At 59.3% G+C, this 48,608-nt stretch carries 42 protein-coding genes and 1 tRNA gene (2 of these 43 running past the window's edge); 20 read left to right on the top strand and 23 right to left on the bottom strand.

Annotated elements, in window-relative coordinates; genetic code table 11:
• From I6L46_RS20375 to I6L46_RS20360, 4 genes are all read right to left on the bottom strand, one after another.
• Positions 1–390 carry the beginning of a bifunctional diguanylate cyclase/phosphodiesterase gene (locus I6L46_RS20375; RefSeq protein ID WP_005340581.1) on the bottom strand. 1,542 nt of this gene lie to the left of the window's left edge, so the window shows 390 of its 1,932 coding nt (coding positions 1–390); its start codon is at positions 388–390; its stop codon lies beyond the left edge, outside the window.
• Positions 391–413: 23 nt separating this feature from the next.
• On the bottom strand, positions 414–914 hold the full coding sequence (locus I6L46_RS20370) for a molybdopterin-binding oxidoreductase (RefSeq protein WP_019444953.1): 501 nt from the start codon (positions 912–914) through the stop codon (positions 414–416).
• A gap of 102 nt (positions 915–1,016) precedes the next feature.
• Positions 1,017–2,651 carry a chaperonin GroEL gene (gene groL, locus I6L46_RS20365; protein ID WP_005340575.1) on the bottom strand — a complete coding sequence of 545 codons (1,635 nt, stop codon included), beginning with the start codon at positions 2,649–2,651 and terminating at the stop codon, positions 1,017–1,019.
• A 43-nt stretch (positions 2,652–2,694) separates the two neighbouring features.
• On the bottom strand, positions 2,695–2,988 hold the full coding sequence (locus I6L46_RS20360) for a co-chaperone GroES (protein ID WP_005340573.1): 294 nt from the start codon (positions 2,986–2,988) through the stop codon (positions 2,695–2,697).
• 260 nt (positions 2,989–3,248) lie between these two features.
• Here I6L46_RS20360 and I6L46_RS20355 point away from each other — a divergent pair, with 260 nt between their 5' ends.
• Complete coding sequence (locus I6L46_RS20355) at positions 3,249–4,583, top strand: MATE family efflux transporter (protein ID WP_235630050.1); 1,335 nt, start codon at positions 3,249–3,251, stop codon at positions 4,581–4,583.
• 47 nt (positions 4,584–4,630) lie between these two features.
• On the opposite strand, the gene I6L46_RS20350 is transcribed toward I6L46_RS20355, so the two are convergent.
• Positions 4,631–5,107: an FxsA family protein gene (locus I6L46_RS20350; protein WP_206875257.1), complete on the bottom strand. Its 477-nt coding sequence runs from the start codon at positions 5,105–5,107 to the stop codon at positions 4,631–4,633.
• Positions 5,108–5,549: 442 nt separating this feature from the next.
• Here I6L46_RS20350 and aspA point away from each other — a divergent pair, with 442 nt between their 5' ends.
• Complete coding sequence (gene aspA / locus I6L46_RS20345) at positions 5,550–6,992, top strand: aspartate ammonia-lyase (protein WP_005340569.1); 1,443 nt, start codon at positions 5,550–5,552, stop codon at positions 6,990–6,992.
• Positions 6,993–7,117: 125 nt separating this feature from the next.
• A complete protein-coding gene (locus I6L46_RS20340; protein ID WP_021229055.1) occupies positions 7,118–8,437 on the top strand; it encodes an anaerobic C4-dicarboxylate transporter in 1,320 nt (439 codons plus the stop codon).
• A 254-nt stretch (positions 8,438–8,691) separates the two neighbouring features.
• On the opposite strand, the gene tsaD is transcribed toward I6L46_RS20340, so the two are convergent.
• On the bottom strand, positions 8,692–9,705 hold the full coding sequence (tsaD, locus tag I6L46_RS20335) for a tRNA (adenosine(37)-N6)-threonylcarbamoyltransferase complex transferase subunit TsaD (protein WP_019444959.1): 1,014 nt from the start codon (positions 9,703–9,705) through the stop codon (positions 8,692–8,694).
• A 179-nt stretch (positions 9,706–9,884) separates the two neighbouring features.
• Here tsaD and rpsU point away from each other — a divergent pair, with 179 nt between their 5' ends.
• From rpsU to I6L46_RS20310, 5 genes are all read left to right on the top strand, one after another.
• Positions 9,885–10,100, top strand: coding sequence for a 30S ribosomal protein S21 (gene rpsU, locus I6L46_RS20330; protein WP_005309452.1), 216 nt, complete (start codon positions 9,885–9,887; stop codon positions 10,098–10,100).
• A 15-nt stretch (positions 10,101–10,115) separates the two neighbouring features.
• Positions 10,116–10,559: a GatB/YqeY domain-containing protein gene (locus I6L46_RS20325; RefSeq protein ID WP_101531598.1), complete on the top strand. Its 444-nt coding sequence runs from the start codon at positions 10,116–10,118 to the stop codon at positions 10,557–10,559.
• An 88-nt stretch (positions 10,560–10,647) separates the two neighbouring features.
• The gene (gene dnaG / locus I6L46_RS20320; protein WP_216976931.1) at positions 10,648–12,435 is read left to right on the top strand and encodes a DNA primase; all 1,788 of its coding nucleotides are present in this window, start codon (positions 10,648–10,650) and stop codon (positions 12,433–12,435) included.
• Positions 12,436–12,618: 183 nt separating this feature from the next.
• On the top strand, positions 12,619–14,514 hold the full coding sequence (gene rpoD, locus I6L46_RS20315) for an RNA polymerase sigma factor RpoD (RefSeq protein WP_263718854.1): 1,896 nt from the start codon (positions 12,619–12,621) through the stop codon (positions 14,512–14,514).
• A gap of 187 nt (positions 14,515–14,701) precedes the next feature.
• Positions 14,702–14,778 (top strand) — tRNA-Ile (locus tag I6L46_RS20310).
• A 164-nt stretch (positions 14,779–14,942) separates the two neighbouring features.
• Here the strand turns inward: I6L46_RS20310 and I6L46_RS20305 are convergent.
• The 4 genes from I6L46_RS20305 to purH form a co-directional block, all read right to left on the bottom strand.
• Positions 14,943–15,497, bottom strand: a complete 555-nt coding sequence (locus I6L46_RS20305) for a cytochrome b/b6 domain-containing protein (protein ID WP_005358118.1) — start codon at positions 15,495–15,497, stop codon at positions 14,943–14,945.
• Positions 15,478–15,852 (bottom strand): cytochrome b562, encoded by a 375-nt coding sequence (locus I6L46_RS20300; RefSeq protein WP_139430050.1) that lies wholly within the window; start codon positions 15,850–15,852, stop codon positions 15,478–15,480. Before I6L46_RS20300 ends, I6L46_RS20305 begins: the two co-directional genes overlap by 20 nt.
• Before the next feature lie 277 nt (positions 15,853–16,129).
• Positions 16,130–17,416, bottom strand: a complete 1,287-nt coding sequence (purD, locus tag I6L46_RS20295) for a phosphoribosylamine--glycine ligase (protein WP_005340546.1) — start codon at positions 17,414–17,416, stop codon at positions 16,130–16,132.
• Positions 17,417–17,530: 114 nt separating this feature from the next.
• Entirely contained in the window at positions 17,531–19,123 is a 1,593-nt protein-coding gene (purH, locus tag I6L46_RS20290) for a bifunctional phosphoribosylaminoimidazolecarboxamide formyltransferase/IMP cyclohydrolase (protein ID WP_216976929.1), read from the bottom strand.
• Between the two features lie 415 nt (positions 19,124–19,538).
• On the opposite strand from purH, the gene zntR reads away from it, so the two are divergent.
• Positions 19,539–19,994 carry a Zn(2+)-responsive transcriptional regulator gene (gene zntR, locus I6L46_RS20285; protein ID WP_043825867.1) on the top strand — a complete coding sequence of 152 codons (456 nt, stop codon included), beginning with the start codon at positions 19,539–19,541 and terminating at the stop codon, positions 19,992–19,994.
• A gap of 214 nt (positions 19,995–20,208) precedes the next feature.
• Positions 20,209–20,448, top strand: coding sequence for an alternative ribosome-rescue factor A (locus I6L46_RS20280; protein ID WP_234916489.1), 240 nt, complete (start codon positions 20,209–20,211; stop codon positions 20,446–20,448).
• Positions 20,449–20,537: 89 nt separating this feature from the next.
• Here I6L46_RS20280 and I6L46_RS20275 read toward each other — a convergent pair whose 3' ends face one another.
• From I6L46_RS20275 to rdgB, 3 genes are all read right to left on the bottom strand, one after another.
• Entirely contained in the window at positions 20,538–20,969 is a 432-nt protein-coding gene (locus I6L46_RS20275) for a hypothetical protein (protein WP_139410266.1), read from the bottom strand.
• Positions 20,970–21,062: 93 nt separating this feature from the next.
• On the bottom strand, positions 21,063–22,208 hold the full coding sequence (gene hemW / locus I6L46_RS20270; RefSeq protein WP_216976927.1) for a radical SAM family heme chaperone HemW: 1,146 nt from the start codon (positions 22,206–22,208) through the stop codon (positions 21,063–21,065).
• A 90-nt stretch (positions 22,209–22,298) separates the two neighbouring features.
• Entirely contained in the window at positions 22,299–22,895 is a 597-nt protein-coding gene (rdgB, locus tag I6L46_RS20265; protein ID WP_005340539.1) for an RdgB/HAM1 family non-canonical purine NTP pyrophosphatase, read from the bottom strand.
• Between the two features lie 238 nt (positions 22,896–23,133).
• Here rdgB and I6L46_RS20260 point away from each other — a divergent pair, with 238 nt between their 5' ends.
• The 3 genes from I6L46_RS20260 (at position 23,134) to I6L46_RS20250 (ending at position 26,037) form a co-directional block, all read left to right on the top strand.
• Positions 23,134–24,297 (top strand): multidrug effflux MFS transporter, encoded by a 1,164-nt coding sequence (locus tag I6L46_RS20260; protein ID WP_005340537.1) that lies wholly within the window; start codon positions 23,134–23,136, stop codon positions 24,295–24,297.
• Between the two features lie 135 nt (positions 24,298–24,432).
• Complete coding sequence (locus tag I6L46_RS20255; protein WP_216976925.1) at positions 24,433–25,482, top strand: oxidoreductase; 1,050 nt, start codon at positions 24,433–24,435, stop codon at positions 25,480–25,482.
• A 309-nt stretch (positions 25,483–25,791) separates the two neighbouring features.
• Positions 25,792–26,037, top strand: coding sequence for a hypothetical protein (locus I6L46_RS20250; RefSeq protein WP_193860654.1), 246 nt, complete (start codon positions 25,792–25,794; stop codon positions 26,035–26,037).
• Positions 26,038–26,099: 62 nt separating this feature from the next.
• Here I6L46_RS20250 and rimJ read toward each other — a convergent pair whose 3' ends face one another.
• Together rimJ and I6L46_RS20240 are read right to left on the bottom strand one after the other, a co-directional pair.
• Positions 26,100–26,651 carry a ribosomal protein S5-alanine N-acetyltransferase gene (gene rimJ / locus I6L46_RS20245; protein WP_216976923.1) on the bottom strand — a complete coding sequence of 184 codons (552 nt, stop codon included), beginning with the start codon at positions 26,649–26,651 and terminating at the stop codon, positions 26,100–26,102.
• Positions 26,651–27,205, bottom strand: coding sequence for a GNAT family N-acetyltransferase (locus I6L46_RS20240; protein WP_005341258.1), 555 nt, complete (start codon positions 27,203–27,205; stop codon positions 26,651–26,653). Before I6L46_RS20240 ends, rimJ begins: the two co-directional genes overlap by 1 nt.
• 346 nt (positions 27,206–27,551) lie before the next feature.
• Between I6L46_RS20240 and I6L46_RS20235 the strand changes: the two genes are divergently transcribed.
• Entirely contained in the window at positions 27,552–29,327 is a 1,776-nt protein-coding gene (locus tag I6L46_RS20235) for a M4 family metallopeptidase (RefSeq protein ID WP_216976921.1), read from the top strand.
• A gap of 32 nt (positions 29,328–29,359) precedes the next feature.
• Here the strand turns inward: I6L46_RS20235 and I6L46_RS20230 are convergent, their stop codons facing one another.
• On the bottom strand, positions 29,360–30,253 hold the full coding sequence (locus I6L46_RS20230) for a LysR family transcriptional regulator (RefSeq protein WP_005349020.1): 894 nt from the start codon (positions 30,251–30,253) through the stop codon (positions 29,360–29,362).
• Positions 30,254–30,345: 92 nt separating this feature from the next.
• Here I6L46_RS20230 and mdtH point away from each other — a divergent pair, with 92 nt between their 5' ends.
• Together mdtH and I6L46_RS20220 are read left to right on the top strand one after the other, a co-directional pair.
• A complete protein-coding gene (gene mdtH / locus I6L46_RS20225) occupies positions 30,346–31,542 on the top strand; it encodes a multidrug efflux MFS transporter MdtH (protein ID WP_216976919.1) in 1,197 nt (398 codons plus the stop codon).
• A 139-nt stretch (positions 31,543–31,681) separates the two neighbouring features.
• Positions 31,682–32,593: a GNAT family N-acetyltransferase gene (locus I6L46_RS20220; protein ID WP_216976917.1), complete on the top strand. Its 912-nt coding sequence runs from the start codon at positions 31,682–31,684 to the stop codon at positions 32,591–32,593.
• 249 nt (positions 32,594–32,842) lie between these two features.
• Here I6L46_RS20220 and prfC read toward each other — a convergent pair whose 3' ends face one another.
• Positions 32,843–34,432 (bottom strand): peptide chain release factor 3, encoded by a 1,590-nt coding sequence (gene prfC / locus I6L46_RS20215; protein WP_085942998.1) that lies wholly within the window; start codon positions 34,430–34,432, stop codon positions 32,843–32,845.
• A 429-nt stretch (positions 34,433–34,861) separates the two neighbouring features.
• On the opposite strand from prfC, the gene I6L46_RS20210 reads away from it, so the two are divergent.
• Entirely contained in the window at positions 34,862–35,584 is a 723-nt protein-coding gene (locus I6L46_RS20210) for an SDR family oxidoreductase (protein WP_216976915.1), read from the top strand.
• 141 nt (positions 35,585–35,725) lie between these two features.
• Here I6L46_RS20210 and I6L46_RS20205 read toward each other — a convergent pair whose 3' ends face one another.
• The 3 genes from I6L46_RS20205 to I6L46_RS20195 all read right to left on the bottom strand — a co-directional run bounded on the left by I6L46_RS20205 (position 35,726) and on the right by I6L46_RS20195 (position 40,878).
• Positions 35,726–37,573, bottom strand: a complete 1,848-nt coding sequence (locus I6L46_RS20205) for a diguanylate cyclase (RefSeq protein ID WP_216976913.1) — start codon at positions 37,571–37,573, stop codon at positions 35,726–35,728.
• A 227-nt stretch (positions 37,574–37,800) separates the two neighbouring features.
• On the bottom strand, positions 37,801–39,255 hold the full coding sequence (gene viaA, locus I6L46_RS20200) for an ATPase RavA stimulator ViaA (protein WP_216976911.1): 1,455 nt from the start codon (positions 39,253–39,255) through the stop codon (positions 37,801–37,803).
• A gap of 9 nt (positions 39,256–39,264) precedes the next feature.
• Positions 39,265–40,878 (bottom strand): ATPase RavA domain-containing protein, encoded by a 1,614-nt coding sequence (locus I6L46_RS20195; protein WP_108612909.1) that lies wholly within the window; start codon positions 40,876–40,878, stop codon positions 39,265–39,267.
• A 313-nt stretch (positions 40,879–41,191) separates the two neighbouring features.
• Here I6L46_RS20195 and I6L46_RS20190 point away from each other — a divergent pair, with 313 nt between their 5' ends.
• Positions 41,192–41,626, top strand: coding sequence for a DNA polymerase III subunit psi (locus I6L46_RS20190; RefSeq protein WP_216976909.1), 435 nt, complete (start codon positions 41,192–41,194; stop codon positions 41,624–41,626).
• Positions 41,627–41,735: 109 nt separating this feature from the next.
• Positions 41,736–42,185: a ribosomal protein S18-alanine N-acetyltransferase gene (gene rimI, locus I6L46_RS20185; RefSeq protein WP_040067507.1), complete on the top strand. Its 450-nt coding sequence runs from the start codon at positions 41,736–41,738 to the stop codon at positions 42,183–42,185.
• Between the two features lie 38 nt (positions 42,186–42,223).
• On the opposite strand, the gene I6L46_RS20180 is transcribed toward rimI, so the two are convergent.
• Positions 42,224–42,769, bottom strand: coding sequence for a hypothetical protein (locus I6L46_RS20180; protein WP_005340504.1), 546 nt, complete (start codon positions 42,767–42,769; stop codon positions 42,224–42,226).
• Positions 42,770–42,954: 185 nt separating this feature from the next.
• Here I6L46_RS20180 and I6L46_RS20175 point away from each other — a divergent pair, with 185 nt between their 5' ends.
• Positions 42,955–44,745, top strand: a complete 1,791-nt coding sequence (locus I6L46_RS20175; protein WP_216976907.1) for a long-chain fatty acid--CoA ligase — start codon at positions 42,955–42,957, stop codon at positions 44,743–44,745.
• An 81-nt stretch (positions 44,746–44,826) separates the two neighbouring features.
• Here the strand turns inward: I6L46_RS20175 and gshA are convergent, their stop codons facing one another.
• Together gshA and I6L46_RS20165 are read right to left on the bottom strand one after the other, a co-directional pair.
• Positions 44,827–46,425 (bottom strand): glutamate--cysteine ligase, encoded by a 1,599-nt coding sequence (gshA, locus tag I6L46_RS20170; RefSeq protein ID WP_216976905.1) that lies wholly within the window; start codon positions 46,423–46,425, stop codon positions 44,827–44,829.
• 61 nt (positions 46,426–46,486) lie between these two features.
• Positions 46,487–48,608: the 3' portion of a pitrilysin family protein gene (locus I6L46_RS20165; protein ID WP_216976903.1), read on the bottom strand. The gene runs 692 nt beyond the window's last position; the window shows 2,122 of its 2,814 coding nt (coding positions 693–2,814); the start codon falls outside the window, past its right edge — the gene reads right to left on this strand; the stop codon is at positions 46,487–46,489.

Genomic DNA, 48,608 nt, shown 5'->3' with positions numbered 1-48,608 from the left:
CCCGCTTTGCAACTTGGTGATGTCGGGCTCTATTTGGCGAATATTGGTTTCAATCAGCTGCACCAGACGCAAGGTTTTCTGCTTGTCTTGCATGCTCTTGCGAAGCTGGCCGCTCAACAGGATGGGCGTTCTGCTCCAGAGAATGTCATAACGCAGCATCAGGGTGTCATGATCAATTCCACCATAGTGATAGACCTCTACCGCATTGAGGAAACGACCTAGCTCCAGCTGCAACTGCATCAGCGCCCAGGAGACATCATAGGTGTATTTCTCCATCGCTCTGGTCGCATTCTGGATCTGCATCAGGCAATAGAGGGTGCTCCCGGTAAACGACAGGATGGATACATACAGAATGACGAGCAGTGGCCACGCCCTGGTCTTTCCTTTCACCCCATGCTCCCGTGCTGTTTTTATCAGTGCTGAATGTCTATCAAATCCAGCTGCCAAATCATCATGTCGGTATATTCGGATCGCTTCAATTCCGGATATTGATCAAGAGGCAGCATAAACCAGACCGGCCCCTTGTCACGCACCCGCATGACAGCCCCATTGTCTTCCCATGCAAGAATGGGCTCGTATTTGGCAACCTTGTCCCATTCAATGCGGACCTGGAAACTGTTCAGCGCCGTCAACGTAATGGTCTTGCCATCCGCACCGACTGCAGCCAATACATCGGCCAATTTTGGGCCTCTGTAGGTGTGCGGCTTATCCACCCACGGGTTGCCGGTCACTATCTCATGTTGCGGCAGAGCCTGTAGTTTAGCCAGATCAAACAACACCTTGCCATCAACTTCATCTGCCGACCTGATGTTGCCACCGACTTTCAGGATCACCGGCCCCGTCAGCGCCTCAGCAGCCATCACCGGCATGATGACCAATGAACACAGTAGTGTCAGCCAACCAAACATTTTCATATCTCCCCCAGATTTGCTGTCTCAACAGACTCAGTTTAGCCAGATATAAAAAAACGGCTCGCCTTGAGCGAGCCGTTTGTCAAACAGAGCAAGGGGGGATGATTACATCATGCCCATGCCACCCATGCCGCCCATGTCAGGCATGGCAGGGGTATCTTTCTTCGGCAGTTCGGTGACCATGCACTCGGTGGTGATCATCAGACCGGCGATGGAAGAGGCAAACTGCAGGGCGGAACGGGTTACCTTGGTCGGATCCAGGATGCCCATGGCCAGCATGTCGCCATACTGTTCGCTGTAAGCGTTGTAACCGAAGTTGCCTTCGCCGTTCTTCACTGCATTGGCAATGACGGAGGCTTCTTCACCGGCGTTGATGACGATTTGACGCAGCGGGGCTTCCATGGCGCGCAGGGCAACCTTGATACCGACGTTCTGGTCTTCGTTGTCACCGCGCAGGCCAGCCAGTTTGGCTGCAACGCGAACCAGCGCAACACCACCACCGGCAACCACGCCTTCTTCAACAGCAGCACGGGTAGCATGCAGAGCATCTTCTACGCGAGCTTTCTTCTCTTTCATCTCGACTTCGGTAGCAGCACCGACCTTGATCACGGCAACACCGCCAGCCAGCTTGGCTACGCGCTCTTGCAGCTTCTCACGGTCGTAGTCGGAGGAGGTCTCTTCGATCTGCTGACGGATCTGGGCAACACGGCCTTCGATCACGCCTGCATCACCCACGCCATCGATGATGGTGGTGTTCTCTTTGGTGATGACGATGCGCTTGGCACGACCCAGATCTTCCAGAGTCGCTTTTTCCAGCTCCATGCCAACTTCTTCGGAGATGACGGTACCGCCAGTCAGTACGGCGATATCCTGCAGCATGGCTTTGCGACGGTCACCGAAGCCCGGCGCCTTGACAGCAGCCACTTTCACGATGCCACGCATGGTGTTGACCACCAGAGTAGCCAGGGCTTCGCCCTCTACGTCTTCGGCAACGATCAGCAGCGGTTTGCCCGCTTTGGCAACACCTTCCAGCACCGGCAGCATTTCGCGGATGTTGGAGACTTTCTTGTCAACCAGCAGGATGAACGGGTCGTCCAGCTCGACAGAACCGGTTTCCTGTTTGTTGATGAAGTACGGAGAGAGGTAGCCGCGGTCGAACTGCATACCTTCAACAACAGCCAGCTCATCTTCCAGACCCTGACCATCTTCAACGGTGATGACGCCATCGCGACCCACTTTGTCCATGGCTTCAGCAATCAGCTTGCCCACTTTCTCGTCGGAGTTTGCGGAGATGGTGCCCACCTGAGCGATGGCATTACTGTCGGCACACGGCTGAGACAGCGCTTGCAGCTCGGCAACAGCAGCCACAACGGCCTTGTCGATACCGCGCTTCAGATCCATCGGGTTCATACCGGCGGCAACGGCTTTCAGACCTTCGTTGACGATAGCCTGAGCCAGAACGGTTGCAGTAGTGGTACCGTCACCGGCGGCATCGTTCGCCTTGGAAGCCACTTCCTTGACCATCTGGGCGCCCATGTTCTGGAACTTGTCTTCCAGCTCGATTTCGCGCGCAACAGAAACACCATCTTTAGTGATGGTCGGGGCGCCGAAGGACTTGTCCAGCACCACGTTGCGGCCTTTCGGGCCCAGAGTCACCTTGACGGCATCAGCCAGGATGTTTACGCCTTCCAGCATCTTGATGCGGGCTTCGTTACCAAACTTAACGTCTTTAGCTGCCATTTTTCTTCAATCCTTAAATCAATTCGGGGAAAAGGAGGATGGATTACTCTTCGACAATCGCCAGGATGTCGGTTTCGGAGAGGATCAGGACGTCCTGACCATCCAGCTTCTCGGTCTTCACACCGTAGCCTTCGTTGAAGATAACCTTGTCACCAACCTTCACGGCCAGCGCTTTGACTTCGCCATTATCCAGGATGCGACCAGTCCCCACGGCAAGCACTTCACCACGGGTGGACTTCTGGGCCGCAGTACCAGTCAAGACGATACCGCCGGCAGATTTGGCTTCAGCTTCGATGCGCTTGATGATGACGCGGTCGTGCAGTGGACGAATTTTCATCGATAACTCTCCCAAAATGAGTCTCATTGTTGCTTTGAGGAATGGCCGTTCCAGGCCAAATCGGATATGTCCCTGATGTGGGGCAGAGTTGCTAACCCTTCAAGGGCAAATACAAAAAAAATTTTTTCACGTACTATAAACATCTTCGATGGTTCAGCCATGTCCGCACCCTGGTGCAAGGTCGGTTCAAGCCGCCCGGTTTCCATGCCAGAACCTTCAAAGCCAGCTGTAGAGACGAGCCTTTGACCCGCACCAACCCCATGCTGACAGCCCCTATTCCGGTCGTACTGCGCCAGATGACGGGCCCCATGATCTTCGGCATCATCGCCATTCTGGCCTTCAATCTGGTCGATACCTTTTTTATCGGTATGCTGGGAACCGAAGCTCTGGCCGCCATTAGTTTTACCTTTCCCGTCACTTTTGTGGTTACCTCGCTGGCGATGGGATTGGGCGCCGGATTGTCAGCGGTGATCGGTCATACCCTGGGGCAGGGCAAACACGATGAGGCAGCCCATCTCGCCACCGACAGCCTGTTTCTGGCGGTGATCATGGTGGCCCTGCTCTCCGCGGGGGGCGCTCTCACCATCAAACCCCTGTTTACCCTGTTGGGGGCCAGTGCCGAGCTTATCTCTCTCATCCATGACTACATGCTGATCTGGTATCTCACCGTCCCCATGCTGGTGCTGCCCATGGTGGGCAATGCCGCCATCCGGGCGACCGGCGATACCAAAACCCCCAGTCTGGTGATGGCAGTAGCCGGGCTGGTCAACGGGGTACTGGATCCTCTGTTGATCTTCGGCATCGGCCCCTTTCCCGAGTGGGGGATCCGCGGGGCCGCCATCGCCACCTCTATCTCTTGGTTGATGGCGATGCTGGTCAGCCTCTATATCCTGCGTCATCGGGAAGGCTTGCTGCTGTGGCGCCTCTCGCCGCGGGCCCGGTTGCTGTCCCACTGGCGGGCGTTACTCCATGTCGCCGTCCCCGCCTCTTTTACCAATATGCTCAACCCCCTGGCCAATGCAGTGCTGATGACGATCTTTGCAGGACTGGGTACCGAGGTGGTGGCTGCTTATGGTGCCGCATCGCGGGTCGAGGCGCTGCTGCTGATTGTGATGATGGCCCTCGCCTCCGTACTGGCCCCTTTCATCTCGCAAAACTGTGGCGCTGGCAATCCGGCCCGCGCCAAGGCTGCGCTGCAAAGCTGCATGAGGTTTGCGTTGCTGTTCCAGCTCGCCATCTATGGCCTCACCTGGCTACTGGCGCCACTCATCGCCAATCTGTTCAGCGATCATCCGCAGGTCATTCGCCTCATCATTCTCTATCTGCATCTGGTGCCGATCGGTTACGGCTTTCAGGGCATGGTGATGCTGCTGGCCTCGGCACTCAATGGCGTGCGAGCATCCAGTATCTCGTTTTTGTTCAACGGATTGCGGCTGTTTGGTTTTCTGTTGCCAGGAGCCTGGCTGGGGGCAAAGCTGGGAGGAGAACAGGGGATATATCTGGGGATACTGCTGGCCAATCTGGCGGCGGGCACCCTCGCATGGTGGTATGCCCGACACCGCTTCGAGGCCTTGTGCCATCAGGGCAAACCCTGATTCAGTCACTCGCCTCGGGTTTTCGTCTCGTCGATTACTCTTTACGCTCACTCTTTGCGCTCAAACTCGCCTTCGATGGTGGTGCCGCCCTGCTTGGCGTTCCCCAGATGATCATCGGACGGTGCGCTGCCAAACGGCGATTGAGTACGCTGGAAACCGCCCATCTGCATCCGGAACTGGCTGCTGCCGATCAGCTTGTCGGCCAGTTTGTTGCGCAGCCAGGGCTGCAGCAGCAGGATCCCGAAAAAGTCGGTGACAAAACCCGGAATGATCAGCAGCAGACCGGCCAACGCCAACATCATGCCCCCCATCACCTCGCGGCCCGGCATCTCGCCCATCTGCATCTTTTGCTGAGCGCTGAACAGGGTCTTGATCCCTTCACTGCGCACCAGCGAGGAGCCCAATACCGCAGTCAGGATGAGCAAGCCGACAGTCGGCAGCGCCCCGATTACCGAGCCGACCTCGATCATCACGGTGAGTTCCAGTACAACCAGACCCACCAACAACAAAAACAACTTGCCCATATCCACTCCAGCACCGGTAAATTGAGAAAAAGTGGCGCCCATCCAACGATGGCCAGAGGCGATTTTGCCACCCCATCATCTCCACTTTCTGCCCTGAATAAATGGGGGCAGCCCCCCTCTTTTCAAGTTGGCCAACTGACTCCTACCTCATCAGCAATCTAAAAAACCAGCAAAAAGTCACAAAAATTTATAAAAATCATCATGATAAAAACTTCATAACATATGTGTACTTTCCTCAAAGTAATTTGAAAATGTCGCAAATTTAGTGATCCACCTCTAATAACCGATACCTCAATTGGAGTAGTATATTGATTAGTTTTTCGGGAGGTCATTCTCCCAACCGCCCCACTCGATGTGTGGTGCTTCAGGATGAGCTGTGCGCAAGGAACTCGCGACCACTCGGTGAGGATTTTTCCATTTATCTGATTTCTGAGGCATTACAATGAGCGACATCAAGAACGTCCGCATTGAAGAAGACCTGCTGGGCACCAAAGAAGTTTCCAATGATCTCTACTACGGTGTGCACACCCTGCGCGCTGTCGAGAACTTCAAGATCAGCTCTCAGAAGATTTCTGACGTTCCGGAATTCGTCCGCGGTATGGTGCTGACCAAGAAGGCCGCTGCGCTGGCAAACGGTGAACTGGGCACCATCCGTCCTGAAATTGCTGACAAGATCGTAGAAGCCTGCGACCTGATGCTGAACACCGGCAAATGCTTCGACCAGTTCCCGGTCGACGTTTACCAGGGTGGTGCCGGCACCTCCGTCAACATGAACACCAACGAAGTACTGGCCAACATCGCCCTGGAAATCATGGGTCTGGAGAAAGGCCGTTACGACGTCATCAACCCGAACGACCACGTCAACAAGTGCCAGTCCACCAACGATGCCTACCCGACCGGTTTCCGCGTTGCTGTGGTCAACAGCACTGACGTGACTCTGCACGCGCTGGAGCACCTGATCGCGGCATTCGATGCCAAAGCGAAAGAGTTCAAAAACATCCTGAAGATGGGTCGTACCCAGCTGCAAGATGCGGTTCCGATGACTCTGGGTCAGGAGTTCCACGCATTCGCCGTGACCCTGCGTGAAGAGATCAAGTCCATCAAGCGTTGCCAGGAGCTGCTGCTGGAAGTGAATCTGGGCGCGACCGCCATCGGTACCGGTCTGAACACTCCGCCCGAGTACTCTGCTCTGGCCATCAAGCGTCTGGCCGAGATCACCGGTCGTGCCTATGTACCGGCAGAAGACCTGATCGAAGCGACCTCAGACTGTGGCGCCTACGTCATGCTGCACGGCGCCATCAAGCGTCTGGCTATGAAGCTGTCCAAGATCTGTAACGACCTGCGTCTGCTATCCTCCGGCCCGCGCACTGCACTGAAAGAGATCAACCTGCCGGAAATGCAGGCGGGTTCCTCCATCATGCCGGCCAAGGTCAACCCGGTTATCCCGGAAGTGGTCAACCAATCCTGCTTCAAGGTATTCGGTAACGACATCACCATCACCTTCGCCGCCGAAGCCGGTCAGCTGCAGCTGAACGTCATGGAGCCGGTGATTGGTCAGGCGATGTTCGAATCCCTGAGCCTGATGGAAAAAGCCTGTATTTCCCTGCGCGAGAAGTGCGTGGAAGGTATCACCGCCAACCCGGAAATCTGCATGAATCACGTGCTGAACTCCATCGGTATCGTGACCTACCTGAACCCCTTCATCGGCCACCACGAAGGGGATATCGTCGGCAAGATCTGTGCCCAGACCGGCAAGAACGTCCGTGAAGTCGTTCTTGAGCGCGGTCTGCTGAGCGCCGAGCAGCTGGACGAAATTCTCTCCATCGAGAACCTGATGAACCCGCAATACAAAGCCAAGCGTTTCACCCGCGAAGCTGCCGTATAAGCGAGTGTGGGCCGGGATCTTCCCGGCCCATAAAGTCAGTTCCCGATTGGTCTTTATCCCCAGCCCGATCGGGAATTGGCTTTTTGCCAAATAAAAACCAAAAACTAAAAAATGGAGTTATCGCTATGATTGGAATCGAGTTACTTGTCGTGCTCGCCGCTATCTATCTGGGGGCCCGGATAGGCAGCATCGGCATCGGCTTTGCCGGTGGTCTGGGGGTACTGGTCTTGACGTGGGGTCTGGGCATGCCCATCCCGAGCGATCAACTGGTCAGCTACATCCCTTGGGATGTGATCATGATCATCGCATCCGTCATCTGTGCCATCGCCTGTATGCAACTGGCTGGCGGGATGGACTACCTGGTCTTCCTGGCAGAAAAAGCGCTGCGTAAGAACCCCAAATACATCACCTTCGCCGCCCCGGTGGTCACCTACCTGATGACCATGCTGGCCGGTACCGGTCATACAGCCTTCTCTACCCTGCCGGTGATCGCTGAAGTGGCCAAAGAGCAAGGGATCCGCCCATCCCGTCCGCTCTCCATCGCGGTTGTCGCCTCCCAGATCGCCATCACAGCTTCCCCGATCTCTGCCGCTGTGGTTGCCTTCTCCGGTATGCTCGAGCCGTTCGGTGTTGACTACCTTACCCTGCTGGCCATCTGCATCCCCTCTACCTTCCTGGCCTGTATCCTGGGCGCCTTCATTGCCAACATGATGGGCAAGCCGCTGGAGCAGGACGAAGTCTATCTGGAGCGTAAAGCCAAGGGCCTGATCAAACTGCGTGGTACTACCAAGCTCGAGATCAAACCGTACGCCAAGCTGTCGGTCTGGATCTTCATCGCCGCCATCGTTGCTGTCATGGCTTATGCCACTGCCATCTCCGGTAAAGTGGGCCTGATCACCAACCCGCCGATCCCCCGTGACGGCGCCATCATGGGCATCATGCTGGCCGCGGCCACCATCATGACCCTGGTGTGCAAACTGGACGCCACCCAGGTCACCAACATGCCGACCTTCAAGTCCGGTATGTCCGCCTGTATCTGCGTACTGGGTGTCGCCTGGCTGGGTAACGTCTTCGTGAAAGGCAACATGGACACCATCCAGCTGATCGCTGGCGACCTGCTGAACCAGTACTCCTGGCTGCTGGCCGTGGTGCTGTTCTTTGCCGCCATGCTGCTCTACTCACAGGGTGCAACCACCAAAGCACTGATGCCTGCCGCACTGGCACTGGGTGTCAGCCCGCTGACTGCGATTGCCTCCTTCGCAGCCGTGAGCGCCCTGTTTGTACTGCCGACCTACCCGACCCTGCTGGCTGCGGTAGAGATGGACGACACCGGCTCCACCCGTATCGGTAAGGCGGTCTTCAACCACCCCTTCTTCGTACCGGGCACCGCCACCATCGCCATCGCCGTGGCGCTGGGCTTCTTCTTCGGCGGCATCCTGCTGTAATCCTGTCGCCTGCCGATAGCCAAACAAAAATCCCCGCCAGTTGGCGGGGATTTTTTTATCTCTTTACTCTGTACTTGGCTTGGCTTGGCTGTCTGGCAGCGAGAGACCTGACGTATTATCCGGATGGCTCAACCACGGCGACAGCAGACACCACAACAGCGTGCCAGCGGCGCTATAACCGCCGCTGCCGGATTGCCGGAGTAGTAGGCCACCCATGGTACTCACCACCACGCCAGAAGGCGGGATCCTTCGGATCAGACCGGATCCAGGGTATCCAGCGGCCAGCGCGGCACGGCTTTGACCACAAGCGGTTCGAACACGCCCGCTTTCAGGCGCTGCATACCGGCGTAAGCGATCATGGCGCCGTTATCAGTGCAATATTCAGTGCGCGGATAGAACACCTCGCCCTTGAGGCTCTCCATCAGCTCGGCCAGCTGGGCACGCAGATGACGGTTGGCACTGACGCCACCGGCGACCACCAGACGCTTAAGACCGGTCTCTTTCAAAGCACGACGGCACTTGATGGCCAAGGTATCGACCACTGCATCTTCAAACGCCCGAGCGATATCGGCACGGGTCTGCTCATCATCACCATTGGCGGCGATGGTGTTGGCTGTGAAGGTCTTGAGGCCGGAGAAGCTCATGTCGAGCCCTGGGCGATCTGTCATGGGACGGGGGAAGTGGAAGCGCCCAGTGGTGCCCTTCTCCGCCAGACGGGAGAGCAGCGGACCACCCGGATAGTCCAGCCCCATCAGCTTGGCGGTCTTGTCGAACGCTTCACCAGCGGCATCATCGATGGATTCGCCCAACAGCTGATAGCTGCCGATGCCATCAACCCGCACCAGCATGGAGTGACCACCGGAGACCAGCAGCGCCACGAAGGGGAACTCGGGAGCTTTCTCTTCCAGCATGGGAGCCAGCAGGTGGCCTTCCATATGGTGGACGGCGATAGCAGGCTTGTTCCATGCCATCGCCAGCGAACGACCAATAGTGGCTCCCACCAGAATGGCGCCAACCAGACCCGGACCCGCGGTATACGCGATGCCGTCGATGTCATCTTTGCCCAGTCCCGCTTCTTGCAATGCGGCCTGGATCAACGGGATCGTCTTGCGAACATGATCCCGGCTGGCGAGCTCGGGGACAACGCCACCGTAGTCCGCATGCAGCTTGACCTGGCTGTATAACTGATGGGAAAGGATCCCTTTTTGATCGTCGAAGATCGCGATCCCGGTTTCGTCACAGGATGTCTCTATGCCCAATACACGCATTGCTAAAAAATTTCACTGCTAAAATGAGACGGCTATGGTAACCTTCGCGGGTTTTTTAAACCAGAGCGATCTCTGCGGGTTTACTTTCATTCCCTGTCCAGAGTATAATTTCGCACCATTTTAAGACATGCTGATCGATTGAAGGTCAGCTAACAATTTATCACTGAGGTGAAAGGCACATGCCAGTAATCAAAGTCCGTGAAAATGAGCCGTTTGACGTTGCTCTGCGTCGTTTCAAGCGTTCTTGCGAAAAAGCCGGTATCCTGTCCGAAGTTCGTAGCCGTGAGTTCTACGAGAAGCCGACTACCATTCGTAAGCGCGCCAAAGCGTCTGCTGTCAAGCGTCACGCCAAGAAGCTGTCTCGCGAAAACGCACGTCGTATCCGCCTGTACTAATCGGGAGATATTGCCGTGTCTCTGAAGGATCAACTCAAGGATCAGCAAAAACTCGCCATGCTTGCCAAAGATAAGGCACGTCTGGGAGCGATCCGCTTGTTGATGGCAGAAATCAAGCAACGTGAAGTCGATACCCGTATCGAGCTGAATGATGAGGATATCCTCGCTGTCGTGACCAAAATGGTCAAACAGCGCCGCGATTCCATCAGCCAATTTGAAGCTGCCGGTCGCCAGGATCTCGCCGACAAAGAGTCCGCCGAGATCGTTGTGTTGCAGGAGTTCCTGCCGCAACAGCTGACCGCAGATGAAATTGCCGCCCTGATCGAGCAAGCCATCACTGAAAGTGGTGCTGCCGTCATGGCTGATATGGGCAAGGTCATGGCTGTCTTGAAGCCGAAAATTCAGGGGCGTGCCGATGTCGGCGCCGTCAGTGCTCAGGTGAAAACCCACTTGGCGTAACAGGCAACTCTCTTGTTTGGTCGAAGAAGCCGTGCTTCCCTTGGAATGCGCGGCTTTTTTATTTTCTCCGCAATGAAACAGGACGGTTATGGCAGGCAGGATCCCCCAATCCTTTATCGACGATCTGCTCGTACGCACAGACATAGTCGAGCTGATCGACTCGCGAGTGCGGCTGAAAAAAGCCGGTAAGAACTACCAGGCTTGCTGCCCTTTTCATAACGAAAAAAGCCCCTCTTTTACCGTCAGCCAGGAGAAGCAGTTCTACCACTGTTTCGGTTGTGGCGCCCACGGCAACGCCATCGGCTTTGTCATGGAGTACGACGGTCTCGAATTTCCCGATGCCATCGAAGAGCTCGCCAGCATGCAGGGCATGCAGGTGCCTCGCGAGCAGAGTATCGGCGGCTCGGCCAATAGCCAGCCAGCCGTCAGCAAGGATCTGTTCGAGCTGATGAACCAGATCGCCCGCTTCTACGAGAGCAACCTCAAGAGTGCCCCCCATGCGGTGGAGTATCTCAAAGGCCGCGGCCTGACCGGCGAAGTAGTCAAACGCTTCAACATCGGTTATGCCCCCAGCGATTGGGATCAGGTGCGCCGCCGCTTTGGTACCAGCCGGGATCACGAGCAGTTGCTTATCTCGGGCGGTATGCTGATCACCCGTGATAATGGCCCGGGCAGCTATGATCGTTTCCGCGATCGCATCATGTTCCCGATCCGCGACAAGCGTGGCCGGGTCATCGGTTTCGGTGGCCGGGTGCTGGGTGATGGCACCCCCAAATACCTGAACTCGCCGGAGACCCCCATCTTCCATAAAGGGCGGGAGCTGTTCGGTCTCTACGAAGTGAAGCAGGCACACAAGGATCCGCGCCGGATCCTTGTGGTGGAAGGCTACATGGATGTGGTGGCACTCGGTCAGTACGACATCGACTACGCGGTGGCGGCGCTGGGTACTGCAACGACCAGCGACCATATCCACACCCTGTTTCGCACCACCGCCGAGGTGGTCTGCTGCTACGACGGTGACAACGCCGGTCGTGAAGCCGCCTGGCGCGCGCTGGATAATGCCCTCCCTCATCTGCAGGATGGCCGCGAGCTGAAGTTCGTGTTTCTGCCCGATGGCGAGGATCCCGACTCGTTGGTACGCAAGATCGGCAAGGAGGGCTTTGAAGCCTTGCTCGATGAAGCCCAGCCGTTCGCCGACTTCATGTTCGAGCGTCTCGGTCGCGATGCGGCGCTCTCCGGTGAGGCAGGCAAGTTCGAAGTGGCCAACAAGGCCGCCGAGCTTATTCGTCGCGTACCGGAAGGGTTTACCCGCGAAGGGCTGATCACCCGCCTCTCCAGCATGATGCGCTGGGGTGAGAACAAGCAGCGCATCGCCGAGCTCTTTGCCCGCAACAGTCAGCCCAAGGCCGAGGTCAACAAACCCAAGGCAGCCAAGCTGACGCCACTGCGGCGTGCGCTGGCACTGATGGTGCAATATCCGGCAGTAACGGCTGAGCTTCCCCCCATGCCGGAATTGGCCGGGCTACGCGTACAGGGCATCAAGTTCCTGCTGCAACTGCACCAGCAAATCCTGGCACAGCCCGGTATCACAACCGGTATCCTGCTGGAACACTGGCGTGGTACCAAGGAGGGAGAAATCCTTGCTCAGCTGGCCATGCACGACCTGTTCGAGGAGATCAAACTCGATCAGGAGCCGGATATTCTGGGAGAATTGCAGGACACCTTCGTCGGCTTCATCAACCAGTTTCTGAAACAGCGGATCGAAGAATTGCAGGCCAAAGTGGCTCAGGAAGGACTAAGCTCCGAAGAAACCCAAGAGCTGATGATGCTGATAAGAGAGGTGCAAATTGAGAAAAGAAATGAGAGTGGGGCTTGATATTTGAGTGATTAGTCCCAATATGGATAGCGTTGCCCGAATCGACGGGATGAAAAGCAAAAATTTTATAACCGCCTGGCCCCGACAATACTGCGGGCAGGGGTTTCTCATGACCGACGCCGCAACCAGACATAGCATGTCTGGCGGTTTTCTATTAGAATTGGCTATTTGCGCAGCAGCGCACTGTACGCGCAACCTAGCAACACCAACCGGATGAGTTCTATGGAGCAAACCCCGCAGTCTCAGCTTAAACTCCTCGTTGCCAAAGGTAAAGAACAGGGCTACCTGACCTATGCCGAGGTGAACGATCACCTCCCGCAAGACATTGTCGATTCAGACCAGATCGAAGACATCATTCAGATGATCAACGATATGGGCATTCAAGTGGTTGAAAACGCTCCGGATGCCGATGACCTTATCATGGCTGAAGGTGGTACCGCCGATGAGGACGCTGCCGAAGCAGCGGCCCAGGCTCTGGCATCTGTTGAATCTGAGATTGGTCGCACGACCGATCCCGTCCGCATGTACATGCGGGAAATGGGTACCGTCGAACTGCTGACCCGTGAAGGCGAAATCGACATCGCCAAGCGGATCGAAGACGGTATCAACCAGGTACAAAGCTCCGTAGCCGAGTACCCTGAAGCAATCACTTACCTGCTCGAACAGTACGACAAGTACGAAGCCGAGCAGCTGCGTCTCTCTGACATCATCTCTGGCTTTATTGACCCGAACGAAACCGAAGACATGGCACCTACCGCCACGCATATCGGTTCCGAGCTCGGCGAAGACGATCTGGCCGACGAAGATGAAGAAGACGAAGAAGACGAAGACGAAGATGGCGACAGCTCTGACGACGACGGTGACGGTGGTCCGGATCCGGAAGTCGCTCGCGAGAAGTTTGGCGAACTGCGTGCCCAGTATGAAGTGACCCGCCTCTCCATTCAGAAGAATGGTCGCGCGCACGAAGATACCCAGGCCGCCATCGCCCAGCTGGCAGATGTATTCCGCCAATTCCGCCTGATGCCCAAGCAGTTCGATCGCCTGGTCAACAACATGCGTGAAATGATGGAGCGGGTTCGCGTGCAGGAACGCATCATCATGAAGCTCTGCGTTGAGCAGGCCAAGATGCCGAAGAAAACCTTCGTCGCGGCCTTCACCAACAACGAGTGTGAAACTGCCTGGTTCGAATACCAGAAGCAGGCTGGCAAAGCCTGGTCTCCTCGTCTGGTTGAAATGGACGAGGATATCCAGCGCGCCATCGGCAAGCTGCAGCAGATTGAAGAAGAGACCGGTCTGTCGATTGCCCAGATCAAGGATATCAACCGTCGCATGAGCATCGGTGAGGCCAAGGCCCGCCGTGCGAAGAAAGAGATGGTTGAGGCCAACTTGCGTCTGGTTATCTCTATCGCCAAGAAGTACACCAACCGCGGTCTGCAGTTCCTGGATCTGATCCAGGAGGGCAACATCGGTCTGATGAAGGCGGTAGACAAGTTTGAATACCGTCGTGGCTACAAGTTCTCGACCTATGCTACCTGGTGGATCCGTCAGGCCATTACCCGCTCCATCGCGGATCAGGCCCGTACCATCCGAATCCCGGTACACATGATCGAGACCATCAACAAGCTCAACCGTATCTCCCGTCAGATGCTGCAGGAGATGGGTCGCGAACCAAACCCGGAAGAGCTGGCCATGCGCATGGGCATGCCGGAAGACAAGATCCGCAAGGTACTGAAAATCGCCAAAGAGCCTATCTCCATGGAGACGCCCATCGGTGATGATGAAGATTCCCACTTGGGCGACTTTATCGAAGATACCACCCTGGCTCTGCCAGCGGATGCAGCGACCAGCGAAAGCCTGCGCAACGCCACCCGCGAAGTGCTGGCTGGCCTGACCGCCCGCGAAGCCAAGGTACTGCGGATGCGTTTCGGTATCGACATGAACACTGACCACACCCTAGAGGAAGTGGGCAAACAGTTCGACGTTACCCGTGAGCGTATTCGTCAAATCGAAGCCAAGGCACTGCGCAAACTGCGCCACCCGAGCCGCTCGGAAGTGCTGCGCAGCTTCCTGGACGAATAGTCCTGACCCTGTGTCAAACTGCTCTGCCAAAGCCCCGCCATGCGGGGCTTTGTTTTGTCTGGCATTTACCCTTGCAACCCTCTTTGCGCCCTCAATCAAGCTGGACAATTAGTCGCCAAGTGGTTGATATGCCTATAGACTGCCCTTTCCTCTTCCCCTATAATCCACGCCGCTAAACGCACAATTTGGCCCCTTAGCTCAGTTGGTCAGAGCAGTCGACTCATAATCGATTGGTCGTGGGTTCAAGTCCCCCAGGGGCCACCAAATTAGAAAAGGCCGCTCATCATGAGCGGCCTTTTTGCATCTGCTGATCGGGCAATGTCCCGTGATAAGCTCGATGAGGTCATAGAAAAGACCCGCCATGGGCGGGTCTGGGCAGGGTCCGGATCAGGCGCCTCACTCAGAGACAAGGAGCCTAATGCTGAGCCTCAGGTTTGCTCGTTGCTGCCGCTCTGGATGGATGAGCGACGCCCGGCGGGTAGCATCCGAGTAACCAGATTGCTGCGCTGACGCCAGGAGGTGAAGACGATGGCCAGCAGGTGCAGACCTATCAGCCCCTGTAGCGCCACCACGCACCACTCATGCCACTCGTCAGCCCCCAGTTCAAATCCCGTCTCGGTATTTTGAAACCAGCCGCTGCCAGCTGTGGCCAGCACAACCAGCCAGAGCGCCCACACGGCCAGCTTGCCGCTACCGTGATGACCCGGTGCCGGAGGCTGTCGCTCACGCATCTCGCGTGCTTGCTGGCGAAAATCCTCACCACTGGGAATGAGGGCACCAAGGCGAGCGTAGCCACGGGCAAAAGTAAGCCCCCAGAGCAGACGCAAGGAGACCAGCCCAATGGCGCCGTAACCCAGCCACTCGTGCCACTCCTCCCCCGCTTCGTTAACCCAGAGGTTGCCGATGCAGACCGCCGCCAAGCCCCAGTGGGTCAGGCGAACCAGCGGATCCCAGCGAAAGGGCTCACCCTTTTTGCTTGGCATATTTGTGGTACTCCTTCTTCAGGTCGTTGACCTTGGCCAGATGTTCGCGCGCCTTTGCCTCATCACCCGCCTTGAGTGCGGCCAGGCTGGCGTCCAGCTCGGTCTGTACCTCGTTCATCCCTTCAAGGAATTTCTCTTTCTTGGCAGCCGGCATGTTCTTCTGCTTGGCCACATCCAGCTGGGCCTTCATCTCGTTGATGTGCTTCTCCATGGTGGCTGCATCATCAGCCTTGACGGCCTGCTTGTAGTTGAAGCCAATCTTCTTCATCGGCTGTTCCAGATCACCCGCCACGACAGGCAGGGTCATCAGGCCAAACATCAGGGGCAGCAGCAGGGGGCGGACGGTTTTCAACATGGGATTTCCTTATATAACGACATGCTCGAATTGTTAGGGGTACTTATGAATCCAAACAAGAATTCATCACCAGCATGATGCCATGACTCATGGTGAAACGTTTGTGAAAAATGCTGTTTTTTGTGGCAAATAGTGACAGATATGCCGCGCTTGTTTGCGCTTGGTAACTGATTGAACGCTGGTGACGCGCAGCATGAGGATGGTTGAAAGCGGTAAACAACGACAAAAAACCCCGCCGTAGCGGGGTCTGAATCAGCTGACCATTTGCTGGTGTCAGTTACTCCTGTTCGCGAGCAATGGCGCGCCAGCCGATATCCTTGCGGTAGAAGACGCCATCCCACTTGATGCGGCCAGCGAGCTGATAGGCACGCTGCTGGGCTTCTGCAACCGTATGGCCCAGCGCCGTGGCGCACAGTACACGACCGCCAGCGGTCAGGCTGGTATCGCCCTCCAGGCGGGTACCGGCATGGAACACCTTCTCACCCGCCACTTCATCCACCGGCAAGCCGCTGATGGGGTGGTTGGTGCTGTAATCGCCGGGATAGCCACCCGCCGCCAACACCACGCCGATAGCGGCGCGGGGATCATAGATGGCCTCTTTCTGATCCAGCTTGCCTGCGCAAGCCGCCAGACAGAGCTCTACCAGATCGGACTGCATCCGCAGCATGATGGGCTGGGTCTCGGGATCGCCGAAACGGCAGTTGAACTCGATCACCTTGGGATTGCCTGCGCCGTCGATCATCAGACCGGCGTAGAGGAAACCGGTGTAAACGTTGCCCTCGGCCGCCATGCCGCGCACAGTCGGCATGATCACCTGCTCCATCACGCGTCGATGTACCTCGGCGGTCACTACAGGCGCCGGGGAGTAAGCCCCCATACCGCCGGTGTTGAGGCCGGTATCACCGTCGCCAACCCGCTTGTGATCCTGACTGGTGGCCATCGGCAGCACGTGCTCGCCATCGACCATGACGATGAAGCTGGCCTCTTCCCCCTCCAGAAACTCCTCAATCACCACTCGGGAACCCGCTTCGCCAAAGGCATTGCCGGAGAGCATGTCGCGCACCGCATCTTCCGCCTCCTGCAAGGTCATGGCGACAATCACCCCCTTGCCCGCCGCCAGACCATCGGCCTTGATGACGATGGGGGCGCCCTTCTCGCGCAAGTAGGCGAGTGCTGGCTCCACTTCGGTGAAGTTCTGGTACTCGGCAGTCGGGATGGCGTGACGGGCCAGGAAATCCTTGGTGAAAGCCTTGGAGCCTTCCAGCTGGGCAGCGGCAGCAGTCGGGCCAAAGATGGGCTGACCGGCGGCGCGGAAGGCATCCACCACCCCTTTCACCAGCGGCGCTTCCGGCCCGACGATGGTGAGGCCGACCTGCTTCTCTTTGGCAAAGGCCAGCAGCCCGTCGATATCGGTCGCCTCGATGGCGACGTTCTCGACCCCCGGCTCAAGCTGGGTGCCTGCGTTGCCCGGCGCCACAAAAACGTGACGTACCAGTGGGGAGTGTTTGGCCTTCCAGGCCAGGGCGTGTTCGCGGCCACCGTTGCCAATGATCAGTACTTTCATCGTATCGCTCGCTTCTATTTGTGGTCACTGGACGGCCACCCGGGCCGTCAGTCAGTGGAAATAGTCAGTTGAAAAGAGACAACAAAAGGGCCGCCATCGGCAGCCCCTGACCCATCAATGACGGAAATGGCGCATGTTGGTGAACACCATGCACATGCCGTGTTCGTCGGCGGCGTCGATTACCTCCTGATCGCGCATCGAGCCACCCGGCTGGATCACGCAGGAGATACCGGCCTGAGCGGCAGCATCGATACCGTCGCGGAACGGGAAGAAGGCATCGGAGGCCATCACGGAGCCCGCCACGGTCAGCCCTTCATCCGCCGCCTTGATACCGGCGATTTTGGCCGAATAAACACGGCTCATCTGGCCTGCGCCGACGCCGATGGTCTGGCCATCTTTGGCGTAGACAATGGCGTTGGATTTGACGAACTTGGCCACTTTCCAGCAGAACAGCAGATCTTGCAGTTCGGCCTCGGTCGGCTGGCGCTTGCTGACCACGGTCAGGTCACCCAGCGTCACCATGCCGAGATCCCGCTCCTGTACCAGCAGGCCGCCGTTGACGCGTTTGAGGTCAAACCCTTGCGCCGGAGCAGTCCACTGACCGCATTCGAGCAGACGCACGTTCTGCTTGGCAGCGACCGCTTCGCGGGCCTCCTGGCTGACGCTCGGGGCGATGATCACTTCGACAAACTGGCGGGCCACGATGGCTGCCGCAGTGGCACCATCCAGCTCACGGTTAAAGGCGATGATGCCGCCAAAGGCGGAGGTGGGGTCGGTCTGGTAGGCGCGATCGTAGGCACTCAGCAGGTCGCTACCGATGGCCACACCGCAGGGGTTGGCATGCTTGACGATGACGCAGGCCGGCTCGTCGAACTCCTTCACACACTCCAGCGCCGCATCGGTATCGGCGATGTTGTTGTAGGAGAGCGCCTTGCCCTGCAGTTGGGTCGCGCTGGAGACGGAACCCGGCGCGGCATGCTCCTCGGCATAGAAAGCGGCAGCCTGATGGCTGTTCTCGCCGTAACGCATGTCCTGCTTCTTGATGAACTGGCTGTTGAAGGTGCGTGGGAAGCGGGACTCCTCGTCACCCTCTTTGTTTTCACCGTAGGAAGGAACCATGGTGCCGAAGTAGTTGGCGATCATGCCATCGTAGGCAGCGGTGTGCTCGAACGCGGCGATGGCCAGATCGAAACGGGTCGCCAGTTTGAGGCTGTTGCCGTTGGCATCCATTTCGCGAATAACCCGATCGTAGTCGGCAGCTTTGACGACGATGGCGACATCTTTATGGTTTTTGGCGGCAGAACGCACCATGGTCGGGCCGCCGATGTCGATGTTCTCGACCGCATCGGCCAGGGTGCAGCCCGCTTTGGCTACGGTGGCAGCAAAGGGGTAGAGGTTGACGACAACCATGTCGATGGGGGAGATAGCGTGCTGGGCCATGATGGCGTCATCCTGATCCCGACGGCCGAGGATGCCGCCATGAACCTTGGGATGCAGGGTCTTGACCCGGCCATCCATCATTTCAGGGAAACCCGTGTAGTCGGAGACCTCGGTCACCGGCAGACCCGCCTCGCCAAGCAGCTTGGCGGTACCGCCCGTGGAGAGCAGGGCAACACCACGCTCGTTGAGTGCCTTGGCAAATTCCAGAATGCCAGTTTTGTCAGACACACTCAGCAGTGCACGGCGAATGGGTCGAGCTTGTTCCATCACACTATCGTCCTCAACATAACGGGGACCGTTCCATGGGAGGCGAGGCTCAACACAGAGAGTCCCCAAATAAATGGAAGTGGGGGATTTCGCAAACCACTCTCGCCCCAACATCCGGCAAAAGCGTTTTAGGAAATGCCCGCTTGGTGCGGCGCTCTGTTATGGGCGCGTATTCTACACAAAAAATGTGACCTGTGGTGGATTTTTTGAAACAGCAAAGCCTTATTTGGCGCGGCGTTAAACGTTTTCCACCTGATCTCCTCGAAACGTTTGCACTTTCAGTGTTTTATGGGAAAAAGGGTCGCCAGGAGATGTTTATCTGCCCCTTTTATGCCCTTGGCTGGCAATCCATGGGCAAAGGGGTGATAGTGGATTCCGGTTTTTGTGGCGGCATACATTCAAGGGGAGAGAGAGCATGTATCGGATCGGTGAACTGGCCAAGGCGTGCGGGGTCAAGGCAGATACCCTGCGTTTTTACGAGAAGAACGGGCTTATCTCACCGGGGATCCGCAACGAATCCGGCTACCGCCTCTACTCCGAACAGGACAAGCGGCGGCTGGAGTTCATCATTCGCGCCAAGTCGGTGGGATTCTCGCTGGCCGATATCGGCGAGCTGCTCGACCTCGATACCAACAAGGCCAAAGTCACCTGTCAGGAGGTAAAAGCGGTAGCCGACACCAAGCTGGCCCAGGTGGAGCAGAAGATCATCGAACTGACCCGCTTTCGCGACAACCTGCGCGAGCTCTCCAATATCTGTTGCGGCGGCCCCCGCTCGGCGGAGCACTGCGCCATCCTCGAGACGCTGGAATCTGGCGCCCCGGCCCATCACGAGCATCACAACCACGACCAGCATGACCCGGTTCACGGCTGACATGGTATGTCTGACTGAGCGTGCCTAGCTCAGTGTGACTGACTCGGCGGCGCCGACGCATTGCTCCGGCGGCGATTTGGTGACAAAATCGCCGCGTTTTTAACCGGTGCCAGTGCATCCGGTTGCCGGGCGCTAGCCTGAACAGGCGCCCGCAGCGAAAACCGCCATCCAGACACAAGAATCAACACACCAAGAGAAAAGAAGAGGAGCCATCATGGCCAAGATCCGGGTCGACCAACCCGCCCTCCCCCGTGAGGAAAATGCGCAAGGGGGCTGCTATGCCCATCAGCGCGGCGAGATAAAGGATAACCATCTGCATGCCCTGCTCTGTGATCCCCTGTTTCGCAGCCGGGTCGAGCGCAACAAGAAGGGCAAGGGGAGTTACCAGCGCAAGGCCAAATTCGGCAAGCGGTGGGAGCCCGGCCAACAGCAGATGTTCCGCGTCTGCTGCTGAGCGGGTTCCTTCCGACCATAAACAATCAGGGCTCCATAGGTGCCCTGATTGTTTGTGGATCTCTGGGGTTATAGCCCACAATACTGGGGCTAGAAGGCAGCCAGATAGTAACCATTCATCTTCTGCTGAATGCCACACCAATCGAGGCTAGACTGTTTGCCGTTGATAATCAGCTCGTCCTTACCATCATCGCGCAGGTAGAAATGGTGGTTTTCGCCACCACGGTCCACTGCTTGAAAGTAATAGTCACTTTGCCAGCCGAGCTGCTCGTTACGCCACAGAAGGAACTCTCCTTGCTCATAGGTAACTGTCACTGACTTGGCCTTGGTTATCGCTGGACATAGCCGGGCCAGTTGGCCAAACCTCTGCTTAACTGCATCAGTACGATCGACTCCGTCATTATTGCCACGCAGGCTGATATTAACCTGCTGCTTGGTCGGCATAGCCAAATAGGCAACACCGCTACCAACTAGCGCGATCACCCCCAATACAGCCCAACCAAAGCCGTTTATCTTTGTCATCTCCGCTCTCTTTTGCTGTAACTCACTGGTGTACTGCCCTCAAGGTAATGGCACATATCAGCCTCAAATAAAAGAAGGTTCGCCAACCACCGCTCACTCATCCATAAACAGCTCGAGCAACACGTTGAGATAGCGATGGCCGAGACAAGTGAGCTGCCAGCTATCCCCCAGATCCTCGATCAGCTCCTTGCTCTGTGCGATGGCGAGCACTGTCTCCACCCGTTCCAGCGGCAAGCCTGTGTAGGCCTCGAACTCCGCCTTGGGGGCCGGTTCAAACAGGCGGAAGCGGTTCATAAAGTATTCGAGCGGCAGATCGTCTGCCGTCACCTGCCACTGCTCGTCCAGATAGGGGCGACTCTTGTCCAGATACCCTTTCGGATGCTTCACCTTGGCGGTGCGCAGGATCTGTTGGTTCGCGAGATCAGTCACCTTGCCGTGGGCGCCACAGCCGATCCCCAGATAGTCACCAAAGCGCCAGTAGTTGAGGTTGTGATGGCACTGGTAGCCCTCTTTGGCGTAAGCCGAGATCTCGTACTGGCGATAACCGCTGGCGGTGAGCATGGCGTGACCCTGCTCGTAGATATCCCACAGGGTGTCATCTTCCGGCAGTTTGGGCGGTTTGGAGGCAAACGCCGTGTTCGGCTCTATGGTGAGCTGATACCAGGAGAGGTGCGGCGGGGCGCAGTCGATCGCCTGCTGCAGGTCATAAAGGGCATCATCCAGACTCTGATCCGGCAGACCGTGCATCAGATCCAGATTGAAGGTAGGCAACTTGATGGTGTGGGCCAGTGCGGCGGCCTTGCGCGCTTCTTGCGGGCCGTGAATGCGGCCGAGGCGGGTCAGCTTCTCCTGCTGGAAGCTCTGCACGCCGATGGAGATACGGTTGATGCCGGCGCGCTGGAAACCGGCGAACTTGTCCGCCTCCACCGTGCCCGGGTTGGCCTCCATGGTGATCTCACAATCTGCGGTGAGCGGAATGCGGGCCCGCACCCCGCCCAGCAAGGCTTGCATCGCCTCTACCGTCAACAGGCTGGGGGTGCCGCCGCCGATAAAGATCGAGGAGAGCGGCCGCCCCTGCACCCACTTCAGCTCCTGATCCAGATCCTCCAGCAGAGCGGCGACATATTCGAGGTGAGGCAACTCCCCCTTCTGGGCATGGGAGTTGAAGTCACAGTAAGGGCACTTCTGGACGCACCAGGGCACATGAATATAGAGAGAGAGTGGCGGCAGTTGCAGCATGGGGCTTCCAATAAAACGGGGGCTCAAGGCCCCCATTGTAGATGACTATGTGTAATTGACCGTGTGTAACCAACAAGGTGGCGAATTGGCTCAGTGCGCCGCAGCCAGCGCCGCTTTTAACTTGGCCAGCGCCTGACCGCGATGGCTCAGCTGGTTTTTCAGCTCGGCGGGCATCTGGGCGGCGGTGCAGTCGTGATCCGGCACGAAGAAGACCGGGTCATAGCCAAAACCGTGCTGACCGCGCGGCTCGTCGATGATCATCCCTTCCCAGCTCGCCTGACAGATGATGGGAGTGGGATCGTCAGCGTGGCGCATATAGACCAGCACACACCAGAAGCGGGCGCTTTTCAGGTACTCGGGGGCACCTTGCAGCTCGCCGAGCAGCTTCTCGATGTTGGCCTTGTCACCGGCACCCACACCGGCAAAACGGGCGGAGTAGACGCCGGGGCGCCCTTGCAGCAGATCGACTTCCAGACCGGAATCATCGGCCACGGCGGGCAGACCGGTAATGCGGGCGGCGTGGCGGGCCTTGATGATGGCATTCTCGACGAAGGTGGTGCCGGTCTCATCGGCATCGGAGACCGCAAACTCGCTCTGTGGGATCACCTGGATCTTCATATCGGCCAGCATGGCGGCCAATTCCTTCACCTTTTTCTGGTTACCTGTTGCCAGGACAAGCTTGTTCATCGAGCACCTCCGCAAAAATAATCTGCGCATTCTATGCGGCGCAAGCGTTTAGTAAAAGCGTCAATTACACCCGCTGTGATGGGGTTACGGGGGATTTGCCGCCATCGAATAACCAGCTTTTTAATACATGTTTCCATAATGGAATAACCAAAGTGATTAAATACCATTTCTATTCATTACTGTGAGTCAGTAGACTCGCGCCCCAATTCATTAACCTGGCTGACTAAAGAGGTGACAGATGCCATTGATACTTTTACTCGTACTACTGGTGCTGTTCAGTCCGCTGGCTATCGACATCTACCTGCCCGCCATTCCGCAGATGGCCGAGCAGCTGGGCGCCGAAGTGACACTGATGCAGGGCACCATCACCTGGTTCCTGTTCAGCATGGGGCTGGGGCAACTGCTTGTTGGCCCGCTGGCCGATCGCTACGGTCGCAAGCCCATCGCGCTGGGCGGCGTGCTGCTCTATGGCCTGAGCGCGCTGGGGGCCGGCTTTGCCGCCAGCCTCGGCGAATTGATGCTGGCGCGAGTGCTGCAGGGCTTTGGCGCCTGCGCCACTTCGGTTGCCGCCTTCTCGGTGGTACGTGACAGCTACGGCCCGAAAAAGAGCGGCCAGATGATCTCCTATCTCAATGGCGCCATCTGCTTTATTCCTGCGCTGGCCCCCCTGCTCGGTGGCTGGCTCACCGCCAAGGCGGGCTGGTCTGCCAACTTCTGGTTTATGGCCGGTTATGCGCTCATCGTCGGCAGCTGGCTGATGTGGCGGATGCCGGAGACCCGCCCGGAAGAGACCCGCAGCGAAGGGGCCCTTATCAGCTGGTCTCGCTACAGCCCGGTGCTGCGCTCCCCCAGCTTCCTGTTCAACGCGGCGCTGTGCATGCTGGCGATGGCGGTGATCCTCGCTTATGTCACCGCCGCACCGGTGCAGCTGATGGTGAAACTGGGGCTTGATATGAGCGGCTTTAGCTACTGGTTTACCGCCAACGCCGCGCTTAACATCCTGGCCTGCTTCATGGCACCGCGCTTTATCGCCAAGGTGGGGCCAAGACGAACCCTGCGCATCGGCCTGCTGGTGTTGATGCTCTCGGCCATCACCCTGACTTTGGCCATGCACATCGAACATCCGCTGGCGATGATGGGGCCGGTATTCCTCTCCAGCATCGGCTTTGCCATGATTCTGGGCTCGGCCGCCGGGATGGCGCTGGCACCGTTCGGCCACTGCGCCGGTACCGCCGCCGCACTGCTCGGCCTGTTCCAGATGAGCGGCTCCGGCGCCCTGGTTGGTCTGACCGGCGCCCTGATGCACGACCCGCTCAGCCAGCTGGCACTGCATATGTGGCTACTGCTGCCGCCTCTGGTGATGCTGATGACCCGGCGCGGTCGCCGCTTGTGTTTGCAATAAATCCTGTGCTCTGATGGGCACACTCAGGGGGCCGTCGGCCCCCTTCTCATTTGTATCGCCTTTACAGCACATGGCCATCCGGCAGATTGCCTGCGATGGCAACCCCACTCACTCGATGTCAGCGGAGAACTCCCGATGAGCCACACTCTCAACGCAGCCCTGGTGGGCTATGGCTTTGCAGGCAAGACCTTCCACGCCCCCTTCCTCTCCACCACCCCGGGCTTGTCCCTGAGTTGGGTGGTGAGCCGCGATGCTGCCAAGGTGCAGGCCGATCTGCCCGGCTGCCGGGTCGGTTCACTGGAGGAGGTGCTAAGCGATGAGACCGTCGAGCTGGTGGTGATCGCCACCCCCAACGACACCCACGCCCCCCTCGCCCGCCAGGCGCTGCTGGCAGGCAAACATGTGGTGATCGACAAGCCCTTTGCCCTGGATCTGGCCGAGGCGCAAGCGCTGGTCGAGCTGGCCGAAAAGCAGCAGCGGCTGCTCAGTATCTTCCACAACCGGCGCTGGGATGGAGATTTTCTTACCGTGCGCCGTTTGATTGGCGAGGGGACGCTGGGGCAGATCGCCCAGTTCGAATCCCACTTCGATCGCTATCGCCCCGAAGTGCGCCAGCGCTGGCGCGAAGCGGGTGGCCCGGGTTCAGGCCTCTGGTTCGATCTCGGCCCCCACGTGCTGGATCAGGCGCTGCAGCTGTTCGGCCAGCCGGACTGGTTGCAGGCCGATCTGGCCGAGCAGCGCCCCGGCGCACTGGCGGACGACTACTTCCATGTGGTGCTGGGTTACGGTGCTCTGCGGGTTATTCTGCATGGCAGCTGTCTGGTCTCGGCCACCATGCCGCGCTTTGTCATTCACGGCAGCCAGGGATCGTTCGTGAAATTCGGTATGGATGTGCAGGAAGATCAGCTCAAGCAGGGCTTGCGGCCGCCAGCGGCGGATTGGGGCATGGATAGCGAATCCGGTCAGCTCAGCCGCATTGTCGATGGTCAGTTACAGCAGCAGAGCGTGGTGGGTGAGGCGGGGGATTATGGCGCCTACTATCGCGGTGTCTGCGCCGCCATCAAGGGGAAAGGGAGCAACCCGGTGCCAGCAAGTGAAGCGCTGGCGGTGATGGCGCTGCTGGATCTGGCCCGTCAGAGCCACCTTGAGGGAAAACGGCTGCCCTGTCAGAAGCTGTCTGACTAAGGTGCGGGTCATCAGCCGCTATTGATCAACCTTGACCTTGTTAAACCGCCACAAGATGGCAGCAAAGCGGTGTTTTATTGTGCAGTTATCACCATTTAACGGCATCTTGTATTGATATCAGTCGTTGCAGTGGAGCTTTTTATCCACGGCACGAAAAAATGTCATTGTGATATCCGTTTTCATCGGTAACTAATGGGGCTATATTGCGCCCGCCTGCTGCCTCCCGGCTTCTTGTTTCAATACCGGGCAACGGTGGGCGCTGTGATGGTTGCACAGACCATCTCTCCATATTTATTTGAGGGAATGCACATGAACAAAGTACTGGTAGCCGGTATCCTGGGTCTGATGTTGACTGCTTGCGGTCAGAAAGAAGAAAAAGCTGCCGCTCCTGCTGCTCCGGCCGCCGAAGTTGCTGCCACTGTAGAAAAAGCCGCTAGCGAAGCCACCTCTACCGTAGAGAAGGCCACCTCCGAAGCGACTGCAACCGTAGAAAAAGCTGCTACCGAAGCCGCTACCAAGGTTGAAGCTGCAGTGAGCGATGCCAAGGCCAACTAAGCCTGCACCTCATTCGAAGACGGGTCCGAAGGCAACTTCGGGCCCGTTTTTTTATCTGTCGTTCAGGGCGCCGGATTAATCAGCGAGGTGAGGATGTGATCCTCCCAGCGGCCATTGATCATCAGATACGCCCGTGCAAACCCCTCCCGCTCGAAGCCGAGCCGCTCCAGCAAGGCGCCACTGCGCTGATTGGCTGGCATATAGCAAGCCATGATGCGATGCAGATCGTGCTCCCGAAACAGGTAGTCGATGGCGGCTGACAGCACCTCTCCCATCACCCCCTGCCCCTGATGCTGCTGGTCGATGGCATAGCCCAGATGACACGCCTTGAAGACCCCCATCAGGATATTGCTGAAGTTGCAGGTGGCGATCACCCGCTCGCCAGCCGGATCGAGGGCCACCAGATTGACGCCGGTGCCGTTGAAGAACTGGCTGTAGCTGTCCTGCAGCCGGGCATGCCAGTGAGAGAGGGTGTAAAAGTGCTCGTCCCGAAGCGGCTCCCAGGGGGTGAGATGGGCACGGTTGCGCCGGTAGAAGTCGAGCATCATGGGGGCCTGATCCGGCGACAGTATGGTCAGGTGGGTGCGGGCCGTCTTGATATGTGGCAGCGCCATCAGGACTCCCTCTGCCTTAACCACTCATCGCGCAGCAAGCTGTAGTGGGCGTGATCCACAATCCGGTTGCCCAGCCGCTCTGCGCGCCGGGTCACCCCCTCCTGCTGCATCCCGAGCCGTTCACAAACAGCCCTGCTGGGCTCGTTATCGGTGGCGGCGCTGATCTCCACCTTCTCCATCCCCATCTCCTCGAAGGCGTGATGGATCAGGGCCTGGCAGGCCCGGGTGATGATGCCATTACCCTGCCAGCGCTCCGCCAGCCAGTAACCGATGACCACCTTGCCAAGGTCGTGATCGATGCTGTTGTAACCTATGACCCCCACCACCTCCCCCTGATACTCGATGGCGGTGGTGAGCCCCTCGCCGCGGGCGAACTTCTCGATGGCACTGCGAATGAAGAGGGCGCTGTCAACGGGGCGCTGGATCAGTGGCGGCCAGGGTAGCCACTGGGAGAGGTACTCCCGGTTGTCATTGCAGAGGGCAAACAGTTCGCTCGCCATATCGGGCTGCAAGAAGAGCAGCGCAAGCTCGTCGTCCAACTGCCATGAAAACATGGGATTCTCCTTTCAAATCAGTGCTCAAATCGCGAACCAGCACCCAATGTAGCCAATCGCCACTGGCCGCGCCAGCCACTTTTACGCCTCCCCTCCGGCAGGTATCGCAGAGGGTCACAGCGTGCGTTCTCTCCTCCCTCAAAAGAGGAGGGTAGGTGTCTGAAACCGGATAATGCTCTCCACATGGCGCCGAAGAATGCCCCCAAACGGCACTTTGGCAGATCCTGCTACCCCTTTGTGCTGCGCTGTCACTTTTGACAGGGGGCACTTTCCCCCACCGGCACTAGCTTCAAAACGCCCGACCTTCGGTCGGTTTATCAACCTCATCGATTTAAGGAAAGAAGAGATGAATAAAATTTATCTGGCCGTTGCGCTGGCCTGCTGGGGAAGCGCCGCACTGGCGGCGCAAGAGGTAGAGATCAACGTAACGGCAAACAGCATCCGGGCCATGACAGGCCTCAGTGCCGCGAGTGGTACCTTGCAGCTGGAAGATGGCGAGTTTCGTCAGGTGCGGGTGGTCAAGCTGCCCAACGGCCAGCAGCGGATCCGCTACGAGCAGGTCTGGAACGGCATCCCGGTAATGGGTCAGGTGGTGGTAGCTGACAAGAGCCTGAACGGCCAGCTGCAACAGGCCAGCGGGCGCATGCTGCGCCAGATCGATCAGGATGTGGCAAGCCCGGTCGCCACCCTCTCGCCACAGGATGCCGCCAGCAAGGCCAAGGCGGGCAGCAAGGGGAGCAACGAGCAGGTCAAACTCTACGTGATGCAGGATGAGAACGGGCTGGCCCGGCTGGTTTATCAGGTCTCCTTCATCGCCGAAGGTGACAAGCCAAGCCGCCCCTTCGTCATTCTTGATGCCCAGAGCGGTGAAGAGCTCAAACGCTGGGAGGGGATCAACCACAAGGACGCCACCGGCCCGGGGGGCAACATCAAGACCGGCAAATACTTTTACGGCACCGACTTTGGCCCTCTCATCGTGGATGACAACTGCCGGATGACCAGCCCCAACGTCGATACCATCAACCTCAACCACGCCACCTCAGGCGGTGCCATCCACCAGTTCACCTGTCCGGAGAACCGGGTCAAGGAGATCAACGGCGCCTACTCGCCCCTCAACGACGCCCACTACTTCGGCAACGTGGTGTTCGACATGTACCGCAACTGGTACAACACGGCGCCCCTCACCTTCAAACTGAAGATGCGGGTTCACTACAGCAAGAATTACGAGAACGCCTTCTGGGATGGCAGCCAGATGACCTTTGGTGATGGCGCCACCACCTTCCACCCGCTGGTCAGCCTCGATGTGGCGGCCCACGAGGTGAGCCACGGCTTTACCGAGCAGAACTCCGGGCTGATCTATTCAGGACAATCCGGCGGCATCAACGAGGCCTTCTCCGATATGGCGGGGGAAGCGGCCGAGTTCTACATGAAGGGGAGCAACGACTGGCTGGTCGGGGCGCAGATATTCAAGGGCAACGGCTCCCTGCGTTACTTCGAGGATCCGACCCGGGATGGCAGATCCATCGGCCATGCGGCGGATTATCAGGAGGGGATGGATGTACACCACAGCTCAGGGGTCTACAACCGCGCCTTCTACCTGCTGGCCACCAGCAGCGGCTGGAACACCCGCAAGGCATTTGAAGTCTTCTTGTTGGCCAACCGCCTCTACTGGGGCGCCAACACCAACTACCAGCAAGGGGCCTGCGGCGTCAGCCGGGCGACCGCCGACCTGGGTTACAGTCAGGCGGATGTGGCACGGGCCTTCCAGACCGTCGGGGTTGATGCCAGCTGCGGCACCACGCCGCCACCGAGCGACAATGTGCTGCAAAACGGCGTGCCAGTGAGCAACCTCGCCGCCAGCAAGGGTGGCAAGCTCAACTACACCCTGAACGTACCGGCGGGCACCAGGTCGCTGCAGATCAGCAGCAGTGGCGGCACCGGAGATGCCGACCTCTACGTCCGCTTTGGCAGCGCCCCCACCAGCAGCAGTTATGACTGCCGTCCCTACAAGGGCGGTAACAACGAAAGCTGCTCCTTCACCAATCCCAAGGCGGGCACCTGGCATGTGCAGCTGTCAGGGTTTTCCGCGTTCAGTGGCGTGACCCTCAAGGCCAGCTACTGATCCACCCGATGCGGGCCTTGTCCCGCATCGTTCTACTCATTGCGCCACCGTTTCGCCAGCGTGCGGGCGGTGGCCAACACGGTTTCCCGGGCCGGGTTGGGCCGCTTGCCACCGCGCCACGCCATCATCACATCCCAATGCTCTTGCGGCAGATTGCGCACATCTAGCCTGACCAGCCGTCCCACCTCCAGATCCCGCTTGATGGCCAGCTCCGGCATCAAAGTGATAAACCCGTGTTCCAGCGCCAGATCCCGCGCTGCACTGGCGGGCTGCACCGCATGCAGGGGGCTGGCCGCCCGCCGCAGCCGCCGCAACTGCTGGATAAAGACGTCACATCCCGGCCCCCATACCTGAGGCGCCAGCCGCTGGTCGGCAATATCCTCCAGGGTGAGGCCGTGACAACCGGCCAGCGGATGTAATGGCGAGGCGATTGCGATGATGGGAGAGCAGCAGAGCAGCTCCATCTGCAGGCCAGCAACCGGCGGGCGCTTGAGCACAAAGCCGATATCGGCCTCGCCGGTCAGCAGCGACTGCATGATCTCACCGGAGTGATCCGTGGTGCAGCGGATCTCGAACGGCTCGTCCACCAGCTCCATCAATAACGAGCCAAACACCACCGAAGTGAGGGATGGCAGACTAGAGAGACGGATACAAGGCAGCGCAGGTGCCCCCTGCAATGCCAGTCGCCCTTCGCTCAGGATCGCCAGCGCAGAGCGGGCTGATGGCAGAAACTCCTCGCAGGCACGGGTCGGCGTCACCCCGCGCCGATGACGCTGAAACAGCGGCGCCCCGAGGCTCTCCTCCAGCTGGGCAATCCGCTGGCTCACCAGCGGCTGTGACCAGCCACGAATGGCCGCCGCCTGACTGAAGCTGCCCAGCTCGGCCACATCCAGCAGCAGTTGCAGATCGTCCAGATCCATAGACATAAATAATCCTGATATGAAATATAGGTAGTTGTCGTCTACCACTATATCTAAACCCTCTCCAGAATGAAGGTATCTGTGAATGAGAGGGCGTTATGGTCGATAGGGCGAGGTTTTGGGGACGCTGGTTTCTGGCGCTGGATACCACACTGGTGATCCTGGGTTTCTTTGTGGTGATGCCGATGATCAGTCTGCGCTTCGTCGACCAGCTCGGCTGGGCCGCCGGTCTGGTGGGGCTGGCCCTCGGCCTGCGCCAGCTGACCCAGCAGGGGCTGGGGATCTTCGGCGGCTCCCTCGCTGACCGCTTTGGCGCCCGCCCGCTCATCGTCACCGGAATGCTGTTGCGCGCCGTCGGCTTTGCCACCCTGGCCTGGGCCGACAGCGGCGCCATGCTGATTTTCTCCTGCTTCCTCTCGGGTCTGGGCGGTTGCCTGTTCGACCCGCCACGGGCCGCACTGGTGATCAAATTTACTCGCCCCCATGAGCGGGGCCGTTTTATATCCCTGCTGATGATGCTGGAGAGCGCGGGAGCCGTCACCGGTGCCCTGCTCGGCAGCTGGCTGCTGCGCTTTGACTTCACTTACGTCTGCCTGCTGGGCGCCGGGCTCTTCACGCTGGCGGCTCTCTGCAACTGGACCCTGCTGCCCGCCTACCGCCTCTCGGTCAAACCGACTCCGATGCGGGAAGGGTTGGGGCAGGTGCTGGCGGATCGCGCCTTCTGCCGACTGGTGCTGATCTTAAGCGGCTATTACATGCTGTGGGTACAGGTGATGCTGATTTTCCCCATTCTGGTCAAGCAGCTCTCCGGCACCACCACGGCAGTGGGCTGGATGTACAGCCTGGAAACAGCGCTGTCACTGGCGCTGATCTACCCTATCGCCCGTTTCAGCGAGCGGCGCTATCGGCTGGAGAGCCGGCTGATGGCGGGTATCCTGCTGATGACGGTGGGGATCGGGCTGGTCGCCTTCGTCAGCACCCTCTCCGGCATCTTCGTACTGCTGGCCTGCTTCTATCTGGGGATCATCATCTGTGAACCGGCCCGGGAGACCCTGATGACCCGGCTGGCCAACCCCGCAGCCCGCGGCAGCTACATGGGCTTCAGCCGCCTTGGACTGGCGCTTGGAGGCATGACCGGCTATGTGGGCGGCGGCTCCCTCTATGACTTCTCGCTGCAACAGGGACAACCGGCCCTTCCCTGGCTGGTGCTGGGCACCATAGGCGTCGCCACCATATTGCTGCTCGCCCGCTGCTTCTCCCGCCGCCCAGAGCTGGCCATCAGAGCAGCCGCCTGACGACCGCCCCACCTGCGGCAGCCCAATCAACGGGGCTGCCGCTCACCTCATATTCTGCAAGTCATCACAGCAAAAGGTTGCGAATTACAACTTTTACGCTATTTTAGTTGTCATGCACAACTAAACAGGAAACCACGACATGGATCCCCGTCCCCTGCGCGCCCTGTCGCGCGATCTGGTTCGCGAACTCGGCATGCTCTCCCAGCAGTGCGGCAATCTGGCCCTCACCCCCATCGAGGCTCACCTGCTGATCGAGCTGGAAAACGCCCCGGCCACCAATCAGCAGCTGGCAGAAAAGCTGCACATCGACAAATCCAACGCCAGCCGTCCGCTGGCACGCCTCGCCGAGCGGGAGCTTATCAGCTGGCACCCGCACCCCTCCGACGGCCGCAGCAAGGAGGCCCGCCTCACCGTCAACGGTCAGGGGATGCTGCTGGAGTTGCACCGGGAGATGGACGGGGCGATGGAAGAGATGCTGGCGCAGTTGAGCCTGCCCGAGCGGGAGCAACTGTGGCAAGGGCTGCGGCTCTATCGCAGCGCCCTCTCCCGCGCCCGTCGCCAGCGGGGCTACCAGATCCGCCCCATCACGGCGGCGGACAATGCCCAGATCGCCTTGGTGATCCGCGCCGTCTCGGCCGAATATGGCCTCACCGCCGACAAGGGGTATGGGGTCTCGGATCCCAATCTCGACACCCTCTCCCAGAGCTATCAGGGGGAGAAGAGTCGCTACTGGGTCATCGAAGGGCCGGACGGTTCCATCCTCGGTGGTGGCGGTATCGCGCCATTGGCAGGAGAAGAGGGAGTCTGCGAGCTGCAGAAGATGTACTTTATGCCCGCCCTGCGCGGACTGGGCCTTGGCAAGCGGCTGCTGTTGCAGGCACTAGACGAGGCGCGCGCGCTTGGTTATCAGCGCTGCTATCTGGAGACCACTGAGGTACTGCGCGAAGCCACCAGCCTCTATGAATCACTGGACTTTGAACACCTGCCAGGCCCCCTTGGCTGCACCGGCCACGGGGATTGCGAGATCTGCATGGTGCTGACACTGGGGTAGCCCCCTCATCCCCAACCCTTCTCCCGCAAGGGGAGAAGGGGGCAAAAACACTTCCGCGACCTTTCAGGCAGACCTCTGATGGTGCCCTCTCCCTCTGGGAGAGGGCTAGGGTGAGGGCTGCTTGCGACTGGTATATGCTGAACAATTCCCCCCTGCATCCCTCCTTAAAACAGGCAAAACGGCACAAAACAAGAGACCCCGCCGAAGCGGGGTCTCTTTTATCTTGTCTGCCGAGCAGGCAATCGCTTATCAGTGCTCGCGAGTCTGGCGGAACTCCACGTCAGGGTGGCGCTCCTGAGCCAGTCGCAGGTTGACCATGGTCGGTGCGATATAGGTGAGGTTGTCACCGCCATCGAGGGCCAGGTTGACCTCGTTCTTGCGCTTGAACTCTTCGAACTTCTTGACGTCGGTCCCTTCCACCCAGCGGGCGGTGGAGACGTTGACCGCCTCGTAGATAGCCTCGACGTTGTACTCGCTCTTGAGGCGCGAAACCACCACGTCAAACTGCAGCACACCGACAGCACCAACGATGAGATCGTTGCTGATCAGCGGACGGAACACCTGTACCGCGCCCTCTTCGGAGAGCTGGACCAGCCCCTTGAGCAGCTGCTTCTGCTTGAGCGGGTCGCGCAGGCGGATGCGGCGGAACAGTTCCGGTGCAAAGTTCGGGATACCGGTGAACTTGAGATCTTCACCCTGGGTGAAGGTGTCACCGATCTGGATGGTGCCATGGTTGTGCAGACCGATGATGTCACCGGCGAAGGCGTCTTCCGCCTGCTCACGGTCACCGGCCATAAAGGTCACGGCGTCGGAGATGTTCACATCCTTGCCGATACGCACGTGGCGCATCTTCATGCCCTTGGAGTAGGTGCCTGACACGATACGCATAAAAGCGATACGGTCGCGGTGCTTCGGATCCATGTTTGCCTGGATCTTGAACACGAAGCCGGAGAACTTCTCCTCGGTCGCCACCACTTCGCGGCTCTCGGCCTTGCGTGGCATGGGAGACGGCGCCCAGTCAGTCAGGCCATCCAGCATGTGGTCGACACCGAAGTTACCCAGTGCAGTACCGAAGAAGACCGGGGTCATCTCGCCAGCGATAAAGGCATCGTGATCGAACTCGGGAGAGGCGCCCTGCACCAGTTCCAGCTCGTCACGCAGCTGCTGAGCCAGATCTTCGCCGACGGCGGCATCCAGATCCGGGTTGTTCAGCCCCTTGACCACCCGCTTCTCCTGGATGGTGTGGCCCTGACCGCTCTGATAGAGATATGTCTCATCCTTGTAGAGGTGATAGACACCCTTGAAGGATTTGCCGCAGCCGATAGGCCAGGTGATCGGGGCGCACATGATCTTCAGCTCGCGCTCTACTTCATCCATCACTTCCATCGGATCGCGCACTTCGCGGTCCAGCTTGTTCATGAAGGTGAGGATGGGGGTATCACGCAGACGGGTGACTTCCATCAGCTTGCGGGTCCGGTCTTCAACACCCTTGGCGGCATCGATGACCATCAGGCAGCAGTCGACCGCGGTCAGGGTACGGTAGGTATCTTCGGAGAAGTCCTCGTGACCCGGGGTGTCAAGCAGGTTGACCAGACAATCGGCATAGGGGAACTGCATCACCGAGGTGGTGATGGAGATACCACGCTGCTTCTCCATCTCCATCCAGTCGGATTTGGCGTGCTGGCCCGAGCCACGGCCCTTGACGGTACCGGCGCGCTGAATGGCCTGTCCGAACAGCAGGACTTTCTCGGTGATGGTGGTTTTACCCGCATCCGGGTGCGAAATGATCGCAAAAGTGCGTCTCTTGGAGACTTCACTCAGAAATTCAGCTGACATAATTCAACGTTCTTCTATTGAGCGGTGGCATCAGCCACCGTGGGAATAAATCCGGAATGCCGCTCACGGCACATGTATACGCAACGAAAGCCACGCCAGCTGGCGTGTTGCCAACCTGGTGGAGAGAGGGAGGAGGGTTGCGTTACATGGGTCTTCTCGCCTGAGTCAAAGCAAAATTGCGCGACATTATACCCGCGCGAGTGAAAAATACCCAGCCTGACAAGAGATGATAATTTGGCCGCTCAGCCGTTCCACAGGTTCCAACTGAACAGAAAATCAAACACTCCGAATCGGATGGCAACATCCGGACCACGTGGACTTGGCCTCCTCCCCATGCCAGCAACAACCACTCTTGATAAATTTTCATACTTGGACTTTCCCTATCCAGCTACAAATATGTAAATCGTATCTACATAATGGAGAGGTCATTACATGAAACATTCCACCCTGCACAATCAACAGATCGTCATTATCGGTGGTACCTCGGGTCTTGGCCTGGCCACCGCCCACCAAGCGATCGAGCAAGGCGCCAAGGTCATTATCGGCGGTTCCAGCCGTGAGCAGCTTGCCACTGCGCTGGCTGAACTGGGCCCAAGTGCCAGTGGCCATCAACTGGATATTCTCGACGTTGACTCCGTCAATCACTTTTTCAACCAGCTGGATTCGCTGGATCATCTCGTCATTACCGCCGCCGTCATGCGACCAGGCAGCTTTCTCACCGCTGCCATCGAAGACTTGAAAATCAACATGGACAGCCGCTTCTGGGGAAGTGTTCATGCGATCCGCGCCGCAGCCCCCAAACTGTCCGAACGCGGCTCCATCGTGCTCACGTCCGGGATGGTGACGCGCCGCCCACAACTAGGTAAAGCACTCCCTGCCGTTGCAGCTGGCGCTGTTGAAACGCTGGCTCACAGTCTGGTTACCGAGCTGACCCCCCGTCGGATCAACGTCATCAACCCGGGCCCCATGCGCACACCCATGCTGCTTAAAGCACTGGGCAATGACCCACAAAAAGTGGCTGCCGTGGCGCAAAACCTGCCTTTGAAGCGCTTGGGAGAGGGAGAGGATTATGCGCAGGCCGCGCTGTTCCTGATGAGCAACAACAACATGAATGGTGAAGTGCTTCACCTCAATGGTGGCAGCGCCTGGGCATAACGCCCTTCTGACTGTCTTCTGCGCTCGCGCTTGCCAATCTGTCATCGCAGGCAAGAACGAGCGCAGGGGACGATCATCCTCGCCGTATCAGAGTGATCCCGAATAGCGATGACATCCTGCTGAGTGACAATATCCAGCCCGTCAGTTATCTGTTTCCACCCGGTTGCGCCCCGCCTCTTTCGCACGATACAGCGCATTGTCGGCACGCTGGATCAGGGCCGCCAGATCCTGATCATCGTCTCGCAGAGAGGCACATCCGATACTGATGGTTACCGGGTACGACATGCCGGGCAGCGCCCGGTTGGCAACCGAGTGACGGATCCGCTCAGCCACCCGGCACGCTTCTTCAAGGCTGGTATCCGGCAGCAGGATCAAGAACTCCTCTCCGCCGGTACGCCCCAACTGATCCTGGTGTCGCAGCTGTCGATCTGCCGCCCGAGAGACCCATTGCAGCACCCTGTCTCCTTGATGATGTCCCAGGGTATCGTTGATCCGCTTGAAGTGATCGATATCGAACACCAGCAGACAAAATGGCGTGCCCTGCCTGCGAGCCAGCGCCAACATATCGCTGCCCTGCCGCAGCACCCGACGGCGGTTGTTGATGCCGGTCAGCTCATCGGTAAAGGCCAGACGACGCATCCGACGGTTGCGATCAAGCAGCCACCCCATCGTCAGCAGCGCCAGTACCCCGCAGAGCACCATCACCACCAGCAGCCAGAAACGACGCTCCTTGACCTGCTCCAGCTCCTGCTGCTGCAGTTTCTGCTCGACTCGCAGTCGCTCGTTTTCCCCCTCCTGACGGGCCAGCTCGAACTCGCCGCGAACCCAGGCCGTGCTCTGTTCCCGTAACAGCTGATCGAGCCGCTGCTCCTGCACCAGATGCTCCCGCAATGCGGCGAGCGCCGCCGGATAGTCGCCTTGCAACTCGAGCGCCCGACTGCGTACCCAGTAGAGCTCGAGCAAAAAGCGCACGTGCCCTTCCACCTTCAAAATCGGCTCAATCTTCTCAAGCGCACGCAAGGCTGGCGCCGATTCCTGCTGTTCGACTCTCAACCTCGCCCGCACCAGCTCGAGATGCGCATGGAGGATGGGATCAACATCGGGAGAGAGCACCTTCGCAGCTTGTGCCAACAAGCGTCCGGCATCAGCGGGGCGATCCAGCCCGAGCAGAGCCTCGGCCTGCATCACCATGCGTTCGGCATGCTCAATCAGATATTGAGGCTGATTATAAAAGGCCGCACTGCGTTCAAGCTCGCCCAGCGCATCCTGATAACGCCCGGTCTGCAGATAGACCATAGCCAGTTGATCACTGAGCCTTGCCGAGCCAAATCCATCGTGGCTCCTGGCAAAATGCTCGCTCAACCGGTTGAGGGTGGCGAGCGCTTCGGCATAGAGGCCCATACGACGAAATGTGGCTGCAATCTCGAGCTGCGCCTGGTGATACCAGGTGGGCAACCCCAGCTGCTCATAGATATTGTGCGCCTTGGTGAGATCCATCAGCCCCAGGCCTGAGACCCCCTGAAAAGACAGCATGGCCCCCCGGCGGGCCAGCGCCAGCGCCTCCAGCTTTGGCACGGCGGCCTCTCTTGCCAGCCGCAGCCCCTCATCGTAATCGTGACGAGCCTTCGCTACCTCGCCGAGCAGCTGATTGAACCAGCCGCGGCAAATCGTCAGTTCCGCCACGGCGGCGTCATCACCCTCCTCGCGCGCAATGGCCAGCATCCGCTCCGCATTGGCGATGGCGGTACGGGACTCCTGCATGTCATCGGCCGATTGGGCCCAGCAAGCCAGACGACTGATCCGCATCTGCTGCGACGGCGGATAGGCGTTGCCGTCCCGCTGCAAACGGGCAAGGCGCTCCCGCAACAACTCGATCGGCTGGTAGACCCGCTCCATCCCTCCCAGTTCATTTTCCAACTGCTCGGGGGACAAGGGTTTGGCTGCCAGCCCGAACACCGCCAGCAACAGCAGCAAGGCAAGTCGGCTCATACACACTCCGGATCAATGGGAAAGATCATCGGGCAAGCCGATGCCGGAAAATCATCATCTTTTCGCCTGTAACAATGGTTGTAAAGGCTATCACCCGGACAGAGAGCCCGAATGGCAGGCTAGTCACATTTTACTGCGATATCATCGCGTTGGAATGAAAGCGGGGACGCACAGCGAAAAAGAGGGGGCGGGATAACCATCCGAGAGGGGTTGCCCCCTCCCGGTCACTAGTGATGCTGCCAGCGCCGCAGCAGCCGGCCGCGCAGGCCGCAATCGAGCAGCCAGCTGTTGTCAAAGATCCGCAGCAGCGCCTGCTTGGCGTGGCGGGACATGGCGACGGCGTGAAAACGGGTCTGGCGCTGACGATAGCGGTTCATCTGATCGAGCAGGGGATGGGGCAGGCTCTGGGCGATAAAGTCGGAGATGACCAGCACATCCGCCTTGGCAAAAGCGGGATCATCGAGCTTGGCCAGCGCCTTCTCCAGACAAGGCACCAGATCGGTACCGCCGTGAAAACTCATGGAGAGAAAGCGCTCCGCCTTGTCCAGACCGGTATCCGCGGTGATCTCGAGGGTCGCCACCTCGGTGGAGAAGAGCATCAGGTAGCAGCCGCGCTTCTCATCCATCGCCACCTTGAGCAACGCCAGAAACAGCGCCTTGGCACACTCCTCGGGATATCCCCCCATGGAACCGGAAGTATCGACGCAGACGATAAAGGGGCCTCGCTGCTGCAACTGCTGCCCCCCCTGCTCCGGGGTGCGCAGCATGATGCGCTGGCGCGGCAAGGTGCCACGTGACTGATAGCTGAGCAGGCGCCGCTCCAGATAGCGGCGATAGAACTCCAGCTCCAGCTCCGGCAGCCCCAGCATCACAGCTTCACTTGGCAGTAACCTCATCAGATCGTTCGCCTGATGGATGCCCACCAGATCGTCCGGCACATCGTCACTGGGGGCTGGCTCCAGCTCCAGCACCTGAACCGGCGGCACAGGTTGCTCCTGCGCCCGCCGATCCCGCTCGCTGCGCCCGAGCAGACCGGCAATCTCCGCCAGCAAGGGCTCGCGCTGCAACATGCGGGCATACTGCTTGACCAGCACCAGACTCCGCTTGTGCCAGTGCCCCTGCGCCAGATCCCACAAACCACCGGCGGAGATCTGGTTGGGATCGAGGGCATCGGCCAGGGTGCGGCTCGCCAGCAGCTGATCTTCAATCTCCTGACGCTGCTTCTCCCGCTCCGCTTCGGCGATCTGCTGCTGCAGTTGCAGCAGGCTCCCCACCAGACTGGCGCGCCACTTGTCGATAAAGAGCTGGCGCAGCCCCTCGGTGGGGTGAGCAGTCAGCTGACGCACCAAGGATCTGGCCTCACCGGCGAAGGGGCTGTACTGCTCCAGCGACTCCAGCAAGCCGGGCAGGCGACCAATCAGCTCGGTCATCGGCAGTTGCCGGTGCGCCTGATAGAGCAGGTACTCCTGCTCCAGCGCCACCGGCACCGGCTTGTGACGGATCTCCTCACCAAGCTGCTCGCCCCAACTCTGCAGGCGCTTTTTCAGCAGCTTGCCCTGTAGCGGGGAGCGTTTGATAAATTCGGAAATCTTGGGCGAGGCCGCCAGCAGCGCCACCACCTCTCCCGCAAGCTCACCCTCTCCCATGAGAAGGCCCAGATCCAGCATGCCGATCTCAAGCATGAGCGCTCCTTACTCGTCCAGCCTTGGCAACCGCTCGCGCCACTGGGTCAGCTCGTTGCGCAGCAGTTCGAGATCTCGGTTCAGCACAAAGAAGCTGTCTTCCACCTGCTGCAGCCAGCGCTGGGCGATAAAGAGGTGTTGCTGGTGACGTTCGAACAGGCTGCGCTGCTGCTTGAGCTCCTGCATCACCTTGCCGACCTGAACCAGCTGCTCGTCGAGCGACTGCAACCAGGGCGCCAGCACCACCTCGGGGATGGCGTTGCGCTCCATCAAAACCAGCGGGATCTGCTGCCGCTGGATATCGAGCACCTGCAGCCGCAGCTCATCGTCCAGTACCAGCTCGTAATGCCCCTCTTTCGGGTTGCCAAACTCATAACCCACCAGCGCCTCACCGGTGGGGCGCCAGTGGGAGAGCAAGGTGCGATCGAACACCAGGGTGCGGGTGAGGCGCTCGGGATCGCCGCCATCCAGCGGCGCCGGGGTGAGCAGATGGAAGTGCACCTGCTTGCCAAAGGGTCTGGCATTGGCAAGCGGGATCTCGATACCCCGGGCCCGCCGGCCAAACCACTGCTTGCGTTGCCGGGCCTTTGTGCACAGGCGCTGGGCCACGCTCTGTTTGAGCTGTTTGAACTGATCCCGCAGCGCCAGCAGCTGACGGGTCATCGCCAGTTGCTGATAGCCGTAAAGGCGGGAAAACTCGGTCATCATCTCCAGCAGGGCGGTGCGGGACTCCTCGTCATGCCAGAGACAATCCTTGAACAGCAGCAGATCTACCGGTGCAACCTCATCGCGGCCATTGAAGAAAGCGCTCGCCTTGATAAGCCGTACCGCCTTCTTCCAGCGACGATCCGACACATAGCAGCGATGGGCCAGCTGACTGTCGAGCTGCTGGCGCAGCTGGTAGATGAGCTCGAAACAGGCATCCGGCAGGCGCACCTGTTCAATCTGGCTCTGCCACTGCTCATACTCATCCCCCCGGATCTGCAGGGATTCCGGCAAGTTCTGGTGGGCGTGGCCATCGCTGGCCAGCATGGATTGAAAGTTGGCTTTCTCCTGCACCCGGTCCATCCAGATCCGCACCAGCATCCGGTCGTAGAGCGCTTCCAGCCCGCTGTCCTGTGCCGGCAGCTCGTTGGAGGCGGTCACCAGCAATCGCATCGGGATAGGGTGCTGGCTGTCACCGTTGCGAAACTGCCGCTCGTTGATGGCGGTGAGCAGGGTGTTGAGGATGGCAGGGCCCGCCTTCCAGATCTCGTCGAGGAACACCACTTCGGCCTCAGGCAGATAACCTGTGGTGAGACGCAGATATTTGCCATCCTCTTTCAACGCCTGAATGGAGAGGGGGCCAAACACCTCCTCCGGCGTACTGAAACGGGTCATCAGGTATTCAAAGTGGCGGGCGTCGTGAAAGGCCAGCTTGAGGCGGCGGGCGATCAGGCTCTTGGCAATACCGGGTGGCCCCAGCAAGAAGACACTCTCACCGCTGAGGGCCGCCAGCAGACCGAGGCGCAAGGCATCCTGCCGTTCGTAAAGTCCCTCACCGAGGGCGGCCAGCAGCCGGGGCAAGCGCTCCTGGATGGGAATAAGGCGCGCAGGGTTCTGGGCTTGAGCTAAAGACGACATAGAGAGTGTTCCGAAGCTGGGATGATGTTAGCCCCAAGGCGCGATATCCATTTGCTCGACCTTGGGTTTTGTCTTGTTATGATGTTTATTCTGGTATCTCTTGCCGCACAATACCCGCCTCTGGCAGGAAAAACGCAAAGGCAGTGCGATACCATATCGGCAGCGTGCTGCGCCCATGCATAGCCAGTGTCGTGATGAGCACCATGCCCGCATGCGCCAGATGATGCGTTGCAAAGGGTGCAGCAAAAGCGGTTCGAGTGTACCCTGCGCAACACAATTTTCCCCAATGCAGATCAAGAGTGAGTCGCCTCAAATGCAAGATCCCGTTCGTCAGAGCATGTTGGCCCGCATGGGCATTCAAAGCTGGCAACTGCGTCGTCCGGCATTGCTGGGCGCAGCACCCGAGCCTGAGTTGGAGCAAGATGCCGCACAACCCGGCCAGACGACACCGGCCACCCGCGCTCCGCTGCCCAGCGGCAAACTCTGGTTGCTGGCGCCTCAGCTGCCTGCCACCACGCTGCTGGCGGATATCTGCCAGCTGCTCGGCATGACCCCCGACGAGGTCTCACTGCTCAGCGAGCTGCCGCCTGCCGATCTGCAAACGGCGGGCGCCCCCCCCCTGCTCTGGCTGACGGAGGCCAACCCCGCGCGGCCTGATGCGCTGATCTGCCCGCTCGCCCCCAGCGCCGCGCAAAAGCGCGCCCTGTGGCAACAGCTGCGCCAGCACCTTGCGGCCAGCGCGGCGTGACCCTGCATCATGCCGCCAAGACCCACTGAGATGCCGCTCTTTTTACCTGATTTTACAAATGCCGCCTCTGCCAACCCCAGTGCCCAACATCTTGCCATCCGGAGCCCCCATGCCTGAGTTTCGTCCCCTGCTCGAGAGCGATTTCGACTTTGTCTACCCCATCGAGCAAGCCGCCCACAAGGAGCCGTGGAGTGAGGCCAACCTGCTCTCCTGCTTCGGCCCTCGCTATCTCAACGGCTTGATGCTGGTCGATGGTTCCCCGGCGGGCTTCTATATCTCGGATCTGGTGGCCGGTGACAGCTCGCTGATGAACATCTGCGTGCATCCGGCGTTTCAGGGCAAGGGGTTGGGACGGGCGCTGTTGCAGGCCTATCTGGCGCGCAGCAAGCAAGCCGGGGCAGAGGCCTGGTTTCTCGAGGTGCGGGCCGGTAACCAGACAGCCATCAACCTCTACGAGAGCGCCGGTTTTGCCGAATATTGCCGCCGCGCCGACTACTACGGCACCGGCAACGACAGGGAAGATGCGGTGTTGATGTCGCGACTGTTCGATTTCGGCTGATCCAGCCTATTCGTCGCGCCCAAGCCTTTTGCCCCCCCTCAATCGAGGGGGGCGTTGTCCAGCGCCGGATCCTGCAAGGCCAGGGTGGTATGCACCACCGCCTCGAATCCGGCCCCGGAGAGCGGCATATAGAAGCCACGCTGCCAGGTTTTTCCAGGCATCCAGATCTGGTCGATATCCACCACTATCTTGATGGGTCTGAGGGGCTGCCCCGGCTGCTGAATATAGATGCCGGGCGGCGTGGCGACTTTGGGAAAGCGGCGCAGGATCTGCTCGCTGCCATCCCCCTTGCCCGGGTTGAGCCGCACTTTCACCAACCGGGCAAGCGGGCCAGCCATCTCCTTGCTCTGCCAGAATTTCTTCTCCAGATCGCCACAGCGGCGGCACTTGGGGGTCTCCAGCACATAGAGCAGCGGATAGCCCAACGCCAGCGCCTGTTGCTGCGCCTGCTGATACCCCTCGGCCCCCTGATACCAAGGATTGGCGGGCCCCTGTGATGACGTTCCGGCAAAGAACCAAAACGCAGCGCCCCCCACCACCATCAGCCCGACCGCGGCCAACGCCCCTTTCACCCACAGATTCATATCGTTAACCCTCTCTCTGCCTCCTAGCAGTATCGGCCAGTCTGAGCAAAGGGAGAGCTATTTGCGCTCTTTGTGATCCAAGACAAACGGCGAACACTTGTAAGCTGTAATGTTGGAGTTTAAACTCTAGCCCGATTTTTAGTGCCCTCGCGGGCGTACAACTGTAATTAAAGGATGTTTAACTGATGCCGAAGCTTCATCTGGTTCGACTGATGCGTGAACGTATTGCCCAGCTTGGCAACAAGGCTGCCCTGCGGGTTCAGCAAGATGGCCAGTGGCGCGCCATCGGCTGGCGTACTCTGGGCCAGGCCATGGACTACTGCGCACAGGCGCTGATCCGTGCCGGCCACCAGCCAACCGAAATGGTCGGCATCTATGCCCGCAACATGCCGGAATGGACCCAGGCCGATCTCGGCATCCTTGCCGCCCGCGGTGTCAGCGTCCCTATCTACCCCACCAGCACGCTCGATCAGCTGCGCTACATCGTCAAAGATGCCGGCATCAAGGTACTGTTCGTTGGCGAACAACCCCAGTTCGATCAGGCGCTGACCCTGCTGCAAAACGGCGAAATCCGCCAGATCGTCGCTCTCGATGGCAACGTCAATCTACGCGGCTGCGAGCAGGCGAGCCACTTCCAGACATTTCTGGTCTCCGGCAACCATCAGCCCAGCGAGCAGGAGCTGCGAGTACGGGAAACCCAGTACCGGATGGATGATCTGCTGACCCTGATCTACACCTCCGGCACCACAGGCGAGCCCAAGGGGGTCATGCTCGACTTCAGCAACATCGCTGCCTGTTTCGAGATGCACAACAGCCGTCTCGACCTCAACGAACAGGATGTGTCGCTCTGCATGCTGCCGCTCAGCCACGTGTTCGAGCGGGCCTGGAGCTACTACGTGCTCTATTGCGGCGCCGAGAACGTCTATATCCGCGATCCGCAGAAGGTGATGGATGTGATTGGCGAGGTGCAGCCGACCGTGATGTGCGCCGTGCCGCGCCTCTACGAGAAGGCCTATGCCATGATCCAGGCCAAGGTGGCTCAGGCTCCGGCTCTGCGCCGCGCCCTGTTTGGCTGGGCGACCCGGGTCGGAAAACAGATGGTTGCCACCCGTCAGGCGGGCAAGTCCGCTTCCCCGCTGCTCTACGGCCAGCTCTGGCTTGCCGAGCGACTGGTGTTTCGCAAGCTGCGCGCCCGCTTCGGCGGCCGCACCCGCTTTCTGCCGGTGGCGGGCGCCCGTCTGGCCGACGATGTGAACCTCTTCTTCCAGGCGATGGGGCTCAATCTCAAGTACGGCTACGGCATGACCGAGACCACCGCCACCGTCTGCTGCTACGAAGAGAGCCAGTTCAAGCTCGGCTCCATCGGCACGGCACTCAACGGCATCGAAGTGAAGCTGGGTGAGAACAACGAGTTGCTGGTGCGCTCGCCCACCGTGATGCGCGGCTACTACAACAAACCGGAAGCCACCGCAGAAGTGATGACCGAGGATGGCTTCCTGCGTACCGGCGATGCCGGTGAGCTCGACAGCCATGGTAATATCTACTTCACCGAGCGCCTCAAGGAGCTGATGAAGACCTCCAACGGCAAGTACGTGGCCCCGCAACTGGTGGAAGGGACCATCGGCAAGGATCGCTTTATCGAGCAGATCGCCATCGTCGCCGATGCCCGCCACTTCGTCTCGGCGTTGATCGTCCCCTGCTTCGAGTCGCTGGAGGAGTACGCCCGCTCCATCAACCTGCAGTACCAGTGCAAGACCGAGCTGCTGCGCCACTCCCGGGTAATGGAGTTCTTCGAAGCACGCATCGCCGACTTGCAAAAAGAGCTGGCCAAGTTCGAGCAGGTGAAGAAGTTCACCCTGCTGCCGAGCGCCTTCTCCATGGAGCTGGGTGAACTGACCCCCACCATGAAGCTGCGCCGCAAGATCATCGAAGCCAAGTATCAGAGCGAAATCGAGGCCATGTATAACCACGTCTGATATCGCTCAGGTTCAGAGAAATAAAAAAGCCGCTCACTCGAGCGGCTTTTTGTTGGCACCTTGGTTGGTACGAACCCGCCTTCAGGCCGTAGTGGTATTGGTACCGAAGTAGTCGGCCAGGAAGTCATCGAACGACAGGCTGTCGCTGCGCTCGCGCTCCCGCTGCTTGGCCAGCGAATCCTTCGCCTCACCGGCAAAGTAGGCCTCATCCCAGTACTGCAGCTCCCCTGCCAGCAGCTCCTCGCGATAGCGGGTCGCCAGCTTGTCGCCATAGCAGCCGTTGTCCTTGCCGCTCTCCAGCAGCTCCTTGAGCATGCGGGCGGAATAGGTGAGCTCGGGGTTGAGCAGCTTCTCGCGATGCATCGCCAGCGTCTCGCGATAGCGGTTGCGGCCGCAGCAGCGATCCAGCAGATCGGCCACCTGAGCCAGCTCGTCGAACAGTTTGAGGCCGTACTCTTTGAGGCCAATGGCATTGCCCTGCTCATCTTCCAGCGTCAGGCCGGGACGACGCCCTTCCAGCACCACCTTGTTCTGGTTGCGGCGGTTGCGGGCAATCTCCTCGTCACTCAGCACCGGAGAGGGGCGCAGCAGACACCAGACCAGGAACAGGTCGAAGAAGCGGATCTGATCCGCATCGATGCCGAGCGGGGTGAAGGGGTTGACGTCCACGGTGCGCAGCTCGATGTATTCGATGCCGCGCTGATCCAGCGCATCCGAGGGCTTCTCGCCGCTGCGCGGGGTGCGCTTGGGGCGGATCGGGGCGTATAGCTCGTTCTCCAGCTGCAACACGTTGTCGTTGAGCTGACGATACTCCCCATCCACCTTGACCCCGATCTTGGCAAAGTCGGGATTGTGGGTGTTGATGGCGCGGCGCAGGCTGCTGACATAGGCTGGCAGGCTGTCGTGGCTGATCTTGAGCCCAGCCTGGGCGCTGTTGGTGTAACCGAGATCGGAGAGACGCAGCGCGGTGGCGTAAGGCAGATAGAGGGTACCCTTGCCGGTATTCTCGAACGGCAGGTTGCTCTTGCGCCCTTTGAGGAAGGATTCGCAGATGGCCGGGGAGGCGCCGAACAGATAGGGCACCAACCAGCCGAAACGGTAGACGTTGCGAATAAGCCCCATGTATTTATCGGAGATAAAGCGCTGGCTGCAGCACCCTTCGCACACCAGATCCTGCCACTCGCTCCAGAAGCTGTCTGGCATGGAGAAGTTGAAGTGCACCCCGGCGATCACCTGCATCAGGCTGCCGTAGCGGTTCTTCAAGCCCTGACGGTAGAGGGTCTTCATCCGGCCGATGTTGGAGCTGCCGTACTGGGCCAGCCGGATACTCTCTTCCCCGCCGACGAAGCAGGGCATGGAGAGCGGCCAAATCCGCTCATCACCCAGATGCTGAATCACATGGTGATGGATGTCGCCGAGCTGCTCCATCAGGCTGTCGATGGAGTCGGTGGCCGGGGTGATGAACTCCAGCAGGCTCTCCGAGTAGTCGGTGGTGATATTGGGATGGGTCAGGGCCGAGCCCAGCGCCCGGGGATGGTCACTCTGGGCGAGTCGGCCATCCGGCGTGATGCGCAGGCATTCACGCTCGATCCCGCGCCGGATCCCCTTGAGCGCGGTGAGGCGCTCCGGTGATCCCAACGCATTCAGCAACTCGGTGAGCGACAAGCTTGTTGTAGTCATATTCACGGCTCATGTGAGGCCGCCCCATCCGGGGCGGCTCTTGATTTTTATAAAGCGTCAGTTACGGCAACTGCAGCGGATAGATGGGAAGATGAAGCTCCTTCAGGGGTTTTTCAAGCTTTTGCTTGTCTCCCACCACCACGATAACCATGTCGGCCGGATTGAGCCAACGGGCGGCACTGGCCTTCAGCGCCTCGGGCGACACCGTTTTGATCAGGTTGTTCTGGGCCTGCACATAGTCCGGTTTCAGGTCATACATCACCATCTGCAGCAGGAAGCCCGCCTTCTGGCCCAAGGTCTCGTAAGAGAGAGCATCCTGCTGGGAGACCGCGCTGCGCATATAGGCCAGCTCGACCGGGGTCGGGCCGCTCTTGCGGTAGTTGTCCATCTCCTTGAGGAACTGGCGAATGGCATCCACGGTCGCATCGGCCCGCACATTGGCGCCGGTGGCGAAGGTGCCCACCTCGCGGTTGGCGGAGAAACCCGAGCTGGCGCCGTAGGTGTAGCCCTTGTCTTCCCGCAGGTTGAGGTTGATGCGGCTGTTGAAGTTGCCACCCAGGTTGAAGTTCATCAGCCCGGCGGTGAAGTAATCCCCCGTGGTATCAAACGGCATGGCGCGGCGGCCGATGCGGATCACCGACTGGGGCGCCCCCGGCTTGTCGACCAGATAGATGCCCGGCTTGGCCTGCTCACCCTTGAGCTTGAGATCTCCCAGAGTCGGCGTGGCTCCCTTCCACTCGGTCAGGAAGCCAAGTTGCTCCTCGATCTGCTTCTGGTCCACATCACCGACCACCACCACTTTGGCGTTGGTGGGGTTGTAGTAGGCCTGATAGAAGTGCTTCACGTCCGCCAGGGTCAGCTTGGCCACATCGGCCGCTACCCCGTCGGTAGGTTGACCGAGGCGGTTCTGCTTGCCGTAGACCAGTTCGCGGAACGCCTGCCCGGCCAGCCACTCGGGCTGCTGCTGGGCCTGTTGCATCCCTTGCAGCAGCTGCGCCTTGACCCGTTCGAAGTCCGCCTCCCGCATGCCCGGGCGCTCCAGCACCTCGCGCACCAGCGCCAGGGTCTGGGGCAACTTGTCCGCCAGCGAGCTGACGGTGATGAGGTTGTTGTACTGGGCGCTGGAGACATCGATGCTTGAGCCCAGCTTTTGCAGCTCATCGCTCAGCTGAGCCTCGGTCAGGCGCACCGTGCCCTGCCCCATCATGGCGGCAGTCAGATTGGCCAGCCCCAGTTGCCCCTTATCTTCGGCACGAATGCCGCCCGGCAGGGCAATCATGATGGAGACGGCGGGGATCTCGTCACTCTTGGTACCGATGATCTCGATGTTCTTGTCGAGCTTGCCGTGCCAGATGGCGGGCACCTTGACGCTCACCGCCTCACTCGCCTTGGGTTGCACGCTGCGATCGAAATTGTCTTTTACCGGTCGTTCGGCCAGCGCCTCGTCATGCTTGCTGTAATCCGGCAGCTCGCGCTTGGCGGGGGTAAAGTTCGGGGTGGCAACCTGCCACTCTGTCTTGCCCTTGGGCACCACGCTCAGCACCACCGCCGGCTTGTCGGCGATGAACTTGTCGTAGGCGGCCTTCACCTGCTCCGGTGTCACCTTGCCGATGGCATCCAGCGTCTTGAACACATAGTTGGGATCCTGGGCAAACACCTGACCCATGGCGAGCTGGCTCACCTTGCCGGAGACGCTATCCAGACCCCAGATGGCTGAGGCGCGGTACTTGGCGATCGCCTTCTCCAGATCTTCCGGCTTGAGGCCGCGCTGGGCGAACTCGCCGATCACCTTGTCCACCTCCCCCTTGAGGGTCTTGAGGCTGCCATCCACCGACGGATTGGGATAGGCGTAGACGGTCAGGGTACAGGCCAGCTCTTCGCAGTAGTGGGACGCCCCCACATCGATCGCCTTGCCGGTTTTAACCAGCGACTGATAGAGCATGGAGCTGGCGGAACCGCCGAGCACGTCGGCAAACATGTCGAGCGCAGGCTCCTGCGGATCGCCAAGGGATACGGTGGGGTAACTGATATAGAGCAGCGGCAGGTGCACCTTGTCCTGCAGCGTCACGTAGCGGGTCTCGGGCAGAGTCACCGGCTTTGGCGTCGGCTCGGCCACGTCCGGACCGCGCGGGATGGAGCCGAAGTACTTCTCGATCCATTCGAGGGCCTGCTTGCTGTCAAAG

The sequence above is a fragment of the Aeromonas sp. FDAARGOS 1416 genome, assembly GCF_019048085.1.
GTDB classification, from domain to species: Bacteria; Pseudomonadota; Gammaproteobacteria; order Enterobacterales; family Aeromonadaceae; genus Aeromonas; species Aeromonas veronii.
Note: the sequence above shows the minus strand (reverse complement) of the source record. Positions and strands in the feature narration are given on the sequence as shown.

Coding starts and splice junctions, on each gene's coding strand:
- gshA (WP_216976905.1), bottom strand. CDS start 46,425: ATGACTACAACAAGCTTGTCGCTCACCGAGTTGCTGAATGCGTTGGGA.
- I6L46_RS20250 (WP_193860654.1), top strand. CDS start 25,792: ATGAACAAAGTACTGGTAGCCGGTATCCTGGGTCTGATGTTGACTGCT.
- I6L46_RS20355 (WP_235630050.1), top strand. CDS start 3,249: ATGCTGACAGCCCCTATTCCGGTCGTACTGCGCCAGATGACGGGCCCC.
- zntR (WP_043825867.1), top strand. CDS start 19,539: ATGTATCGGATCGGTGAACTGGCCAAGGCGTGCGGGGTCAAGGCAGAT.
- I6L46_RS20360 (WP_005340573.1), bottom strand. CDS start 2,988: ATGAAAATTCGTCCACTGCACGACCGCGTCATCATCAAGCGCATCGAA.
- I6L46_RS20190 (WP_216976909.1), top strand. CDS start 41,192: ATGCAAGATCCCGTTCGTCAGAGCATGTTGGCCCGCATGGGCATTCAA.
- I6L46_RS20180 (WP_005340504.1), bottom strand. CDS start 42,769: ATGAATCTGTGGGTGAAAGGGGCGTTGGCCGCGGTCGGGCTGATGGTG.
- I6L46_RS20275 (WP_139410266.1), bottom strand. CDS start 20,969: ATGACAAAGATAAACGGCTTTGGTTGGGCTGTATTGGGGGTGATCGCG.
- purH (WP_216976929.1), bottom strand. CDS start 19,123: ATGGAACAAGCTCGACCCATTCGCCGTGCACTGCTGAGTGTGTCTGAC.
- I6L46_RS20235 (WP_216976921.1), top strand. CDS start 27,552: ATGAATAAAATTTATCTGGCCGTTGCGCTGGCCTGCTGGGGAAGCGCC.
- I6L46_RS20300 (WP_139430050.1), bottom strand. CDS start 15,852: ATGTTGAAAACCGTCCGCCCCCTGCTGCTGCCCCTGATGTTTGGCCTG.
- groL (WP_005340575.1), bottom strand. CDS start 2,651: ATGGCAGCTAAAGACGTTAAGTTTGGTAACGAAGCCCGCATCAAGATG.
- I6L46_RS20220 (WP_216976917.1), top strand. CDS start 31,682: ATGGATCCCCGTCCCCTGCGCGCCCTGTCGCGCGATCTGGTTCGCGAA.
- I6L46_RS20280 (WP_234916489.1), top strand. CDS start 20,209: ATGGCCAAGATCCGGGTCGACCAACCCGCCCTCCCCCGTGAGGAAAAT.
- rimI (WP_040067507.1), top strand. CDS start 41,736: ATGCCTGAGTTTCGTCCCCTGCTCGAGAGCGATTTCGACTTTGTCTAC.
- I6L46_RS20195 (WP_108612909.1), bottom strand. CDS start 40,878: ATGTCGTCTTTAGCTCAAGCCCAGAACCCTGCGCGCCTTATTCCCATC.
- I6L46_RS20175 (WP_216976907.1), top strand. CDS start 42,955: ATGCCGAAGCTTCATCTGGTTCGACTGATGCGTGAACGTATTGCCCAG.
- rimJ (WP_216976923.1), bottom strand. CDS start 26,651: ATGGCGCTGCCACATATCAAGACGGCCCGCACCCACCTGACCATACTG.
- hemW (WP_216976927.1), bottom strand. CDS start 22,208: ATGCTGCAACTGCCGCCACTCTCTCTCTATATTCATGTGCCCTGGTGC.
- tsaD (WP_019444959.1), bottom strand. CDS start 9,705: ATGCGTGTATTGGGCATAGAGACATCCTGTGACGAAACCGGGATCGCG.
- I6L46_RS20240 (WP_005341258.1), bottom strand. CDS start 27,205: ATGTTTTCATGGCAGTTGGACGACGAGCTTGCGCTGCTCTTCTTGCAG.
- I6L46_RS20350 (WP_206875257.1), bottom strand. CDS start 5,107: ATGGGCAAGTTGTTTTTGTTGTTGGTGGGTCTGGTTGTACTGGAACTC.
- I6L46_RS20260 (WP_005340537.1), top strand. CDS start 23,134: ATGCCATTGATACTTTTACTCGTACTACTGGTGCTGTTCAGTCCGCTG.
- dnaG (WP_216976931.1), top strand. CDS start 10,648: ATGGCAGGCAGGATCCCCCAATCCTTTATCGACGATCTGCTCGTACGC.
- I6L46_RS20340 (WP_021229055.1), top strand. CDS start 7,118: ATGATTGGAATCGAGTTACTTGTCGTGCTCGCCGCTATCTATCTGGGG.
- viaA (WP_216976911.1), bottom strand. CDS start 39,255: ATGCTTGAGATCGGCATGCTGGATCTGGGCCTTCTCATGGGAGAGGGT.
- I6L46_RS20230 (WP_005349020.1), bottom strand. CDS start 30,253: ATGTCTATGGATCTGGACGATCTGCAACTGCTGCTGGATGTGGCCGAG.
- mdtH (WP_216976919.1), top strand. CDS start 30,346: ATGGTCGATAGGGCGAGGTTTTGGGGACGCTGGTTTCTGGCGCTGGAT.
- I6L46_RS20370 (WP_019444953.1), bottom strand. CDS start 914: ATGAAAATGTTTGGTTGGCTGACACTACTGTGTTCATTGGTCATCATG.
- rdgB (WP_005340539.1), bottom strand. CDS start 22,895: ATGAACAAGCTTGTCCTGGCAACAGGTAACCAGAAAAAGGTGAAGGAA.
- I6L46_RS20305 (WP_005358118.1), bottom strand. CDS start 15,497: ATGCCAAGCAAAAAGGGTGAGCCCTTTCGCTGGGATCCGCTGGTTCGC.
- I6L46_RS20205 (WP_216976913.1), bottom strand. CDS start 37,573: ATGAGCCGACTTGCCTTGCTGCTGTTGCTGGCGGTGTTCGGGCTGGCA.
- purD (WP_005340546.1), bottom strand. CDS start 17,416: ATGAAAGTACTGATCATTGGCAACGGTGGCCGCGAACACGCCCTGGCC.
- rpsU (WP_005309452.1), top strand. CDS start 9,885: ATGCCAGTAATCAAAGTCCGTGAAAATGAGCCGTTTGACGTTGCTCTG.
- I6L46_RS20255 (WP_216976925.1), top strand. CDS start 24,433: ATGAGCCACACTCTCAACGCAGCCCTGGTGGGCTATGGCTTTGCAGGC.
- aspA (WP_005340569.1), top strand. CDS start 5,550: ATGAGCGACATCAAGAACGTCCGCATTGAAGAAGACCTGCTGGGCACC.
- I6L46_RS20210 (WP_216976915.1), top strand. CDS start 34,862: ATGAAACATTCCACCCTGCACAATCAACAGATCGTCATTATCGGTGGT.